Consider the following 57,671-nt stretch of genomic DNA (forward strand, 5'->3'; position numbering starts at 1 on the left):
CCTTGTAACACATCATCGGCGGGTACTGAACGTTGTCCCCGACGGCCTGGTAGTAGCCGAAGATCCGCTGCCAGAGCGGCGGCGCGTGGTCGGCGAGCACGATGTTGAGCTCGTTGGAGATCAGCTCCATCTGCTCGACCGGGTTGAGCGGTACGGGGTCGCCGGGCTCGCCGCTGTACGACGGCTCCACGTCCTCCAGCCGGGAGCGCAGCCAGTGCGGGGTGTACGCGCCGTCGCGCGGCAGCACGATCTGGTCGCGACGCCAGCAGTCGAGCGGGATCGGCGGGTTCCACTCGGGGTCGAAGTCGTAGTTGTAGAGCCGCTGGATCTCCGACGGCGCCGCGCCTGGCTCGATCAGGAAGAGCACCGAGAACCAGGTGCCCTGTTCCGACAGGTAGCAGGCCCGGCGCAGGTCCATGAGGAGGTCGGTCAGCTCGGACGGAACGGACTCGGCGGTGGCGATCTTCTTGTCCTCGCCGAGAACGGTGAGCGCGATGTCACTCACCGCGACCGTGGCGATGCAGTGCAGGTCGATGCGCTTCCATCCGGGCGGCGCGAGCCGGGTCGCAAACCGGATGACCTGTTCCTCGAGCGCCGCGATGCGTTCGTTCTGCCCCGCCACAGACCCGTTCCCCTTGCCTGGTCATAGAAGCCGACGTGTGAACTACCGACGATCCGCAGGTTATCGGGATCAGCGCCGCCCTTCCGTACGAGACGGGGCCGGTCGGATATCCCCCGGCCGGGGGACCATGATCACCCGGCGGCGGGAGCCCCCGCCCTCGGCCCGAACGGGACAGTGGACACGTCCGAGCGAAAAGGCCGGCGACAGCCTGGTGACCGCGTGAGCGGCGGAACGCTCTGAGACTCCGGTGGCCGCCGTTCAACCGCCCGATACGGCGGCCACCGGACCGCCAACGGCCACCACCGGACCGCCACCGGACCGCCACCGGCCACCACCGGACCGCCACCGGCCACCATCGGACCGGTCGCCGGCCGACCGGCGGACCTTCACCGGACCGGTGGACGGTCCGCCAAAGGACCCGCCGGCGGAACGGTGGCGAAGATGGCGGCGGTTTGCGGCGCGGGTGAGGGTTGACCTCGAATAACGTAGAAGTACCGTGTCCATCGATATCGCCACCCCCGAGCTGACCCCGCCCAGGCGCCGTAGCCTGTCGCGCGTGGCAGTGGCCGCCGTCCTCGCGCTCGTCGTCCTCCTGGCCGCGGCGACGGCAGGCATTGGCTGGTACTTCTCCGGAGTGGCCGTCGAGGTGACGCATGCCGACGTGTACGACTTGAAGATCCTCGACTCGGGCGACGGAACGGTCACGCTCCCGCGCGACGAGACGACCGCGCTCCCCGGCACCTGGGCGCTGGTCTGGAAGACCGACCGAGACAAGGCCCCGAAGAACGACCGTGCGCTCCTCGGCCCGGTGGTCACCGCGACGTCCAAGAAGGTCGTACGGAAGCTGGAGACGAACGGGGTCGCGGCCCCGGCCAAGGGCGCGAAGGCGTTCATCGACCACTGGATCTACGACAGCGACCCGCGCCAGGCGCTGGGCGTCGACTTCCAGAACGTCACCTATCCGTCGGAGCTCGGCCCGATGCCGGCCTGGCTGATCCCGGGACGGACGTTCAACGGCCCGTGGGTCATCGGCGTCCATGGCCGCAACGCCGACAAGCTGGAGACGATGCGGGCCATCCCGACGGTTCACCGCCTCGGCCTGCCGATGCTGTCGATCGCGTACCGGAACGACTCCAACGCCCCGGTCAGCCGCGACGGCAAGAACCACCTGGGCGACACCGAATGGAAGGACGTGGCCTCGGCCATCGTCTACGCCCGCGCGCACGGCGCGACCGGGATCATCCTGCACGGCTGGTCGATGGGCGGCGCGATGGTGATGACCACGCTCCGCAAGGACCCCGCGTTCATCCGCGGCGTCGTGCTCGACTCACCGGTCATGGACTGGAACGCCACGCTCGACAAGCAGGGCGCCAGCCGTCACCTGCCGGGGTTCGTGACTGACGTGGCCAAGCAGATCCTCGAACGCCGCATCGGCATCAAGCTGGCGGACTTCGATCAGCGGCCGTACGCGCCGCAGATCAAGGTTCCCGTTCTGCTCTACACGACCGCCGACGACGAGACGGTCGACAACGGCCCGGCCTTCACGTTCGCCAGGAAGGCGCCGCACGGGCTGGTCACGCACGTCGAGACGCAGGGCGGTCACACCGAGGCCTGGAACGTGAACCCCTCCGCCTACGAGACCGCCCTCACCACCTTCCTCACCAAGATCCACTAAGGCGTGGCCGGCGGGCTAAGCGGCGCGGCGGACCTTGACGCCGCCGAAGAGGCTGTACGCGTGGACCCGCAGAACCTGGCCGCCCGGCTCGGCGGGCTCGATGTTGCGGCCGCCGATGAGGCTGAAGCCCTTGACCTTGACGTCGAGATCGGCGGGAACGGTGAGCTTGACCCCGCCGATCAGCGACACCTTCACCACGGTCGCACCGGCCGGCGTCTCGGTCTCGGTGAGATCCAGGTCCACGCCTCCGACCGGCGAGACGGCGACCGTGCGGCGGCGCATCCGCCAGGGGCTGCGGCGGGCCATCCCGCCCAGCAGAGCGACGTGGACCGTGGTGCTGGATTCGGCGGGGACCTCGGCGACGGACTCGGCGGCGGCGCTCTTGGTGATCTCGGTGTTCGTCATGACCATGAACCTACGGGCCGCGTGACCTGCCGGTTAGTGCCTGGAATCCGGCGTTCACCATGACAAAAGTCAGGCCCGTCAGCGCCGACGGCTCAGGCTGAGCCAACGGCTCAGGCTGAGCCAACAACTCAGGCGGAGCCAACGACTCAGGCTGAGCCAACGACTCAGGCTGAGCAGAAAGCTCAGGCGGCGACCAGCCTGGCCGTCTCGCCGAGCAGTTCGGTCTGGCGCAGCCGGTCGGGACCGAACGGCATGGCGATGATCCGGTGCGCCCCGGCGGCGGACAGTTCGGCGAAGCGTTCGGCAGCCTGCGACGGGCTTCCGAGGATCAGCGTGGCGCGCGCCTCCTCCTCGCCCAGCCCGTACTCGGTCAGGCCCCGCACCTGCGCGTCGATCAACGGGGCGGGCAGCTCGCCGAGCCCCACGCTGACGCCGACGGTCAAGCGCGGCGCCGGGCGGCCGTACCCGGCGGCGAGTTCGGCCACCCGCGCCGACCACTCGGCGATGAGCTCGGGTGCGGAGAACGCCGGATACCACTCGTCCCCGTACTGCGCAGCCCGCCGCATCACAGCGCCGCCCCCGCCGCCACCGATCAGCACCGGCGGAACGGTGGCCCCAGGCGACAGCGTGATCTCCTCATCGCCGATCCGGCTCGGCTTGCCCGCGATCAGATCCGGGAGCACCTCCAGCGCCGCGTCGGTCCGGGCGCCTCGTTCGGCGAACGGGACGCCGACCGCCCGCCAGGCAGCCTCGCCGTGCACGGGCCCGCCGCTGCCGACGCCGAGCAGTACGCGGTCGCCCGACAGGTGCTGGAGGGTCGCCACCTGCTTGGCCGCCCACGCGACAGGACGCAGCGGCAGCACCATGACGCCGAAGCCGAGCTTGACGCGGTGCGTGACCGCCGCGGCCGTGCTGAGCACGAGCGTGCTGTCGAGGAACGGCTTGACGGGGATCAGGTGATCACCGACCCAGATCGACTCCAGGCCGGCCTGCTCGGCGGCGCGGGCGTGGTCGGCGATTCCCGCGCTCTCGTCGACGCCGAACGAGGGTAGGTTCACGCCGACGTGGACCATCACTTCACCTCGGCGTTCACGTCGAGGAGGGTCTTGCCGAAGGTGGCGCGGGACTCGATGGCGGCGTGCGCGTCGGCGGCGCGTTCGAGCGGGAAGCGTTGGCCGATCAGAGGACGCAGGCGTCCCGCGGCCGCGTCCTCGATCGCTTCCCTCGCCAGCGCGCGCATCTGTTCCGGCGTTCCGCTCCAGGCGGCGATCGTGACCCCGCGTTCGGCTGCGGCGGCCTCGTCGATGCCCGCCCACTCGCCGCTCGCGAGCCCGAAGGTGACGATCCGGCCGCCCTTCCCCAGCAGCTCGAACGCGGCGCGTCCGATGTCGCCGCCCACCGCATCGAAGACGACGTCCACCGGGCCGACCTCGTCCGTCCAGCCGGGCTCGCGGTAGTCGACCGTCTCGTCGGCGCCGAGGTCGCGGGCCAGCGCCAGCTTGCGTTCGCCCCCGGCCGCCGCCACGACGGTCGCGCCGGCCGCCTTGGCGAGCTGGACGAGGACGTGCCCGACCCCGCCCGCCGCCGCCTCGACCAGAACCCGCTCCCCCGGCTTCGGCGCGGCCGAACGCATCATGATCTTGGCCGTACGGCCGTCCGCGAGCAGCGCGACCGCGTCGTCGATGGCCAGCCCGTCCGGCACCTCGATGAGCGCCTCCGCGTCCATGACGACCCGTTCGGCATAGCCGCCTTCGCCCTTCAGGCTCGACACGACCCGCGTACCGACCAACCCGGGATCGACGCCCTCCCCCACCTCGGCGACGACCCCGCCCACGCCGTTACCCGGGATCATCGGCGGCTTGGCCTTGAACGGCCCCGGCTTGCCCGACCTGAACTGCGTCTCGACGAACGTGATGTTGGCGTACGCGACGTCGATCAGCGCCTGCCCCGGCCCGGGTACGGGATCGGGCGCGTCCCCGATCTCCAGCACCTCGGGCCCGCCGAACTCCTTCAGCCACACGGCACGCATTTATTGCTCCCCTCACAGCGTTCCTACGAATGAGGGTGCAACCTCAAGTCACCTTGAGGTCAAGGCAGGGTGACGGTGTCGTACGCGGCCCGTAGGCGCGCGAGACGCTCGGGATCGAGTTCCTCGCCCCGTTCCAGCGCCCGATGGATCTCGCGGAAGTAGTTCTCGTAGCCCGCCGGAGTCAGGATGAACAAACACCGCGCCCAATCGTCCGACGCGTTCCGGAACCCGTGCGCGACCCCCTTGGGGACCGAGACCGTTCCCCCCGCCCCGACCGCCACGGCCCGATCCGCCAGGTCGAACGTGACCTCGCCGTCGAGGACCTGGAAATGCTCCTCGTGCCCATGATGAATGTGCGGCGCCGCGCCAAGCGCGCCAGGCGGGAACACGTACTCCACGATGGCGATCGACCCACCGGTCTGGTCCCCAGAGAGCCGCACGAGGTACTCCCCCGCCGGAGCCCGCAGCCGTTCGGCATCCTCAGCCGCATTCAGGACGATGTCGGTCATACCTCAAATCATCCCACCCCAAAGATCACCAATCCCGCCCGCTCGTTCAGGTGATGTCGCGGCGGACCGTGGTCACGGTCGCGATGGCGGCGAACGCCAGTCCGTACGTCAGCAGCACCAGCACGCCGCCCCAGACCGGAAGCGTGTCCGCATCGCCTGGCCCGCCGAGGCCGCCGGACGTCTGCGTGATCGCGCGTACGGCTCCCGCCGGCAGCCACTGGCCGACCTTGGGCAGCGCCAGCGACACGATCCCCTCGACGAGCTGCACCCACACCACGGCCACGATGATCGCGGCGATCTGGTTGCGGATCAGGGCTCCGAGACCCAGTCCCACCAGCGCGTACAGCCCCATCGCCAGAACGGTCCCGCCCAGCACCACCGGCACGTCGTTGTCGATCAGCGACGTCGATCCGCCCTTGATGGCGAGCGCCGGCAGCGCGACGATCACCACCGCCAGCACCGTCAGCACACCGAAGGCCAGCCCGAATCCGAAGTAGGAGACCAGCTTGGCCGCCAGCAGCCGCCCTCGCCGAGGCGTGGTCAGGAACGCCTGCGTGATCGTCTGATGCCGGTACTCGCCGGTGATCCCGATGATGCCGAGGATCATCATGAACAGCACACCGCCGCTGGCCACCGAGTAGAACCCACGCACCGTCTCCGGGTCGCTGACCGGCGGGATCACCGTCTCCCCACGCTGCTTCACGCCCGCGAACGCGATGAGGACGCCAAGCCCGAACAGCGCGAAGCCGACGCTGAGCGCGAGCATCCCGAGCCACATCCGGGTGGAACGGATCTTCAGTAGCTCGGCCCGGACCAGCGAGATCATCGCTCCAGCTCCCGCATCGTGAGGTCGAGGAAGACCTTCTCCAGCCCCGACCGTTCCCGGACCAGCTCACTCAGCGCGATGCGCGCCTCAAGCGCCGCCCGCCCGACGTCCGCCGCGTCCATCCCGGTCACCCACAGCACATCCGCTTCCCGCCGAACGGTCCCACCCGCCGCCTCAAGCACACCCGCCAGCGCCGCGGCCTCCTCGACTGCCCCGGCCAGCTCAGCATGCTCGGGCATCGCGAGCCCCTCGGCCTGCTCGGCCGCCTCGGCACGCCCGGTCCGCTCGATGGGCTCGGCGACTCTCACTCGGAGTTCGGACTCCTCGCCCACTAGTTCGGCGAGGGGTGCGTCGCGGACTACGCGGCCGTGGGCGATGATGACGACGTGGTCGGCGATCTGCTCGACCTCCGACAGCACGTGGCTGGACACCAGGACCGTGCAGCCGCCGTCGGCCAGGTGGCGCAGCATCGCGCGCAGCCAGTGGATCCCCGCCGGGTCCAGGCCGTTCGCCGGCTCGTCCAGGATCAGTACGGGCGGCTCGCCCAGCACTGCCGTGGCCAGCGCCAACCGCTGCCGCATGCCGAGCGAGTAGGTCCCCACGCGCCGGTCCGCGTCCTCGGTGAGGCCGGTCATCTCCAGAACGGCGTCCACCCGTTCACCAGGCAAGTTGGCCGACATGCAGGTCACCCGCAGGTGGTCGCGCGCGCTCCGGCCCGGATGGAACCCGGTCGCCTCCAGCGCCGCCCCGACCACCGCCGCGGGCCGTTCCAGCTCCGCGTACGCGCGCCCGTTGATCAGCGCCCGGCCCTCGGTCGGCCGCACCAGCCCGAGCAGGCTTCGCAACGTCGTCGTCTTCCCGGCGCCGTTCGGCCCGAGAAACCCCGTGACCATTCCCGGCCTCGCCGTGAAGCTCAACCCGTCGACCGCCACCACGGCTCCGAACCGCTTCACGAGCCCCTCAACCGAGATCACAACGCCCCATTCTGGCGCGGTCGTCACGTGAACGGTGGACTTGTTCTGGTTTCTCTTGATCGGAGTTCGTGGTGTCCGCCTCCTCGCCGCTCTACGACCTCCTCCATTCGACGCAGCCAAGTGCGCGACACGTTCGTTCAAGAGGCGGTGGATGGAATCGGCCGGCCGATCTAGCGTCGTCTTCGATCACGCGAGGGAGAGGGCGCGCCATGACCAGTGAGCTGCTTGCCGTAGCCGATCACCGGGCCGGGGTGGGGCTGTTCGACACCGCCTCGTTCGAGCACGTGGAGACGATCGCCGTGCCACCCGAGCCGCATGAGCTGGCCTTCGACCCGGCGCGCAGGCTGCTGTACGCGACGATCACCTACCGGTCGGGCTTCTACGGGAGCGAAGCCAAGGCGAGCGAGCTGGTCGTGATCGATGTCGACCGCCGGAGCGCCGACGTCGTCGACCTGGCGCCCGAGCACGCGCCGCACGGCATCGTCGTACGCGGGGACCTGGTGTACGTGAGCGTCGAGGCGGGGCCTGCGGGCGAGGGCGGTCTGCTGGTGATCGACGCCGGTACGCGCAAGGTCGTGGACAGGATCGCGACGGGCGCGCCCGGGCCGCATTGGTTCGCGCTGACGCCGGACGGCGCCAAGGCATATGTCAGCAACAAGGAGGCCCCGTTCGTCAGCGTCGTCGATCTTGCCTCGTGCGAGGTCGTCGGCCGGATTCCCGTGCCGAGCAGCGAAGGCCTGGCCATGACGCCCGACGGTCGTCGCGTCTTCGTCGCCTCACCGATGTTCGGCCGGGAGCCGGGGCCGGGCGACCTCGGCATCCGGGTGATCGACACCGCGGCGGGCGAGGTCGTGCAGGTCCTGGAGGTCGGTGGCCAGGTCATCCCGGTGCACGTCACGGCGGACGGAACGCTCCTGGCGGCCGAGGTCGCGCACGACGGCGGTCGCGTGAACGTCTACGAGCCGGACTCGCTGGCGCTGCGCGGCAGCGTGGACGTGGGCGTGTTCCCGCTGACCCTGCACTCCTCGCCCGACGGATCGCGCGCGTACGCGGCGAACGGCGGCTCAGGCACCGTCTCGGTCGTCGACCTGAAGACCTTGAGGGTCACCGCGACCATGAACGTGAGCGCCGGAAGCGCGCACGGCCTCGCCATCATCCCGGCGTAACCGGTCACCATCCCGGTTTAGCCGGCCGCCATCCCGGCCTCACCGGTCACCATCCCGGTCCGACCGGCCGCCGTCCCGATCTAGCCGGAGGTGCCGAGCACGTCGCGCCGCAGGTAGAGGTCGCGGAGGAGCCCGACCTCCGCGCCGTGGTGGACCAGTTCGTCGAGCACGTGGATGGCGAGGTCGGTGGTCGAGTCGTCGGCGTACGGGCCGAACGCGGGCCCGAGCGGGCTCCACCATCGACGGCCTCGTCGAGGCCGTCGATCCGGTCGCGCCAGTACGTGCGGTAGGTGTCGTTCAGGAACGCGACGGCCGCCTCGGCCGAGGGTACGAAGTCCACGTCGTCCAGCGTCACCTTGCCGTCCGCGAACAGCCGGTCGCCGAACCCGATGAACGTGAGGCCGATATGCCCGATCCGCCAGGCAATCGTCGTCACGGGCTCCGGATTGGGCACGGCCGACCCACGCGCGGCCCCTCCGCCGTCTCCTCCGCCGTCTCCTCCGCCGGCCCCTCCGCCGTCTCCTCCGCCGTCTCCTCCGCCGGCCCCTCCGCCGGCCCCTCCGCCGGCCCCTCCGCCGGCCCCTCCGCCGTCTCCTCCGTCACCGTCTATGCGCCAGCGTCCGGCCTCGTTCTGCCGGACTGTCCAGCAGCCGGGTACGGGCTGCCAGAAGTACTCGTCGTCGGTCATCCCCTCGAGGCGGCCGGCCAGCCTGCCGAAGGTGTAGTCGAAGGCTCTGACGAGCGAGTTTCCGATACCGGCCACCAAGCCACCCCCTCCGACAACCCACAGCCTCGGACGCTCGGCAAGCATGAACAATCTTCATCTTCCGCGCGCCGAATTGTTGGTTTCTGTTCTATCGCCCGGCCCCGCGAGTCGTCATGCTCCCCACGCATCCCCTGCGCGAGAGGACCGATGGCCATGGACGATCTGACCCGGCGTGGATTCCTGGCGGGCACCGCCGCCGCGGCCGCCGCCGTCACGGTTGCGGCGGGCACCGCCGACGCCGCCACGACCGCCGCGGCCGGTCCGGCCTCCCGGCGCGCCAAGGTCTCCCGTCTCCCGCAGCCGGGCGAGTCGGGCATCGACCACATCGTCTGCGTCATGATGGAGAACAGGTCGTTCGACCACTACCTCGGCTGGCTGCCGGGCGCCGACGGCCGCCAGGCTGGCCTCACGTACACCGACAAGAACGGCGCCGCGCAGTCCACCCACCACCTCACCGTCCCGCACGGCTGCGGCTTCAACGACCCCGACCACAGCTACGAGGGCGGCCGGGTCGAGTTCAACGACGGCAAGTGCGACGGCTGGCTGCGCGCGGGCGAGAACGACGCCCTCTCCATCGGCTACTTCGAGGCACCCGACCTGAACTTCTACGGCGGGGCGGCACGCGACTGGACGGTCTGCGATCGCTACTTCGCCGCGATCCTGTCCTCGACGTTCCCCAACCGCATCTTCCAGCACGCCGCGCAGACCGACCGCATCTCCAACACCTTCACCATCTCCGAGCTCACCACCATCTGGGACCGGCTCGCGGAGAAGAAGGTGCCGCACAAGTACTACTTCAGCGACGTTCCGTTCACCGCCATCTGGGGCCTCAAGCACCTGGGCATCAGTCACCAGATCAGCGAGTTCTACAACGACGCCAAGGCAGGCAACCTCCCAGCCGTCTCCTTCGTGGAGCCCGGTTTCGCCGGAGAGGCCATCCCCGGCCTTAGCGAAGATGAGCATCCCCTTGCCGACATCCGTTTCGGCCAGGCGTTCCTCAACCGCGTCTACGAAGCGGTCACTTCCAGCCCCAACTGGGAGCGCACCCTCCTGGTCATCAACTACGACGAGTGGGGCGGCTTCTTCGACCACGTCCCGCCGCCTATCGGCCCCGACCCGCGCCCCGACCTCGGTACGGGCCAGCGCGGCTTCCGCGTCCCCTGCCTCCTCATCTCCCCCCGCGCCCGCCGCCGCGCCATCGCCCACGAGGTGTACGACCACACCTCCGTCCTGAAGGCCATCGAATGGCGCTGGGGCCTCCGCCCCCTCACCGTTCGCGACGCGGCCGCCCGCAACATCGCCGAGGTCCTGGACTTCGAGAGCAGGCCCAACCTGGACGCGCCCCGCTACAACGCGCCCCGCCCCTCAACCCTGGGCTGCCTCGACCCGTTCCACAGCCACTTCGGTGACGACTGGGCCGACCTGCAGCGGTACGCGCTCAAGCACAACTTCGGAGCCCGCTGACAGCCCCCGCCACGACCGCCGGATCGGAAATCATCGGCAGATGCCGCGCGCCCGGAACAATCACGGGCGGGCAAGCCCCGATCCGGCGGGCAGTCTCCTGAGGCGCATCTTTACTAAACACACTGTCCTCGCTCCCAAAGACGACCCCCTTCGGCATGGGCAACCCCCGCAAAAGCTCCAGCCTCCCCGCGGGAATCCCCACAACCCCCGCCCGAAGCATCGCCCAGGCGGCCTGCTCAGCCCCCTTGACCCTGAACGGCCGCGTCCACTGGTCGACCCCAGCGGCGTCCAACCTCGCGCACTTGGGCCCGCACACCCGTGAGTACGCTGCCCGCACCAACCGGTCGGACTTGAGCCCCAACCTCAGCAAGCTCGTCCGATAGGGATCCCAAAACAAATAGCTAACCGGCGAAGCAGCCCCCGCCCCCGTAGGCAGCGCGTCCCCATCAACGAAGACCACACCCCCTACACCAGCCCCCCGGATCGCCGCCTCCGCAACAACAGCGGCTCCACTCGAGTGCCCCACCAGCACAGGCCGCTGCAACCCCAGGGCCTTCACGAAACCCAGCACCTGCTCGGCCATGTGCTTGGCGTCGTACGGCTTCCTATGCTCGCTGTAGCCGAACCCCGTCAGATCCAGGGCATAGACCCTGTGATCCCTCCCGAGCACCTCAGCCATAGGCGCCCAGGCATCCGCCGACTCGAACGACCCGTGCACCAAGACGACCTGCGGCCCCTGCGTACCCCACACCCGGTACCGCGTCCGCACATCACCCGCCTGCACATACAACAGCCCCCGAGGCACCTGCGCCCGCCCCGCCGTCACCCAGTTGAACCCGAACGACCCCAGCGTCACCACCACGAACAGCAAGGCCAGCCCCTGCGCCACCCGCCGCCGCCACACCCGGAACATGCCCCCAGAACGCCCCCGCCCGCCTGATCGTGCCCGCCGGTTGGACACCTTTCCCCCACTCATCTCTTTTCTGGCCACATCGGCCTCTGTAAGCTTCCGGACGTACTCAGCCCCGTTCTCGACTGGTTGATCAGGGATTAGCGATGCACGCCCGGTTGGTACGTTCCTCCACCCGCATCGCATCATGCTGCGTCCTCCTAGCCGCCTGCGGCACCCACTCCTCAGGCAGCGGAGCCTTCAACCCCAACGGCGCCACGGCCCCCGCCTCCCAGGCCAACACCCCCGCGGCCGACCAGAAGGCCCCCAACGCCCTCCCCACCCAACAGGTCGACAAGGCAGTCCTAGACCGCTACCGCGAGTACCAGCGCATCTACAAACAGGCCTACGAAACCAACGACCCCTCCACGCTCAACGGGATCGTGATCGACCCTCTCCTGGCTTCCATCACCAAGGACCTCAACACCCTCGCGGCCCAAAAAGAGGTCTGGCGCTTCACCAACGCGCTCAACCCACGGATCCAGGGCCGCTCCAAGGACGGCATGGACGTCTACGTCATCGACTGCGTAGCTACCATCGCGGCCTATCGCTACTCGACTACGACAGGGAAACGTCTCGGTGGCGGGCCCGGCAGAGCGCGTGCCGCGCTCACCGTACTCCGGTACTCCAACGGCACCTGGATGGTCTCCGACGCAAAGCGGGGCAAGGAATGCTGACCAAACCACACCTGCTCGTCACGACCTCGCTGCTCCTCAGCGCGGCGGTTGTCACCCTGGCTCCGGCCGCCTACGCCGGCTGTGAGAAGGACAACCCCCATGCGAACTGCGGCGCGGAGAGCGGTGGCGGTTCAGGGGGCGGGGACACCACCAGCCCCGGAGGCTCGGGCGGTGGCGGGGACACCGGTCCCGGTAAGGCGCCCAACAACGACGCGGGCGGCATTGGTGCCCCGCCGGCCAACCCGATCATCCAGCACGTGCCGACCATCGACCTGGCCAGCTCGGCCCGTGACAGCCTCACCGTGCGAGAGCCCGGGGTCCACACCTCTCCCAATGGCAAGACCTACGTGAGAGTTCGGACCGGCCTCTACATCAACGCGGATCGCTTCAGGACCTACACCGCCAAGGCGCAAGCGCCTCCGACCGGTCCGCCCGAACAAGTGGTCACGGCGACGGCCAAGCCTCAGGGCGTGACCTGGAAGATGGTCGAGTCCTCTCTGGAGTGCGACGGCCCGGGTGCACCGAACTCCACCAAGTGCGGTTACAGCTACAACCGTTCCTCGGCGAACCAGCCCGGCGGCAAGTACCACATCAGCGCCACGCTCACCTGGTCGCTCACGTGGACCTGCCAGGGGACCTGCGACACCCCCGGCGGCGATCTCGGCCCCATGCAGATGACGTCCTTCTTCGACCTCCCCGTGGGCGAGATCCAGACAGGAGACAAGTCCAACTAGCCGAATCCAGCTTGTCGACGGCCGGCCGGACATACGACGGATCGGCTCGGCGGATCCGTCTCGACGCCGGCCACACGGAAGGTGACCTCGTGCCCTGGAGCAGACTCCACAGCTTCTCGTCGGCTCTCGTTGTCACCGGCCTGATACTGGGCGGGTGCGGCGGCAGTGGAAGTGAGGCCGCCGATCGCAAGCCGACCTCGGCTGCGCCGTCCGCGACCGCCACACCACCTCCGACCTACTCGGCCGACGCGATCGAGAAGGCTCTTCTCAAGCCGGCGGAGATCTCGCGCGGAATGCAGAATCTCGAGATTTCACTTCTGCCGCTCCGCGACAAACGGCTCCCGCTGTGCTCACTCACCGGCATGGTCCTGCCAGGAAAGCCCGACATCACTATCCGGCAGATGAACGCGCCCCAGGACACCCACAGCGAGAAGAAGTTCGCGCAGGTGATCGTGCGCTATCCGGATCCAGCCACCGCGGCCGGCCAGTTCACCGCCGTCCAAGGCAAGATCAGGGCATGTCCGAAGAAGCAGCACGTCGGCTCGAAGAAGGTCCCCGACCAGAAGTTCACGCTCTTCGCCCATGACGACACCTGGAAGCTGTCGGAGGACTCCGTCGCCGGATGGAGCCATATCCGTGGCGTCGAAAAGCAGCTGTTCTCTTCGGCCCAGACCACGAACAACGTCCTGTACTTCGTCTATGACTACGCGTTCCGCGGCAACGTCCTGGTCACCAGCCTCTATTGGGAGCGCGCCAAGCCGTCCGACTCTGCAGATCCGGTCGCCAAACGCGCGACCGATGTGCTGACCAAGCAGCTACAGAAGCTCGGCTGAGCCGGGCGTCATGACCTCCGCGACCGGCTGGCAGGTCCCCGGGTACACCGAGCTGCAGGAACTCGGGGCGGGGGCCCAAGGCCGGGTCGTTCTGGCACGCGGGAACGTCACCGGCGAGGTCGTCGCGATCAAGTACCTGGCGGCCGACCTGGTCGGCGACAGCCGCACGCTTGCGCGCTTCCAGAGCGAGGCCGAGATGCTCGCGCGCGTGGTCAACCCCCACGTCACGCAGCTGCGCGAGTACGTGACGCTGCCCGGCGGCGCCGCGATCGTCATGGAAGCGGTGCACGGCCAGTCGCTCCGCAAGCTCCTCGACGACCGGCAACGGCTACAGCCCGAGGCGGCGCTGGCGATCCTCAAGGGATCGCTGCTCGGCATGGCCGCGGCTCACTCGGTCGGCGTCATTCATCGCGACTACAAGCCGGCCAACGTCATGGTCCAGGACCACGGCCAGAGCAAGCTCATCGACTTCGGAGTCGCGGTACTGCGCGGCGATGCCAGCATGATGGGCACCCCCGCGTACATGGCGCCCGAGCAGTGGCAGGGCGGACCGGCTTCACCGGCGACCGACATCTACTCGGCCACCTGCGTGCTCTTCGAGTGCGTGACGGGTGGCAGGCCGTTCAGCGCCGACACGATCGAAGGCTGGACCACGCAGCACACCAGCGCGAACGTTCCGCTGGAAAGGCTCCAAGAACCGCTGCGACCGCTGGTCATCCACGGCATGGCCAAGCACCCGACCCAGCGCTTCTCGAACGCGAACGACTTCGTCCGCGCCCTGGAGGCGGTTGCGGCCTCTGCCTATGGGGCTGACTGGGAACGGCGCGGATGGGCTGCTCTCGGCGGGATGGTGGCACTCTTCGCGGCCGCCTTCCCGCTGACCCTGCTCGGCGGCGGCATCGCTGGAACGGGGACCGCGACGGGCACGGCAGCGGCCACGGCCGCAGGTGCCGTCGGTTCCGCTCCCCCGGCGGCCGCCGGCCACAGCGGCCTGATCGGCAAGGTCGGCGGTAGCAAGGTGATCGTCGGTGCCGGAACGGCCGTCACGGGAGCCGCCATCGCCGCCTATCTCCTGTGGCCCTCGCCCCCGACCGTCGGCGGCAAGGCAAGCGGCTCAGTCCACGCGTACTTCACCCAGCCCGGCGTTCTGCTGGGCCAGCCGAACATGCCCGCCACCGACACCCCGTTCATGAAGATGGGGGTCGAGGTCACACCGGCCAGGGTCAAGCCGGGAACGACCATCAAGGTCGTCACCCGCTTCCAGGCGAAGACCTTCCACGGTGTGAAGTACCTGCCCGGCGGGGTCCAGCAGTGCTTCGGCCAGAACACCAAGAGGCAGGACACCAACAACACTTACGGCTTCCGCCTCGGAGGGCCGGAGTCGAAGCAGGACAACGTCGAAAGGATCTACTTCTTCCGAACACCGAAGTCGGGGACCCCACCCTTGCCGACCAAGCCCACCGGCACGTACGTCGCGGCCCCACGACGGCTGACCTACAACAACCAGCCGTACCTCCCCTCTCAATGCGCGTACTCGAGCACATGGGTCGACGAGCACACCTTCAAGATGCCGGACACCGACGAGCTCAAGCCGGGCTACTACCTCATCGCCCCGTTCAGCGCGGCGATCTTCACCGGTTCCAAGAAGGGCGTCGACCTCAGCCCACAGGAATCGGGTGCCCGCATCGAGGGGCAGTTGCCGCGGATCCGGGTCTTCTGGGACTGACGAAGTCAGGGAGGGCGGCCGTGACGTCTGTTGCCGAGTGGCGGGTTCCGGGGTACACGCATCTGAAGGTGCTCGGGGCCGGGGGGCAGGGGCGCGTTGTGCTGGCTCGGGGGAACCACACCGGTGAGGTTGTGGCGATCAAGTATCTGGCTGCTGAGCTGCTTGGGGATGCGCAGGCGGTGGCTCGGTTTCGGGCCGAGGCGGAGATGCTGGTTCGGGTGCGGCATCCGAATGTGACGCGGCTTCGGGAGTTCGTGGAGCTGGACGGTGGCTCGGCGATCGTGATGGAGGCCGTGCACGGGCAGTCGCTGCGGAAGGTGATGGATTCGCGGGGCGCCTTTGAGCCTGAGGCGGCTTTGGCGGTGCTGAAGGGGTCGCTGCTGGGGATGGCGGCGGCGCATGCGGTGGGGGTTGTTCATCGCGATTACAAGCCGGCCAATGTCATGGTGCGGGACGACGGGCAGAGCAAGCTGATCGACTTCGGGATCGCGGGGTTGGTGGGCGAACGGCGTCGGATGGGGACGCCCGCTTATATGGCGCCCGAGCAGTGGCGTGGCGGGCCGGCCACGGCTGCGACCGATATCTACTCCGCTACTTGCGTCTTCTTCGAGTGCGTTACGGGGAGGCGGCCGTTCGAGGCGGGGACGCTTGCGGAGTGGACGACGCAGCACACGACGGGCGAAATTCCGCTTGAGCGGTTGCAGGATCCTCTGCATGCGTTGGTGATGCAGGGGATGGCTAAGGATCCGGGGCAGCGGTTTTCTGATGCCGCAGGTTTTGTGCGGGCGTTGGAGGTTGTGGCGGCCACGGCTTATGGGGCCGATTGGGAACGGCGTGGGTGGCTCGCTCTTGGGGGCGCTGTTGCCGTCTTCGCCAGTGCTTTTCCGGCGGCGATGCTGGGCGGGTCCGTGGTGGGGCCGACGGCGCAGGGGACTGTGGCGATTGCCAAGACGGCTGCGGGGGTGGGACGGAAGGGGCTGTTCGGCAAGGTCGGTGGGACCAAGGGGGCCGTGGGCGCTGGGGCGGCGGTGACGGGGGTTGCGGTTACCGCTGTGTTGCTATGGCCCTCGGCTGAGGCGACGGTTGGCGGTGTCTCGGACGGAACGTACAGCGCCTACTTCACGCGTCCCGGCGTTGTGCTCGCCAATGCGACGGTGCCTGATGGGGCGACCACGGCCAGTCCCGGCTATCGGCTCGCCTTGAAGCTCTCCCCTGCGCGTGCCAAGCCTGGCACGAGTGTGACGCTAACCGCGCAGTCGCACGCGCGGGCTCCATGGGGGTTGGAGTACCTAGGCCCGAACCACTTCCGGTGCCACGAGCCCAACTCTGAACGGACCGACCCGCTTCATCAGGGCTATGCCGTGGGCTTGGGCGACGCGGGGTCGAAGGAGATCCGCGTCTGGCTCTACCCGGTGGGCAAGAAGGCTGCGGGCATGCCGACGTCCAAGCCCATCAAGCTGAAGAGCACCCGCCACAAGGGAAAGCGCACGCGCAAGTACGACAACGCCGGGTGCTCCTGGACGTTCGACTCCACGGACACCGACACCTTCGTGATTCCGCCGGCGTCCGCTCTGAAGCCGGGCAGGTATCAGGTCTGCACCAACAACCCACCGGGCCTCATTTCGATCAGCACCACAGTGAACGGGCGCCGTACGGAGGTAAGCCCCGCCCATGTGGGAGCCCAGACGGCGGGCACCTTGCCGGTCCTGACCGTTCTGAAGAAGTGACCGCCTGGTGGAGGCGGCCACTTGGCCTCAGTCAGTCTCATCGAAGACCTCTCCAAGCGGAACCTTCGGCGAAATGACTCGCCCCAGGCAAGCACGGTGAGCGAATAGCTCCTGCGCCGGAAAACCGCCCATGGTGGCGACAGTGACCCGGCGCAGGTCGGGAGACGACCCAGGAATGCTTCCGGCGCAGAGGAAGCAGGTGAAGTCCTGGTCAGATGAGTGCTCATTCATCGGGCTCGTACCACCTATCAAGGTGAACGGTTGAACGGCTAGGTGGGGGTGCCTAGGTGGGCTTGGATTTGGGCGCCTCCGGAGGGGGCGGTGGAGAGGGTTAGGGAGCCACCTGAGGTTTCGGTTACTCGGCGGACGATGTCCAGGCCCAGGCCTGAGGAGTTGGCGCCGCTGCGGCCTCGGCGGATGGTGGGGTCGGCGAAGCCGGGGCCGTTGTCGGTGACGGTGAGAACGGCTTCGGGGGTGAGGGTCACGGCGAAGGCGGTGCCTTCGGGGGTGTGGCTGAAGATGTTGGAGATGAGGACGTCGATGGCGTCGCGGAGGTCGGGGGCGGGGACGGCCACGGGGATGGGGCGGCCGGGGATTTCGGTGGTGACGGGGCGGTGCTGGTCTTCGGCGAGGACGGTCCAGAAGTCCATGCGTTCGCTGAGGATGGCGGCGGCGTCGCATTGGGCGGGCTGGTCGGGGGTGCCACGGACGGTCTTGATGGCGTCGGTGACGGTGGATTCGACGGTGTCGACGGAGGCGTTCAGGCGGCTGCGTTCGGAGGGGTCTTCGAGGAGTTCTGTTTCCAGGCGGAGGGCGGTGAGGGGGGTTCGGAGGCGGTGGGAGAGGTCGGCGATGCGCTCGCGTTCGCGGGTGATGAGGGTGGAGATGCGGCGGGCCAGGTAGTTGAGGGCGGCGGCGACCTCCATGAGTTCGACGGAGCCGCCGCCGGCGGCTCGGGCGTCCAGGTCGCCGCGGGCCAGGCGGCCGGAGACCTCGGCCATCTCGCGGATGGGGCGGGTCAGTTCGGTGGCCAGGCGGAACGCGACCAGGACGCCGAGGAGGACCAGGAGTCCTCCTAGGGCGGCGAGGGTGATGAGGGCTCGGGCGACGCCGTCGTACATGGTGTCGTTGCTGATGAAGACGCGGACGACGATGGGGCCTTCGGTGCGGCCCACCACTGAGTAGAGGACCTCGCGGCCGCCGGGGACGTCGGCGGTGAGGCTGTAGCCGCGTTGGGCCAGTTGGACGGCGGGCAGCCGGTCGGCGGGGGCGCCGAGCGTACGGCCGTCGGGCATGAAGACCGAGAAGCGGTACGGCTCGCCGTGCGACAGGCTCTCCAGGGAGAGGGCGAGGACCTCGGGCTCCTCACGGACCAGGACGGGGACGAGGGTCTCGGCCTCGACGGCGGCGCGGGTGACCTCGTCGTCGGCGGCGATCGTGGCGACCATGGCCGCCAGGGGGATGAAGAAGGCGGCGAGGACCAGCAGCGTCGTCGCGCCGACCAGGAGCATCAAGCGGCGCCTGATCGTGGTGTGCCTCTTCACGTGCGTACCCTAACTGAGCTGCGATTTCATCACCCTGCCTTGACCGCCGGGCGACCCGCGGGCTGCCACGCTGGCACGGGTGGGCAGGAGAACGGCGGTGCTGATCGGGCTGGTGCTGGCGGGCGCGGCGCTGACGATCGCGTTCGCCGTTCTGGCGGTACGGATCGTCGCCACGTCCCTGACGGGCAGCGTCGTCGCGCCCGTGTCGCCCAACGCGATCGACGAACGGGTGCGAGCGCATTCGCCGATCAGCGCCGATCCGGAGGCGAGCGTGGCGGGGGCGGGCCCGCTGCGGGTGTTCTCGGTCCGGGGCGGGCGGGTGCTGACGCGATGCGTGGGAACGGATCGGGTCGCGCTCACCGGGTGGAGCCCGGCGCTCGGCTACCACGGGTACCCGGAGCAGGAGGGGCCCGCCGGTGAGGTCGCGGTCGTCTTCATGAACGACGGTCACGTCAGGATTCGGGCCGCTGTTCGGTGCGTGGGCGGTACCGCCCGGCTTCAGCAGTGATGGGTCCGGGTGGCCTGGCCTATTCGTGTGAGTCTTAGTCGGCCAGGCGGTTGTAGGTGCAGGACGCCATGCCGTACGGGCCGGTGGCGGTGTTCTCCTTGACGACCGTGCCGTTCACCGTGATGCGGCAGCTGACGTCGCCGCTGGTCCCGGTGTTCTGCACGTGCAGGGTCACGATGTCGAAGCCGTTCAGCCGCTCGCCGGTCTCGCGCTGCCAGGGCAGGGCCGCGCCCATCTGCTGAGTGGGGTCGATCTTGCCGATGGAGTACGTGAGGTTGGCCTGCTCGGCGCCGCCCGAACCGTTCGCCTCCATCAGCACGGTGGCCTGCTTCTCCTTGGTGGTCTCCTTGCCGACCGTGAACGCGAGCGCTCCCGCGCCGATCGCGGTGAGGACGCCGAGGTAGCCGAGGATGAGACCGGCGATGGCGATGCCGCGGCCGGCCTGGCCGGTCCGCTTGATCTGCGAGAGCGCGACGTGGCCGAGGACGACGGCGGCGAGGCTGCCGAGCCAGCAGAGCCAGAGCAGGCCGAGGACCAGCGAGGCGACCGCCATGCCGTTCGTGCCGCGCGGGCGGGTCGGGCCCGGCGGCTGCGATCCGTAGGGATCGTAGGTGTGGTTCGGAACGGTCACGACCGGCCCCCTTCGCAAACGATCAAGGGGGCTGCTCGTCTTGTTACCCTCTGTGACGCGAACCAAGCACGTTCATCGAGTGCGGGTGACCGCTGCCCACGCGTTGGGCTTCAGCTCGTTCTGCGGAACGAACTCCAGGTGGAGGTGGTCGCCGTCGACGTACGTGACGTCGATGCGGCCGTCGGTGCAGTTGCCGGACGCCGGTTGGTCGGCGCGTTCGTCCAAGGTGAGCCGGTCACTCCCGGTCGTCAGAACGGTGACCTGCCCGCCGCAGTCGGCGTCGGGGTACTCAGTCTCGCCCCACTCCTCGCCCTCGCTCAGATGAAGGCGGATCGCCACGCGGTCGTCCTTCGTCCCGCCGACGAAGTCGACCTCGCCCGTCCAGGTCCCCGCGAACCGCGCCGGAACGGTCGGGCGGCCGGTGCCGGAGCGGCCGTCGGAACCGTCGCCGAGAAGCATTCGGACGCCGACGATCAGGAGCAGGATCGTGCACACCAGGGCCGCGATCAGGCTGCCGGGGCGGCGGCGCCTCGCCCGGTCCGTTCGCGGAACGACCGGGGCCTCGGGCGAATCTCTTGGTGGCGTATGGGGCGGATCGCGCGGGGGCGGGACGACCTCTTCGAGGTCCAGGTCCAGGCCGTCGCGCCGGCGGCGGTACGCGTCGTAGCGGTCGCGGTGGTCGAGCAGGATCTCTCGGGCGAGGTTGATGTACGTGGTGCGGCGGTCGCTCGCGCTGCGTTCGCCGGCGTCCTGGCGCGAGTCGGGGTGCCACGACTTGACCTGCCGCCGGTGGGCGCGCTGAATGTCCTCCGCCGACGCGTCCTCGCCCACGCCGAGCAGCTCATAGGCATCGTGCCCGTCGAGATCCTCGAACCGCGTCCGCCCGTACATCCCGACATCATCCCAACGAAAAAGGCCGTACCGATGAGGAATCGGTACGGCCTAAGGGGGCCGACTCGGCCGGTGTGGCCGGCGCGGTCTGCTCGGCGGGTTCAGGACGTTCGGCGGCGCAGGGTCGCGACCTTGCGGGGGCGTCGTCGGCGGCCCGGGAGTCCTGTGTCTCCCTCGCCCTGCGCGATCAGCTGCTTCAGCGAACGGGGAACGATTTCCTCGGCGTAGTGCGCGTTCATCATGACTCTCCTTGCCTTGGGCGTCGCAGGCGTCGCGAGGGTCGCGGCGGGCGGTCACGCGGCGATCGCGAAGGTGTCAGCGGTCTCGACGGCGTACGCGGCGGTGACCGCGTTGAGCGCCCAGCGCATGCGGGCGGCGTAGGCCTCGGGGTGGTCGCCGGCCTCCTGAGCGACCGCGGCGATGCAGGTGCCGCAGTCCATGCCGCACGCCGCGAGACGGTCGTCGATGGCGGCGCGGACCTGGGCGGAGGACGGGGAAACGGAGGCCTGGAGCGGGGTGGTGAAGAGGATCTGGGCCAGTTCGGAGGTGCTCATCGTGGTCGACATCGCGGGCCTTCTTCCTTGGATCGGCTCTACCCTGAGCCTATCAGAACGGAATGCTTTGTTCCACTGTCTGAGCCGTCGAGTTTCCGCCGGAATCTCGGTGGTTGCTCTCACGTATGTAGACCGGCACCCCGCCGCGAACTCATCGCCGCATCGCCCCGAATTCCAAGATTTTTCCGAGGCGGCGACGAAGCGGCGGCGAGGGGGCGGCGAAGCGGCGAGAAGGCGGCGGCGAGTAGGCGGCCGCCCCCACGTCAGCCCAGGTCGACGTCCTGATCGACGCGGTCGGGATGCTCGGCCAGGTCCTCCCAGAAGTCCACGTACGCCTGCTCGTGCAGGATCCCGAGCCGCAGCAGCCGCGCCCGCGGCACGAGCCGCGCCTTGTCGGACGGATCGAGCGCGGCGTGCAAAGAACGGTAGGTCTCGAGCCAGTGCCGATGCCGTTCCGCCCGCTCCCGGGCGAGCGCGACCACGGCGCCCCCCTCCCCCAGGTCCGCGAAGAAGAGCTTGAGCTGGGCCGGATCGCGCGTCTCGGGGTCGGCCGCGTGCGGGTCGGTGAGCCAGCGTTCCAGCTCCGCGCGGCCGTCGTCGGTCAGGTGGAAGACGCGGCGATGCCGTCCGCCCGCCTCCGCCTCCTCGCGCAGCAGCCCCATCTCCGCCAGCCGCGCCGGCACGCGGTACAGCTGCGCGTGCGGGATCGGCCAGAAGTAGTCGACGGACTCCTCGACCTTGCCCTTCAGCTCGTACGGCGTCATCGGGCCGTGCCGTGCGATCAGGCCGAGCACCACGTACCCCGGCGGGTTCAGATCCCCCATGACATCCCTCCCATTGACACCGTCTCATTGAGACCATAGCCTCAATCTCATCGAGACCGTATCAATGATACTATTTGAGGAGACGGCATGCACGAGGTCGGTGTGCGAGTGTTCGATGACTGGACCGCGCTGTGGAACCGCGACCTGACCCTGGCCGAGAAGATCATGGCGCCCGAGATCCGGCTCCGGTACGCCCAGCCGGGCTCGGACGCCTTCGACACCATCCGGCACCCGAAACAGCTCGCCGAGAGGATCGACCAGTTCCACGAGACGCGCCCCAACCTGCGCTACAAGGCCGAGGGTGAAGCGGTCGTGAACCTCACCATGAGCGACGGCGGGCCGACCGGCCTGGTCACCAGGCCCTACCTCGCCCGCCACGACTACGACGGCAAGCCGCACGCCATCAGCGGCATCGACATGCTCCGCCTGGAGAACGGCCTCATCGTCGAAGTCTGGTCGGTCTCCGGCGGTCTCGCGGGCCGCGCCTTCTACAACGACTGACCCGGCAACGCCCCACCGCCGCCGCCTACAGGGTTTCGAAGTAGGCGGCGGCCACGCGTTTGGGGACGACCATTCGCCAGGCCTCAAGGACGAGTTCGCGCATCTCCTCCTCGTCCAGCGCGGCGGTACGGGCCTCGACCCAGTTGAAACGCTGGTCGGACACGCTCGGCATCTCGAACTTGGCGGGCTCGGACTCGATGAGCGCGGCCCGTTCCTCCTTCGGGAAGGCGAAGCCCATCATGGTCTCGTCCCGCGAGAACGCGACGTAGACGATCTGACCGACCCGGAACTTCACCCGGTCGTGAATGAGGTGCTCAGTGCTGCGCGGCAGCGGTCCCGCCACCCGCCGGACATCGTCGACCGTGACCATGAGCGATTATCCCCATCCTCTCGGCGCACGCTGGTCGATCTTGTTAGATTGCGAGACAAAAGAGCGCGACAATGGGCCTGACAAAAAGACAAGGGCGACGGACGGGGATGGGGAACGCGGTGACCGAACTCGTGCGCTGGGAGTCCGAACACGGGCCCGTGGTCGTCGAGATGGACGACACCGACGCGGGCTTTGAAATGGTGTCCCGCGTCGACGACGTCATGAACGAGTCCAGGAAACGGCTCGAGGACGCGATGGAGGGCGTGCGCGGCATGGCCGAGTCCGCGCTCGACGCGCTGCGGGACGTCTCGGTCACCCCCGACACGATCGAGCTGGAGTTCGGACTGAAGCTGAACGTCGCGGCCGGGGCGGTGATCGCCAGGACCGCCCTCGAAGGCCAGGTCAAGGTGCGGGTCGTCTGGTCGGGTGCGGCGGTCGAGGCGGCCCCGGGCGACGACGACGAGGAGTGACCTCGCCGTGCCGAACCTGATGTGGCGCGCCAGGGTCCGCGGCCCTTCCGGTGAAGACGCCACCGGCGGCGCCGGCGGCGGAGGCGGCCCGGGCGGCGGCGGCGCAGGCGGCCTGGGCGGCGGAGGCGGCCTAGGCGGCGCAGGCGGCCCGGGCGGCGGTGCCACGGGCGCGGGGTTTCTCGTACGGCATGGCACGGTGCTGACCTGCGCACACGTCGTTCAGGGGCTGGACGAGGTGCTGGTCGACTTCCCCGAACTCCCCGCCGAGCGCGGTACGGGTCTGACGGCTCGGGTGGAACGTCCCACCGACTGGCGAGCGCAGGGCGACGACGGCGACGTGGCGGTGCTGGTGCTCGACGAGCCGCCCGCCATGTATCCCGCGCGCTTCATCGCACCGGCCGAGCTCGCCCGCCCGGTGCCGTCCGCGCCCGACAACCCGATGGGGCTGCACACGTTCGCGACCTACGGGTTCCCGAACCGCCGCGAGGCGTTCGGGCGGCACGCGAGCGTCCGCTGCGGGCCGCACATGTCGCTGCGCGACGAGTGGTGGCAGCTCGAGACGGTCTCCACCGAGCCGATCACCAAGGGGTACAGCGGCGCGGCGGTGTACGACCCGGGCACCGGTGAGATCGCCGGGATGGTCACCGAGGCCGACCGTACGACCGGCACCGCCAAGATGCTGCCGGTCACCTCGTTGCGCCGCCACGTCGAGGACCTGAACGACCTGCTGCCGCTGGGCTGGCTCACCGCCAAGGCGCGCCAGGACCTGCGGCTGCTGCTCACCGGCATGCGGTTCACCGCGCCGCTGGAGGCGGAGGTCGCCGAGATCACCGGCCGGCACGGGGCCGCCTCGTTCCGGTCGGCGTGGCACTCGGCCTGGTACATCGCCGAGGGCTGGTCGCCCGAACGCCTCGGCCATTATCTGAACGCGCTGCAGCGCTACATGCCCGAGCACACCGCGCGCCGGTTGGAAGCCTGGACGCGCCAGTACGTGGGCACCGCGTCCCTCGCCTCGTTCGCGCCGTACGCCCCCGCCCCAGCACCCGGCCCCACGCCCAGCCCGGCGCCCGGCCCCGCGCCCAGCCCGGCGCCCGGCCCCGCGCCCGCGCCGCCTCACGTTCCGGCGCCGCCGCCGCTGCCTCCGTACGACCCGTACGACTCGTCCTCGACCGCGCCCGATCTGCCCCTGCCGCCCGAACACTGGCCAACGCCACCGGCCCCAACACCAGCGCCGGCGCCGCCTGCGCCCATGCCGGTGCCTGCCCCGGGGCCTGCGCCGCTGGGGCGGCTTGGGCCCGCTTCGGTGATCGTACGGCTGGAACGGCTCACCCACGGCGATCTCGATCTGACCGTGCACACCTGGATCGACGGCGCCGAGGGTCCGGCACAGCCGACCGTACGGGTGACCAAGGACAAGGTGCGCGCGGCCGTGGAGGAGGCGGTGGCCGAGGCGAGCCGCGCGGTCGTCGGCCGCGACTGGATGATCGAGTTCGCGGTCCCCGAGGGCTGGCTGCACACGCCGTTCGAAGAGTGGTACATCGACCGCGCCAACCGCATCCCGATGAGCATGTATCCGGTCGTGGTGCGGGACGTGGAACGCCTGCGCCCGCATTCGATCCGGCGTGACCTCGCCCATCGCCGCTGGCGGCTGCTGCTGGAACGCGGCCGCAGCGAGCCGCAGCCGATCGAGTGCGACCGGCCGCCCGCGAGCAGGGCGTTCCAGGACTGGCTGACCGCGCACGGCGACCACTGCGTGCTGGTGTACGGGACGCGCCCCGCCAAAGGCTGGCTGACCGCCGCGCTCAACACCGGCGTCCCCATCATGCTGTGGCCGCGTTCACGCTGCACCGGACCGCCGCACGACACCTGCCCCGGCCATCTCCTCCGGACGGCGCTCACCGAGGCCGTTCAGGAACGCGATCCGCAGGAGCTGCCCGCGCTGGCGTTGAAGCTGCGCGGCGAGGCGCTGGCCGCGCCGCGGGAGGAACCGCACTGCGGCCGCGATCTCACGCTCCTGTGGGACGATCCGTCCCGGCTGCCCGACCCCCCGCTCGCCATGGAGGTATGACGTGCCCGACTGGCTGCTCTACACAGGGAGCCGCGTCCCGCACGACGGCATCGACCGGCTGCCAGAGCCTCCTCCCTGGCGCGCGTTCAGCGGCGGACCGGCGGTGGCGCCTCCCCCGGCCGACGCGGGCAACCCGCACCGGGCGACCACCTACCGGCCCTCCGACGACGCCGTTCAGCAGGTGAACGCGGCGCTCTACCTGCGCCGCCCGCTGCTGGTGACCGGCCCGCCCGGCACCGGGAAGTCGACGCTGGCGTACGCGGTCGCGCACGAGCTCGGGCTCGGCCGCGTGCTGCACTGGCCCATCACCAGCCGTACGGCGCTGCGCGACGGCCTCTACCAGTACGACCCGCTGACCCGCCTCTACGACGCCAACCGCGACGGCCGCGCCGTCTCCGCCAGCCGCGCCATCCCCGCCGGGGACGACGAGGACATCGGCCGCTACCTGCGGCTCGGGCCGCTCGGTACCGCGATGCTGCCGTACAACCGGCCGCGGGTGCTGCTCATCGACGAGATCGACAAGAGCGACATCGACCTGCCCAACGACCTGCTCACCATCTTCGAGGAGGGCGAGTACGAGGTCGCCGAGCTGGTCCGCCGCGCCGACCGGGAGCCGCAGGCCGCGGTGATGACCGCCGACGGTGAACGGGTGCCGATCGAACGCGGGGCCGTCCGCTGCCGCGCGTTCCCGTTCGTGGTCATGACCAGCAACGGCGAACGCGAGTTCCCGCCCGCGTTCCTCCGCCGCTGCGTCACCGTGCGGCTCCGCCAGCCCGCCACCGAGGAGGAGCTGGCTGCGATCGTCCGCCAGCACCTGGGCGACCTGGCAGACGAGAGCGACGACGTGATCCGCCGGTTCTTCGAGCGTTCCGGCTCCGGCGCGCTCGCCACCGACCAGCTGCTGAACGCCGTCTACATGATCCGGCACGCCGACGCCGCCGACCGGCAGGAGCTGGCCGACCGCATCATGCCCTACCTCAGCGGCGTCGCCGATGACGATTGACCGCCTCCGCGAGATCCTGACCGCGACCGGCCCGCCCGAAGGCACCGGCACCGCAGCCGCACCGGTCGACGCCCTCCAGCTCAGCGAAATGCTGTGGCTCGCCTGCCAGATCACTCCCGAGGAACCGCCCGAAGAGGCGGACCACGACGCTCCGGGGGATCTGGAGGACCCGGACGAGGGCGACGAGCCGCCGCAGCCCACGGCCGACCCCGAACCGCAGGCCCGGCCGCCGTCGCCACGGCCGCCACGCATCCCCGTTCATCCGGAAGCGCTGGACGACGCGTCCGGGCCCACGCCCGTCGCGATCTCGATCATGGTGCCGACCGCGCCGATGCTGTCCGACCCGCGCGCCCTCCAGCGCGCGCTGCGTCCCCTCAAGCGGCGCGTGCCCTCGCGGTCGTTGCAGCGGCTGGACGAGGAGGCCACCGCCGCGCGCATCGCCGACACCGGCCTGTGGATCCCCCGGCTCGTCCCCGAACCCGAACGCTGGCTGGGCCTCGACCTCGTCGTCGACACCGGCCCGTCGATGACGATGTGGCGGCCGCTCGCCGACGAGATGACCGAGGCGCTGCTGCGCCAGGGCGCCTTCACCGACGTACGCGTGACCTACCTCCATCCGTCGGGCGCCGTGAGCGCCGCGCCCGACGCCGCCCCGCGCAGTCCCGCGACGCTCATCGATCCGACCGGTCGGCGGGCCGTTCTGGTCCTCAGCGACTGCTCAGGACCGCACTGGTGGACCGGCCGCGCGGGCCGTTCCGTACGACGCTGGGCGTCCGCGAGCCCGACGGCGATCCTCCAGCCGCTCCCCGAACGCCTCTGGCGCCGCACCGCCGCCCCCGCCTTCCCCGGAACGGCACGACTCCCCCGGCCCGCCGCGCCCAACACCGAACTGCGCTTCGACCCGTACGACGGCACCGCCGACTGGGGCATCCCGGTACCGGTGCTGGAGATCGAGCCCGGCTGGCTCGCCGGCTGGGCGGACCTGGTCGCCGGAGCGGGCCCACGCCCGGCCGCCGTCACCATGCTCTCCGCCGGGACCCGTTCCGCTCCCGTAAGGCGCGAACACGAACTGCCCGTGGACGAACGCGTACGCCGCTTCCTGGCCGCCGCCTCGCCCGGGGCCTGCGAGCTGGCGGCGCACATCGCCGTCTCCGTACCGTCCCTGCCGGTCATGCGGCTGATCCAGCAGCGCGTCCTCGGCGGCGCAGGTCCGAGCCCGCTCGCCGAGGTGCTGCTCAGCGGCCTGCTCCGCCCGGTCGGCGGTACGGCCGGAGACCGCTACGAGTTCGTGCCCGGGGCCCGCCAAGCCCTCCTGGACACCCTGCCGCGCCCCGAGGGCCTGCACACCCTCCACACCCTTGAGCTGGTCTCCGCCGAGATCGAACGCCGCGCCACGTTCGGCGGCGAACGCTTCCCCGGCGTGATCCCCTTGGCCGTGGGCTCCCGCACGGCCGCCCGCGCCGCCACGCTCGGCTGGGGCCCGTTCGCCCTCGTCAACCCCGAGGCCCGCCGCCTCCTCCTACCGCCGGCCCCGGCCCCGGCTCCTCCAATAACGCCCGCACTTGAAGCCGCAGGCCAGTGGGCATCAGGCGGTCCGCAAGCGCAGGGCCCAGCTCAACCCCTGCCACCCCAGCCCCAGACGCCCGCACCCCTTCCGTACCAACCTGGGCCGTATCAACAAGCCCAACAGGGGCCGACCGCGAAGCCGCGGCCGCGGACCTACGACGAGGCGGCTCCGTCCTCCGGTCCGGGTTTCTTCCAGCGCCTGGGCCGAGGCATCGGCCGATTCTTCGGGACCGGCCGCACCGAGCAGCGACCACCACCGCAGGGCGAGCAATCCGCTCCGTCCGCGCGGCGCATCATGGTGGCCAGCGTCGACGGATATGTCGGCAGGTCGACGCTCACCGCGCTCCTCGCAGACGCCCTCTCAGGGGGCGACCACGGACGCGTCCTCGCCGTCGATGCCTCAAGCTCCGCTCCCCTCACCCGACGGCTCGGCCTCACGGCGAAGGCGGCCCTGCCGGACCTTCGCCTCAATAAGCCCCGCAGCTTTGAAGAGGCTGAGCGGTTCGTGACCCGCATCGGCACGGGTCCGGGTCATTGGGCGCTCCCCAGCTACCCCGGCGCAGCCCGGCTCGGCACGGTCTGGACGGCCGTCGACGCGCTCAGCGAGGTCTTCGGGGTCGCGATCGCCGACTGCGACTCCGCGCTCTTCGACGACCCGCGCGTCGGTCCCCTCGCAGAGGCCGAGGCTCTCGTGCTGGTCGGACAGTACGCCTCCGGGAGCGCGCTCGGGCTGGTCAACCATCTTGAGCTGCTCGAAGCCGCGGGGGTGTCCATCCGTACGGTCGTCGTCCTCGTCGGCGCACCCGGCCGCACCGAAGCCGAGTTCGACGAGGCCCGCCGTTCGCTCGCCACCTTCGACGTGGCCGTCGAGCACCTCCCGTTCGATGAGCACCTGGCCGCGAACGGCACGCCCGCCACACGCTTCCTCAGCAGAACCACTCGCCGGTCGGTCGAGAGGATCGCGCGCGCCGCTCTCGACGAACCGTCGTTCGCCGATGCGGAATTCGAGGCGCCGGAAGAACTCCCGGAGGCGCCAGACCTCTTGCGGCTGCTCGGTAATCCGGGGGCCGCCGAGATCCGCGCCGGCTGGCGGCGTCCCGCCGGTGAATGGCCGCCGGTGCCGATCGGGTCGGACGAACACGGCGGACCGATGACGCTCGACCTTCTGGGCGGCCTTCGTGGCGCCCACGGCATGGTCATCGGAACGCGTAACTCGGGGCGCAGGGAACTGCTCGGCACGATCGTCGCCGCACTGGCGCTCCGCTACTCGCCGCAGGCCGTCACGTTCGTCCTCGCCGACCCGGGAGGCGGTGCCGCGTTCAGGGACGTGGCCACGCTGCCCCACGTCGCGGCCGCACTGACGGTCCTTGAGAGCGAGCCTTCCCTCACCCGCCCCCTGGCGGACGCGCTCCGCGCGGAGATGGACCGCAGGCAACGGTTCCTGACGGCCACCGGGAGGAGTTCATGGCATACCTACCAAACGCAGGGAGCCCCCGAATCGCGCGGCCCGATGCCCGCCCTCTTCGTTGTGATCGACGAGGTCACCGACCTGCTCAGGCAGAGACCCGAGTTCGCGGAGACGATCGCCGCGCTCGCCACCGGGGGTGACCGGCTCGGCGTCCACCTCATACTCGGGGCATCCGCCGCGCGGTCGGCCAACTTGGAGTCATTGACCGGCCGGCTCACGTGGTCGATCACGCTCAGCGACTCTGGGAACGGCACCGGTGTCCTGCGAGCGGGATCCCCGACGACCGAGCGGTTCAGGATGGCGGTGACGCCGCCCCGGAGCATCACACGCCTCGTTCAGCCCCTGAGCACGGAGTTCCCTCCCGCCGCCCGGCTGCGCATCGATCCGGAATCGACCGACGAGCTCGACGCCGAGATCGACGAGGCCCTGGCGAACGTGGACGGCTGGCTCAGGCTTCAGGCGGTGAAGCGGAAGCTCCGTGAGAACCTCGTGGCAGAGCTGAACGGGCGGCAGGCGACCGGCCGGACGCGCCATCGCCACCTCGCCTTCACCGGCCCGTCCATGGTCGGCAAGAGCCCGGCGGCAGGCGAGTACGCGACCGCCCTCGTCCGATTCGGCCTGCTGGAAGAGCCTCAGTTCGTCGAAAGCACCTGGCGGGAGTGGACCTCCCCTCAGTTCATCGAGGAGGGACGGGGCCGCGTCCACTACATCAAGGTCGCCGTAGCCGACGAGGCCGAGGCCGACTGGGCCGGCTCGGCGCGCGCCGCCGAGCTCGCCTCGCTGATGGAACGCCATCGCGAGGACGTGATGGTGATCCTCGCGGGGCCTCCCGAGGCGATCGTCAGGCTTCTCGCCCGCTTCCCCGAGCTCGCTGCGGCGGTGGACGACACGGTCGCGTTCGTGCCCGAGACCGCCCGCGAAACGGCGCGGTTCACCGGCATGCTGGCGCGCGGCCGGGGCCTCTCGATCTCCAGGACGACCATGGTCTACCTCGAACAACTGCTGGCGCGGAAGGGCTCAGAGGCCCACGGCGAGCGCGCGGCGGGTGCGCTGCTGGACCGCGCGGCGGGGCGGCTGGAGGAACGGCGGCAGTCGGCGAACCCGCCCCCGGCCGACCATCGGCAGACGCTCGTGGCGGCCGACTTCGATGACCCGCAGGCCGAGAGGGAGCGGGCGCTCGCCCGGCTGGACGAGATACCCGACCTGGCGGAGGTGAAGCGCGAGCTCTCCGCGCTCGTCGCCCGCATCCACGCCAGGCGGCACGAGGGAGCCGCCGACGACGCCCCCAACCTGGTCTTCTTGGGCGGTCCCGGCACGGGCAAGTCGTTCGCCGCTCGGGCCGTCGGGGAGCTGTTCAACGATCTCGGATTGCTGGAGAGCGGCCACCTCGTCCAGGTGAGCCGTTCCGATCTCGTCGGCGACTACACGGCGCTCACGGAGGGGAAGACCAAGACGGCCGTCCGCAGGGCCGTCGACGGCGTGCTCTACGTCAGCTCGATCGACAGCCTGGCGAGCGACGAGCAGGGGCTACGGGCGCTGTCCGCCCTGACCGAGGAGATGGAGAATCTGCGAGGGCGGCTCGTCGTCATCGCGGCCGGCGACCGGATGTCGATGCTGCCGTTCCTGACCACGAACTCCTCGTTCGCCGCCCGCTTCGATACGTGGGTCTACTTTCCGGACCCGAGTCCTCGGACCTGAAGCACGAAGAGCCGGTACGGATGGTCCCGTACCGGCCCTTCAGAGCTACGTCACTGCGTCAGCAGTTGGCGCCCACTCCGTAGAGAGCGCGCTTGTAGCGGTGTTCGGCGACCGTGTAGAGCCTGTTCTGCGTTCGGTAGCAGGACAGGTCCTCGGGGCCGATGCCGAGCGCGGGCTTGCTGGTCACCTTCCAGCCGGAGCCGACGACCCAGCGGGCGTTGTAGAGCTGTCCGCAGAGCGCGCCGCTCTTCGGGCAGGCCTTGGGGTAGCCCTTGCCGATCTCGTTGGTCCGGATGTTGTGGGTGAACCACCCGTAGTCGACGCCGCCCCTGGTGGAGGTGGCGCCGCCCTGGACCCGGCCGACCGGGAGGGTGGAGACCGCGAGCGCGTGAGCGTAGCCCTTGGCGTCGGTACGCGGCTGGCCGTTCACCAGCTGCCAGGTCGCCATGCGGCCGGTGGGCTTGTTGTCGGGGCAGTACTCGCCGGTGACCAGGGAGTCCCAGCCACTGCGGTCCACCGAGACCCAGGAGAACTTGGGCGACCCGGAGGTGTAGCACTTGGAGGCCGAGGGCGCCTGGCCCTTGGCGTTCTTCCAGAGCCCGACCTGCGGCATCACGTAGCGGTACCCGTGGCCGTAGTAGGTCTTGCCGTGCAGGCCGACCAACTTCTTGTTCTTGGTCGTGCCGTGCTTGCTGGCGCCCAGGTCGAAGATCTTGCGCATGTCGAAGACGCGCATGCCGACCCGGGTCTCGGCCACGTAGAGGTAGTTGCCGTACCAGGCGATGCCGCCGACGTGGCTGCGGATGTCGTTGTAGTTCGGCTTACCCGTCTTGGTCTTGGTCGGGTAAGCGAGGAGCACGTGGCGGTACTTCTTGTTCTTCAGGTCGACGAACGTCAGCCTGGCGCCGGACTTGGCCCACCACGAGACGCCCATGACGTAGCGGGAGTTGCCCCACTTCTCGTTGTTCATGGCGTCCGAGACGCTCGTGACGCCCTGCGGCGTCCAGGTCCCGGTGTTGTCGTCGGTCTTGGTCCAGCAGTACTTGACCGCCTTGGTGGGGACCCGGGCACCGCTGCAGTGGGTGCCGAGCTTGTTGTTGGCGGCCTTGAGCAGCTTTTGCACACCGCTCTTGTTCAGGCTCTTGTCGAGGCCTTTGATGATGCCGCTGTTGCTGGCGCCGCGCTTGAGGACGAAGTCGCCCTTGTTGGGCGCGGCGGCAGCGGTGGCCGCGACATTGTCGGCCTTATGTGAGCCGCCGTCAGGGGCGGCGTAGACATAGGCGGGAATACCGGCAGCCACGGCCACGAGGGGTGCGGCGATGGCGAGGGAGCGCCGGACGTTCACTTGATCACCTCCAGGGGAGGGTGGAACGTAACATTCGCGCCCTTTACCTGGAAAGATGACGATCAGTGGCGATATGAACGCACTCTGATAGATGTGCAGGTCGTCGCTTCACGATCACGAGGAGTTGAACTGCGCCCGAATGCAGGGCAAATGAGAGATATCTAACGATCGATGCCCAACGGTCCTGCGACACCGTTCATCCGTTCGCACGGGAAAGGGACCAATGTCGAAGGCCGGCCCCAGAGTCGGGACCGGCCTTCGAAACGGAGCTACGGACTCCTTAGATCAGCCGCGGATTCGTGAGATCAGCGGATGCGGCAGTTGCCGGTGTCGGTCTTGGTCGGGTCACTCTCCGACGTGGCCTTCAGCACCAGCTTGGCCTTGGTGTCGGCGCCCGGCGCGGCCTTGGCCCACACCTCGGCGGTGGTGGCCGAGCCCGCCGGGGCGGTCGCCAGGGCGTTCGGCACCCAGGTCGTCCAGCCCTTGCCGGTCGCGGACGCGCTCAGCCGGAACACGTCCGAACCGTAGACGCCGGTGCCGCCCTTGCCGGAGTTGCGCAGCGGCACGGTGCACTTCACCCAGCCGGCGCCGGCGGGACGGGTCTCGCCGTTGTCGACCTTCACGTTGCGGCGCTGCGAGCCCGCGCCGTCCAGCGAACGGATGGCGACGGTGTACGACAGGACGCCCTTGCTGTCGCGCTTGAGGTTCAGCACGTAGAAGTGCAGCCGGTTGGCCTCGTCGACGTACTCGTACTCGCTGCCGGAGTCGGTGCCCGCATGGAACGTGGCGTCCGACAGCTGCCGGTAGTCACCGATCGTCATCTTGCGCTTCTCGCCGTTCGGCAGCACGAAGTCGACCTTGTCGATGTCCTGCGGGTTGGCGTCCTTCACCCAGATGAACGGGGCGTTGTCCGCGTTCTTGGTCTTGGACAGCAGCACGCCCTGGTCGGGGGTGAAGGAGTCGAAGCCCATCCGGTCGACGACCTCGACGGTGTAGTTGTCGTACTTGCCGCCGTCGCAGTACGGGTCCTTGCTCGTGTCGCACGCGGGGCTCTTGTCGCCGCCCGTGCCGAGCTTGAGGTTGATGCCGGCGATGTCGTTCTTGCCCGGCACGACCTCGCGCGCGGTCACCTTCGCCACGACCGTGCCGTCGGCGGCGAGCGTGTCACGGTTCAGCTGCAGCACCCGCGCCGGGTCGACGATGCCGAGCTTCATCCGGTCGCGGAGCATCTGCTCGGCGCCCATCGACGCACCGCCCTGCGCCGGGATGTTCCAGCGGCTGTGCGGGCCGCCCGGCCCGTTGAAGCTGCCGCGGCTGAGCATGTCCCACGGGCCCGAGTAGTCGCGGCGCGGCGGAACGCTGTAGGGGTTGTTGTAGTTGTCGCCGATCCCCAGGATGTGGCTGAACTCGTGGGCGAAGACCGCCTGTCCCGAGCTCTCCGCCTGCGTCGAGCTGCCGTTGGCCGCGTTCGGCCAGTGGTTGGAGCCCGCCTGCCATGACGTCCAGTCGACGTAGCGGGTCTTCACCCAGTTGGGCAGGGTCGGGTCGCCCGAGCCCCACTCGGCCGGCACGTCCTCCTTGTTGGCCCACTTCATCTGGCCGAACTCCTGCCAGGTGGACGACTCGTCCTGCCCGGCCGTGAGGAAGAAGACGAAGTCGAACTGCTTGGCCGTGTCCTCGCCGACGTCGGCGATCCAGGCCGCGCGCCCGTCCCCGCGGATGTCGCGGTTGCAGGTGTCGCCGGTCGGGCAGCCGGTGCCGCCCTGGAACGCGTCGATGCCGTACTCGTGGTCCTTGGCCGGCATCCGGTACGCGCCGAACGCGGTGAGGTCCACGCCGTACCGGCCGCCGGACGTCTCCATCCAGTACTCGTGCAGCGTGTGGCCGTGGTTCAGGTCCTGCGGCTTGTTGAGGAAGTCCTGGTAGAACTTGGCGACCTGGTTCTGCGGAACGTCGGACACACCGACCGGGTTGCCGTAGATCGTCGAGTTCTTCGGCTGTGTGACGACGAACGGCTGGTTCGGGTAGTCGACCAGCACCACCGCGCCCTTGAAGTTCCTGATCGAGCCCTTTTTGGAGGGGTCGGCCCACGAGGTGCCCGGGATGCCCTTGTAGTCGTCCCAGGTCATGGTGTCGGGCAGCTCGTAGTTCTGCGGGTCGATCGGCTTCGGCGCGCCCGCCGCGAACGTCCTGGCCTGCGGCTGGCTCTGCTGCCAGGGCTGGGTCTGCGGCCAGTGCCGCATCTGCCAGGGGTTCGGGGTGGGCTTCGGGATGGGGGGTTTGGCCTGTGCCGCGGCCGGCCCGGCCGCCAGGCCGACCGACAGCGTCAGTGCCGCCAGTGCGGGGACCAAGAGAGTCTTTTTGCCGAACATGTCTCCCCTGTCTCAGTCGATGACCGAGACGGTAGAGAAGACCGGTTTCATGATCAATAGCGTGCTTGGCCGACATTGTGAGGGTTCTCCTGGCATCTAACGCCAGCCCCGCCGACCCTTCGTGATCAGCGCTTATCGGTCCGCGCCGGCCGCCCGTTCGGGTCAGTGCAGCTTGCGGGCCGCGACGACGATCCCGTCCTCGTCGCTGTAGAGCCAGTCGCCCGCGCGGAACTCGACACCGCCGAACGTCACGGGCTCGTCCAGCTCGCCCGCCGCGCCCTTGGCGCTCTTGCGGGGGTTGGAGCCGAGCGCCTTGATCCCGAGGTCGAGGGTGCGCAGCACGGCGACGTCGCGGACGGCGCCGTTGATGACGAACCCGGCCCAGCCGTTCTCGACGGCCGCCGCAGCGATCAGGTCGCCGCTCAGCGCGGACGCCAGCGAGCCGCCGCCGTCGACCACCAGCACGCGGCCCCCGCCGGGGCCGTTGGCCAGCTTCTTGACCAGCCCGTTGTCGCGGAAGCAGCGGACGGTCGCGATCGGCCCGGCGAACGTGGCGCGGCCGCCGAACTGACGGAACTGCGTCTCGCAGCTGCGCAGTTCGTCGCCGAAGTCGTCGATCAGGTCAGCGGTGGCGAAGGTCATGGGCGAAATCCTACCCGCCGGTAACCCGGCGACCCGGCCAGAATGTGCGATAGAAAGCGGCGAGAAGATCATCTGGAGGTCGCCATGCCCGTCTTCGCACCGCTCGGCCCCGGCGATCCCCTGCTGATCGGCGGCTACCGGCTGCTGGCGCGCATCGACGAACGGGCCTTCCTCGCCGCCACCCAGAGCGGCCGCCGCCTGGCCATCACCCTGGTGCCCGCCGACGATCGCTTCCGCACCCAGGCCGCCGCCGCCCAGCGAGTGCGCAGCCCGTTCGCCGCCCACGTCCTCGACGCGCACGCCGACCGAACCCGCCCGTGGATGGCGACCGCACACGTCCCCGGCCCCTCCCTCTCCACCGCAGTCACCAAGCTGGGCCCGCTCCCGCCCGAGCTGGTGCGGCCGATCATGGCCGGAGCCGCCCAAGCCGTGGAGGCCTCCCGTTCCGCAGGCGTAACACAGGCCGGCCCCACCCCCGCCAACCTCATCCTCGCCCCCGACGGCCCCCGCGTGGTCGCCCCCGGCATCTGCCTCACCGGAACGAACTCGCCAGAAGAGGCCCTCGGCCACGACGTGACGCCCGCCACCGACGTCTACTCGCTGGGCGCCCTGGCCCTGCACGGCACCGACCTGGAGAACGCCCCACCGGATCTGCGCCGCCTGATCGAGCGCTGCCTCAACCCCAACCCGGCCAAGCGACCGTCCCTGGAAGACGTCCTCGCCGAACTGTCCCCCGACCAAGAACCCCCGGGCGAAGGCTGGCTCCCCGCCCGCCTGGCCGCGCTCCTCCCTCCGTACGCCGCCGACCCCACCCACGCCAACACCCCTCTCCCCCAGGCCGCCCCACCCCCGGCCGCCGCACGCCCACCCATGGCCCCGCCCGTGGACGCACGCCCGGACGTGGACGTACGCCCCGCCCGGAACACGCAACCGGACGGGACCCCCCGCCCCGCCATGGACGCCCGCCCGGACGACCCGCACACGCCCACGCCCCCGCGCCCGCCCGCGAACGAAGGCCCGGGCGGGGATGCACGGCCGCCCGCGCACCACCGCCCGCCCGTGGACGCGCGACCGGACGACCCGCAGGCGCCTTCGGCCCCGCAGCCGCCCGCCGGCGCGCGGCCCAGGGGCGGGAGTGGGTGGACCACTGGGGATGTTCTGCTGGTGGGGCGGGCGGCTGTTACTCGGCCTGAGTTCGAGGTGCCTCGGTAGCGCGTTATGCGCTGGGGGCGTCTATGGGGCGGCCTATGAGGCGCGACAGGACGATCGCGGTCTTGGTGGCCGTGATGTTGTCCTCGCGGCGGAGGCGTTCCAGGGCCTGCTCCAGGTGCTGGATGTCGCGGACGCGGACGTGGACCAGGGCGCTGGCGTCGCCGCTGATGGTGTAGGCCGCGACCACCTCGGGGTGCTTGCGGATGCTGGAGTAGATCTCATCCGGGGACGTCGCGCCGGTGCAGAAGATCTCGATGAACGCCTCGGTGGTCCAGCCCAGCGCGGCCGGGTCGACGACGGCCGAGAAGCCCGTGATCACGCCGTCCAGGCGGAGGCGGTCGACGCGTCTTTTGACCGCGGGGGCGGACAGTCCGATGCGGTCGCCGATCTGCGCGTAGGAGGCTCGGCCGTCCTCGAGGAGCTGCGCAACGATTCGATGGTCAAGCTCGTCAATACGCAATGAATATCTCCCCCAAAGTTCGATATCGGCGTTGGTTGGCGGTCAAACCCGAACATACGCTGGTCACGGGCCGCTGACCACCGGCTTTGTCCCTTCTCGTGCGCGCCGGGAGACCGGTCTCACGAGCGATTCCGCGTACCGGCCGTACTCCGGCCGCCGAGCCATGGCAAAGGAGCCTTCGTGTCTCGAACCGACGATCTGCGGGCGATGTCCGAGGAGCACAGCGCGCACAACTACCACCCGCTCCCCATCGTGATCGCGCAGGCCGACGGGGCCTGGGTCACCGACGTGGACGGCAACCGCTACCTGGACATGCTCGCCGCGTACTCCGCGGTCAACTTCGGGCACTGCAACCCGCGGCTGACCGAGGCGGCCAAGCGGCAGCTGGACCGGGTCACGCTGGTCAGCCGCGCCTTCGACCACGACCAGTTCGGGCCGTTCGTCAGCGAGCTCGCCGAGCTGTGCGGCAAGGACATGGTCCTGCCGATGAACAGCGGCGCCGAGGCGGTCGAGACCGCGCTGAAGACGGCGCGCAAGTGGGGGTACGAGGTCAAGGGCGTACCCGCCGGCCAGGCCAACATCATCACCTTCGAGGGCAACTTCCACGGCCGTACGACCACGATCGTGAGCTTCTCGACCGACCCGGACGCCAAGGACTCGTTCGGCCCGTACACGCCGGGGTTCCGCACGGTGCCCTACGGCGACGTCGAGGCACTGAAGGCCGCGATGGACGGCTCCACGGTCGGCGTGCTGGTCGAGCCGATCCAGGGCGAGGCCGGGGTGAACGTGCCGCCGAGCGGGTTCCTGAAGGCCGTCCGCGAGCTGTGCACGGCGAACGGCACGCTGATGATCGCCGACGAGATCCAGTCCGGCCTCGGCCGCACCGGCACCACGTTCGCGTGCGACCACGAGGGCGTCGTGCCGGACGTCTACATCCTCGGCAAGGCGCTCGGCGGCGGCATCATGCCGGTGTCGGCCGTGATCGCCGACCGTGACGTGCTCGGCGTGTTCAAGCCGGGCCAGCACGGCTCGACGTTCGGCGGCAACCCGCTGGCCTGCGCGATCGCGCGCGAGGTCATCGCGATGCTGAGGACCGACGAGTTCCAGGCGCGTTCGCGCGAGCTGGGCGCGCACATGCACGAGCGGCTCGGGCGGCTGCCGAGCGACCAGGTGCGCGAGGTGCGGGGCCGCGGGCTGTGGGCCGGCATCGAGCTGCACGGCAAGGCCCGGCCGGTCAGCGAGCGGCTCATGGAGCTCGGCGTGCTGGCCAAGGAGACGCACGAGACCACGATCCGGCTCGCCCCGCCGCTGGTGATCAGCCGCGAGGACCTGGACTGGGCGCTGGACCAGCTGGAGATCGCCCTGAAGGGCTGACGCCGGCCCGCTCCAAGCGACGACGAGGGCTCCCCACAACGGCGTGGGGAGCCCTCGTCATGTTGTGTCGTACGTCATCCGTATTCTGGGCGACGAGACGTCAATCCATGTGTAATAGTCTACTTGGACCAAATAGTCCACGCGGACTAATCAAGTCGGACTAGAAGGCTAGAGGATCAGAAGGCCGACCATGGCGAAACCCCTGACCCCGCTCGCGCTGACGGTGCTGCGCATGCTCTGCGACGGGCCCATGCACCCGTACGAGATGCAGCAGCGCATCCGCCAGTACGCCTACGACCACGCGGTCAAGGTCACCCATGGCGCGCTCTACAACTCCGTGGATCGGCTCGCCGCCCGCGGGCTGATCGAGACGGTCGAGACCAGCCGCGACGGCCGCAGGCCCGAGCGCACGGTCTACACCGTCACCGACGCCGGCCGCGGCGCCGCCCAGATGCGGCTCGCCGAGATCCTCTCGGAGCTGAACGAGGAGTTCCCGCTCTTCGGCACCGGCCTGGCGTTCGTGAACCTGCTGCCGGAGGACGAGGTGCTCCAGTGCCTGTTCACCCGGCTGAGCAAGTTGGAATTCCTCCTCGCCGGGCATCAGTCGGCCTACGACTCCTTGCTCAAACGAGGCATCCCGCGCCACAAGCTCCTGGACATGGAGCTGGCGGTCGAGCACAACCGGGTCGAGCTGGAGTACGTGCGGGGGCTGATCGACGACCTGCAGCACGGCCGCCTGAACTGGGCGGACGAGAGCCCGACCGCCTGCCGTCCACAAAACGAACTTCGTCATGAGGAGAACTCATGAGTAAATGGCGTGGCAACCCGTGGGCGATCCTGCTCACCCTGTCCCTCGGGTTCTTCATGACCTTGCTCGATCTGACGATCGTGAACGTCGCGATCCCCAACATGATCGAGAAACTGCCCGCCACCCTCGACCAGGTGCTGTGGGTGAACAACGCCTACATCCTGGTGCTGGCGGTCCTGCTGATCACGGCGGGCCGGCTCGGTGACCTGTGGGGCAAGAAGAACCTGTTCATCGCGGGCGTGGTGCTGTTCACGCTGGCCAGCCTCGCGTGCGGCATCGCGCAGGGCCCGGGCCAGCTGATCGCGGCCCGCGCGGTCCAGGGTCTCGGCGCGGCGATGCTGATGCCGCAGACCATGTCGATCATCATCGACACCTTCCCGCCGCAGCGGCGCGGGGCGGCGCTCGGCGTCTGGGGCGCGGTCGCGGGCGTGTCGACCGTCGCCGGGCCGACCGTCGGCGGCCTGCTGGTCACCAGCTTCGACTGGCGGTGGATCTTCTTCGTCAACCTGCCGATCGGCATCCTGGTCGTCGCGATGGCGATCCCGATCCTGCCCGGCGCCGCCCGTACCGTACGGCACCGCTTCGACATCGTCGGCGTGATCCTCGCCTCGGCCGCGCTGTTCTGCCTCACCTTCGCGCTCACCGAGGGCCAGAAGTACGAGTGGAACGGCTGGATCTGGGGCCTGATCGGCGTCTCGGCCGTGCTGTTCGTGATCTTCCTGCTGCACCAGCGCACGCAACAGGCGAACGAGCCGCTGGTCCCGTTCGCGCTGTTCAAGGACCGCAACTTCTCGATCCTCAACTTCGTCGGCGCGGCCGTGTCGGTCGGCATGATCGGCATGTTCCTGCCGATGAACATCTACCTGCAGTCGGTCGAGGGCTTCAGCGCGCTCAAGGCGGGCCTGGTGATGGCGCCCGCGTCGATCGTGTCGATGTTCCTCGCCCCGGTCGCCGGACGCCTGTCGGACAAGGTCGGCGGCAAGTTCATCCTGATGGGCGGGCTGACGCTGTACGCGATCGGCACGCTCTGGCTGATCCTGGTCGCCGACGTCGGCACCAGCTGGGTGACCTTCCTGCCCGCGTTCATCGTGATGGGCGCCGGCATCGGCGGCGTGTTCGCGCCGATGGCCACCGAGGCGATGCGGAACGTGCCACCCCGGCTGGCGGGCGCCGCGTCCGGCGTCAACAACACGATCCGCCAGGTCGGTTCGGCGCTCGGCACGGCCGCGGTCGGCGCGGTCATGCAGAACCAGCTGGCCTCCTCGCTCAAGGAGCAGGCGACCGACCGTTCCACGGCGCTGCCCGCCGGGGCGCGCGAACCGTTCATCAAGGGCTTCGCCGAGGCCGCCAAGAAGGGCGTGGAGTTCGGCGGCCCGTCGAACATGAAGGCACCGCCCGGCACCTCCCCGGACGTCGCCCAGCAGCTCGCCGCGCTCGGCAAGCAGGTCTTCTCGCACGGGTTCGTGGACGCGATGAAGCCGACCATGCTGCTGCCGGTGGTGGTCGTCCTGGTGGCCGCCGCGGCCTGCTTCGGAGTCCGCAAGTACCGTCCGCCGACATCGACGGACACCCCCGAGTCGGCCGCCGCGGCCCACGCGGGCTGATCAAGGCCGATCCGGGCCGACCCAGGTCGATCCGGGCCGACCCAGGTCGATCCGGGCCGACCCAGGTCGATCCGGGCCGGCCCGGGCCGATCATGTGATGGTGCGGTAGCGGCCCTCGTAGTACACGAGGGCCGTTCCCTCCGGATCCGGAACGTCGAGGCTGAGCACCTCGCCGACCACGATGGTGTGATCACCGGCCTCGTGGACGGCGTGGGTCCGGCACTCCAGCGCCGCCACCGCGCCGGTGAAGATCGCCGCGCCGGTGGCGGCGCCGCGCTTGTACGGCCAGCCCTCCAGCTGGCCGTCCAGCGTCCGCCCCCGGGTGGCGAACCACTGCGAGGCGTCCTGCATGTCGGAGGTCAGCACCGAGACGCCCCACAGCTCGCTGCCGAGCACGACGTCGTGGAAGCGCGCGATCTTCTCGGCGCAGAACAGCACCAGCAGCGGCTCCAGCGACACCGACGTGAAGGCGTTCACCGTCATCGCGTGGTCGACGCCGTCCACCACCGTGGTGACGATCGCGACGCCGGTCGCGAAGCGGCCGACCACCTGCCGGTAGAGCGCCGCGTCGACGCCCTCGGGCAGGGATCCCGCCGGAGGTTCCGGGGAGAGGGGCTCAGTGCTCACAACGCCCAACACCCTACCCGCGGGTACGACCGGCGCCCCCGGTGAGCCACTCGCCCGGCTGGCGCTTCACCGGGACCAGCGCCACCGCGATCACCCCGGCCACCAGGCCGCCGATCAGGTAGACGTAGCCCGGCGTGGTGCCCGGCACGACCAGGTCACCCTCGGGCCGCCGTTGTGACATGAGGAACACCACGGCCGTCCAGGTCAGCAGCGGGATGACCGCGCCCATCCGGCCGCCCATCCCGAAGCCCGCCAGCCTGACCAGCCCGAAGTTGACCACGACCAGCGCGACGGCCGCGACCGGGATCGAGCTGGAGCCGACCGTCCAGTCCTGGGCGAACGAGCCGATCAGCCCGACCACGGCCCCCAGCAGCGCCAGCGCCCCATAGGCCGCGCCGCCGACGAAGGCCTCCACGCGCGGATTGGGTTCCTTGGGCTCCGCGATCACCACCGGCACAGCGTCCTGTCCGGCCGCGTGCGCGGCGTCCACAGGCGCAACGGCGTCAGCGGGCTTGGCGTCGACGGGCCTGGCGTCTGCGGGGGCAACGGCGTCTGCGGGCTTGGCGTCTGTGCTGTCGGCCTGCTTGGACGGGCCTGTTCCGGTGGCGGCGTCGTCCTTCTTGGCCAGCGACAGCCGGGCGTCCTCGTCCTTGTCCACGATCGTCAGGGTACCGAGCCGCCAGGGCGCGTCTCAAAGTCGGCGGCCGTAGCGAGCGGCGCGGTAGGCCGGCTGACTTTGAGCCGCGCCCTAGGCCTGATGGGCCGCCGGTTCGGAGAAGAGGCCGGCCTCCCGGCCGCCCGGGGCGGGCGCGCCGCGCTCGCCGTCCAGCAGGATGAAGTACTCGGTGCCGAACGCCTGCTGGCCCAGGCCGTTCGACAGCGCGAAGAACGGCCCGACCTCGTCCGGCGCGACCGTCACCTGCGTGCGGTGCGCCCGGAGCGCGGCCAGCTTGGCGGGCAGGTAGGGACGCGCGTCCACGAACGTGGTGATCCGGTCGTCCGGCACGCCCGAGCCCAGCTCGTCCAGGCCCGCCACGCGGTCGAACGGCAGCTTGGCCTCGCGCATCACGGCGATGGCCCGTGCCAGCACGGTGCGCGGCGTCGCGTAGGCGTAGAACTTCTCGGCGCGCCAGGGCTCGCCCTCCCCGTACCCGGGGTCGGCGGCCAGCTCGCAGGCCCGCCGGGTGACGCGGTGCGCCTGGATGTGGTCGGGATGGCCGTAGTTGCCACGCTCGTCGTACGTCACGATCACCTGCGGGCGGACCTCGCGGATGACCTTCACCAGCTCACCCGCGGCCTCGTCGAGGTCGGCCTTCCAGAACGAGCGCGGATCCTCGTTGGTGGGCGCGCCCATCATCCCCGAATCGCGCCAGCGGCCCGGGCCGCCGAGGAAGCGGTGGTCGGCGACGCCCAGCGCGGCGCACGCGGCGGCGAGCTCACCGATCCGGTACTCGCCGAGCCGGTCCTCCTTGTCGGAGGCCAGATGGCGCAGCTCGTCCGGGATGACCTCGCCCTCCTCGCCCAGGGTGCACGTGACCAGGCAGACATGGGCGCCCTCGGCCGCGTACTTGGCCATGGACGCCCCGGTCCCGATGGTCTCGTCGTCCGGGTGGGCATGGACGAACAGGATCCGCGGCTGCGTCATAGAACACGAGCGTACCCAGATGGGCGAGCCTAACCGTTCCCCGCCCTGCCCGCCGTGACCAGAACCACGCCCGGCGCGGCCATAAAACCGCCCCGGGCGTGCCGCCGTCAGCCGGAGTCAGCCGCCGTCAGCGACCGCCGCCGGTCTCCGCCGTCAGCCGGCCCTCCGGCGTCAGCCGCTGCCGGTGCCGCCGCCGTTGGCCGCGCCGCCGCCGTCGGGAGGCGTGCTGCCCCCGCCACCGGGCTTGCCGGTGCTGCCGCCCCCGCCGTCGGGAGGCGTGCTCGGCTCGGTCGGTTGCTGCGTGGGCTTGGTCGGCTCCTGGGTCGGCTTGGTCGGCTGCTGCGTCGGCCGGGTCGGCTCGTCGGTCGGCTCGGTCGGCGTGGTCGTCCGGTGGTGGGAACGCGTCGGGGTGTCGTCCGGCGTCGACTCCTCGTCGGACGGCTTCTTCTCCGACGACTGGCTCGAGTCGGGCGTGGTCGGGGTGTTGCCCTTGTCGTTGCCCGTGTTCGCCATCACCACGCCGACGATCACGGCCAGCACCAGGATCGCGGCGATGCCGGCGACGATCGGCCAGCGCGACCGCTTCGGCTCCGGCTCGTAGTAGCGGCGGCCGGGCGGCGGGGTGCCGGGCAGCGTGCCGCCGGGGGGCTGGACCCGCGTACGGCCGTCGTAGGCCATCGTCCGGTCGGTGGCGCCGTACGCGACGCCCGCACCCATCGCGGCACCCGCGGCGCCCGCGGCCAGGTGCTCGCCCTCGGCCAGCATGGTCGTCGCCTGGGCCGGGTCGTCCATCCGCGTCTGCTGCGGCCCGCCGGTGCCGATCAGGCTCATCATCAGCTGCTGCGCGGTCGGCCGCCGCTGCGGGTCCTTGTTCAGGCACGCGCTGATCAACGCGCGCATCCCGTTTGGCAGGCCCTCCACCGACGGCGGCTCGTGCATCACCCGGTTGATCACCGCGACCACGGTGTCGTCGCCGAACGGCGGCGTCCCGGTCGCGGCGTAGACCATCGTGGCGCCCCAGGCGAACACGTCCACGGCCTCGGTCAGCGTCGCCCCGGCCACCTGCTCGGGCGCCATGTACGACGGCGTCCCGATCGCCTTGGTCGCCATCGTCTGCCCGGCGTCCAGCGCCCGCGCGATGCCGAAGTCGATCACCCGGGGGCCGTCGGGGGCCATCAGCACGTTGTGCGGCTTGAAGTCGCGGTGCACGATCCCGGCCTGGTGGATCGCCACCAGCGCCGTCGCCGTCCCGATCGCCAGCCGCTCCAGGGCGGCGCCGGTGATCGGCCCCTGCTCGCGCACCTGCTTGTACAGCGAGTCCCCGGGCACGAACTCGCTGACGATGTACGGCCGATCGCCCGCCACCCCGATGTCCAGCGTCTGCGCCGTACAGAAACGGGCGACCTGCTTGGCCACCTGAGCCTCGCGGACGAAGCGGTTACGGGCCGCGGCGTCCTCGGTCAGGTCGGCCCGGAGCAGCTTGACCGCGACCTCGGTACCGGAGGCGTCCCTGCCCAGGTAAACGACGCCCTGCCCGCCTTCGCCAAGACGCCCGAGCAGGTCGTACGAACCCAGCCGTTGCGGATCACCCGGCTGCAGTTCCGGCATGGACCTCTCCTCCAAGTACGTACTAGGAAAGCCTTGAGCCTACGCGAGGCCAAGCGCGGTCATGGGTTGTTCCCCGCCTACGGGGAACAACCCATGATCTAGCCATCAGTACGTCAGGCCCCGTATTTCCAGATCACACCGGTATCCCACACTCCCTTGTTCCGGGCGTTACCCGTCGCCCACATGGAGCTCGTCCCGGGGACATGGGCCAGCGAGACGACATTGGGCCATTCGCCGGAGCCGCGCGGCGCCCGGATCCGGGCGGTCACCTTGCCACGGGAGTAGTGGACCAGGTAGTCGTCCCAGGAGCGGGCCCAGAGGCCGCCATGCCCATCAGTGGCGATCTGCCGCAGGCAGTCCTTGGAATTGACCTTGGCGGTGCGCCACTTCTTGCCGTCCCAGTGGCCCAGGTACGCGCCCGGCATGTAACCGTCCACCATGTTGAACGAGGCGACGGAGACCCACGCGCTCTTGGAGCTCGTCCCGTAGATGTCGGAGAAGACCCAGATCCGCTTGGCCGTCAAGCCGAGCTTGGGCTGGGGAATGGTGCGCCACTTGCGGCCGTCCCAGTGCGCCAGCGTGTTCTTGGGGGCCGGGGTCTTACGGCCGTCCGCCAGGTTGACCGTTGCCCAGATGTCCTTGGCCGACCGCGCGTGAATCTCGCCGATCCCCGCGGGCACGGGGAAGGCCTTCCAGTTCTTGCCATCGAAACTCTGCGCGTAAGGCTTGCACCACCAGCGCTTGCACTCGCCATGCCCGATCAGCAGGACCTGGCCGCGCGGACCGATCGACGCCGCCTGCGAGATGCCCTGCATCTTGGGGAAGATCTTGCGGGTCCACTTGGCGCCGTCCCAGTGGACGCCGAATGCCACACCGGTGTCGTGTTCGTCCTTACTCGCGATGCCGAACGCCCAGACGTTGTTCCATGCCGAGGCCGCGACGCGCCACAGCTCGGCGCTGGGCCTGGGCGCCAGCCCGGCCGGGACCTTGACTTCGGTCCACCTACTGCCGTTCCAGCGCTTCAGCAGCATTCCCGACGGCTCGCCGACCTCCTGGCTGTAGCCCACGGCCCAGCCCGCCTTGGCGCTGGTGGCCGTGACATCGTTCATGTACGCGTTGTAGCCCTCGGGCAGGGCCGTCGAGTTGGCGATGCGCCAGCCAGGGGCCGGGGCGGCCTGGACGGCGGGCGCGAGGGCGGCCAAGGCCAGGAGGCCCACCCCGCCTGCGAGCAGCGTTCGGTTGAGGGGGGTCATAGAGGTTCCCTTTCAAAGAGTCGCTGGGAACCCGGGGCGGGGGCCGGGCCGGGCTTCCAACACCCGGTTCAGCAAGCCGCATGACTCTACCGACGGATGATCTCTAGGGGAATGGCAGACTTTTCTCCATGACCATCAGCTTTCCGCGGCAGAGCGCCCGCACCCGGCGGTTCAGCCTGGGCGTTCCGCGCGCCTTCCAGATCGCGGCGGACGGTTCGTACGTCGCGTTCCTGCGGACCAAGGCCGGGGACGATCCGGTCACCTGCCTGTGGACGCTGGACACCGCCACCGGCGAGGAACGGCTGATCGCCGATCCCGGGGCGATGGACGTTCAGGGCGAGGAGAACCTCCCGGCCGAGGAGCGGGCCCGGCGCGAGCGCGCGCGGGAGCAGGCGGGCGGGATCGTCGGCTACGCCGTGGATCGCGAGGTCAGGCAGGCCGCGTTCAGCCTGGGCGGGCAGCTGTTCGTCGCCGATCTGCGCGCCGGATCGGTGCGTGCCCTGGAGGCGCAGACGCCGGTGTTCGACCCGCGCCTGGACCCGGCGGGGCGCCGGATCGCCTATGTCTCCGGGCGGACGCTGCGGGTGTTCGAGCTCGGGTCCGGTGAGGATCGCGCGCTCGTTCAGCCGGAGAGCGAGCAGGTCTCCTACGGGCTCGCGGAGTTCGTCGCGGCCGAGGAGATGGAACGGATGCGCGGCCACTGGTGGTCACCCGACGGCGGGACGCTGCTCGTGGCGCGGGTGGACGAGACGCCCGTGCAGCGCTGGCACATCGCCGACCCGGCCAACCCCGACCGGCCGGCGACCGAGATCGCCTACCCGGCGGCCGGGACGCCGAACGCGATCGTGTCGCTCGTGCTGCTCAAGGTGGAAGCCGCGAGCGGCCGGGTCGGCGTGGCCTGGGACCGGGGCGAGTTCCCGTACGTGGTGACGGCCGCCTGGGACCGCCAGGGCCTGCTGATCGTCGTGCAGTCGCGGGACCAGCGCAGCCAGCGGGTGCTGACCGTCGACCCCAGCAACGGCGAGGCCTCGCTGCTGCACAACGCGCACGACGCGATCTGGACCGACATCGTCACGGGCCTGCCCGCCCGTACGGGCAAGGGCGAGCTCATCTGGGTCGCCGAGGACCGCGAGACCGACACCCGGCGCATCACGATCGCCGGGGAGCCGGTGACGCCGGGCGGCCTCCAGGTCCGTTCGGTGCTGGGCGTCGAGGGCGACCGGATCCTGTTCACCGCCTCCGAGGAGCCGACCGAGGTGCACGTCTGGTCGTACGGGCCGGACGGCGTCGAGCGGCTCAGCGACGGCCAGGGCGTCTTCGGCGGCACCCGTTCGGGCCAGGTCACCGTGCTGAACGGGTCGCGCCTGGACCGGGTCGGCGTCTCGGTGGAGGTGCGGACCCCGGCGGGCACGTGGGCGATCGAGTCCAAGGCCGAGACCCCGGTGATCACCCCGACGGTCGAGCTGATCAGGTCGGGTGAGCGGGAGATCCGGACCGCGATCGTGCTGCCGACCGGCTGGGAGCCGAGTCAGGGCCGCCTGCCGGTGCTGATGGACCCGTACGGCGGGCCGCACGCCCAGCGGGTGCTGGCCGTGCAGCGCGCCTACTGCGAGGCCCAGTGGCTGGCCGACCAGGGCTTCGCGGTCGTGATCGCCGACGGCCGCGGCACGCCGGGACGCGGCCCGGTCTGGGACCGCGCGATCCGGGGCGACTTCGTGGGCCCGGTCATCGAGGACCAGGTCACCGCGCTGGAGGAGGCGGCCCGCCGCCACCCCGGCGCCCTCGACCTCGACCGGGTCGCCATCCGCGGCTGGTCGTTCGGCGGCTGGCTGGCCGCCCTGGCCGTGCTGCGCCGCCCGGACGTGTTCCACGCGGCGGTGTCCGGCGCGCCGGTGACCGACTGGCGGCTGTACGACACCCACTACACCGAGCGCTACCTGGGCCACCCCGACGAGGAGCCGGAGAATTACGCGGCCAACTCGCTCATCGACGACGCCGGGAAGCTGGAGCGCCCGCTCCTGCTGATCCACGGCCTCGCCGACGACAACGTGGTGGCGGCCCACACGCTGCGCCTGTCCTCGGCGCTGCTCGCGGCGGGCCGTCCCCACACCGTTCTCCCGCTGTCGGGCGTCACCCACATGACCCCGCAGGAGGTCGTCGCCGAGAACCTCCTGCACCTTCAGGTGGAATTCCTCAAGCGCAACCTGTGACACCTCGCAACCCCGCCGATCTTGCTCTCATCGCCCCTACACAGCCCCCAGAAGGGCGCTGAGAGCAAGATCGGCGGGGTTGGTCAGGACTGCCAGGAGCGCCAGAGGGAGGCGTAGGAGCCGTCGGCCTCCAGGAGCTCCTCGTGGGTGCCGAGCTCGGTGATGCGCCCGCCTTCCACCACCGCGACGCGGTCCGCGTCGTGGGCGGTGTGGAGGCGGTGCGCGATCGCCACGACCGTACGGCCGTCCAGCACCGCCGCCAGCGAACGCTCCAGGCGGCGGGCGGCCCGCGGGTCCAGGAGCGAGGTCGCCTCGTCCAGGACCAGGGTGTGCGGGTCGGCGAGCACCAGCCGGGCCAGCGCGAGCTGCTGCGCCTGCGCGGGCGACAGGGTCTCGCCGCCGGAGCCGACCTCGGCGTCCAGGCCTGGCCCGTCCCACTCGACGGCGTCCAGGGCCGCGCGGACCTGGTCGTCGGTCGCGTCCGGGCGGGCCATCACCAGGTTGTCGCGGAGCGTGCCGCGGAACACGTGGTGCTCCTGGGTGACCAGCGCGACGTGGCCGCGCAGCTCGTCCAGCGGCAGCTCCACCAGCGGAACGCGCCCGGCCTGGTCGCCGTTGCCAACCGTCACCGAGCCCGTACGGGGGGCGTCGATGCCCGCGAGCAGGCGGCCGAGCGTTGACTTGCCCGCGCCGCTCGGACCGACCATGGCCAGCCGCTCCCCCGGCCGCAGTTCCAGATCCACGCCGTGCAGCACGTCGTGGCCCTCGCGGTAGGAGTACGTGGCCTTCTGGACCGAAAGCCGTTCCCCGTCGGGGCGGCGGCCGTTCGGCCTTCTGTCCTCGGGAACGTTGCCCACGCCGAGCAGCCGCGCCAGCGAGGCGCCGCCCAGCTGCAGCTCGTCGAGCCAGCTCAGCAGCATGTCGAGCGGGCCGACCAGTTGCTGGACGTACAGCGTCGCGGCGGTGACCTGGGCCAGCGAGGCCATCCCGTGGATGTGGAGGAGCCCGCCGATCAGCAGCGTCGCCGCCACCGGCAGCACGTAGCTCATCTCGATCACCGGGTAGAGGACCGTGCGCAGGCCCAGCGTGTAGCGCTCGACCTCGTAGGACGACCCGATGTCGCCGTCGGTGCGGCGGTGCCGCCGGTCCGACAGCCGCAGCGCCTCGACGGTACGGGCGCCGTTCACGGTCTCGGCCAGCCCGTCGGTGAGCTCGGCCCAGCGGGCGCTCTCGCGCAGGTAGCCGGCGTGCGCGCGGGGCAGGTACCAGCGCATCACCAGCCAGATCCCCGGGACGGCCACCAGGGAGGGCACCGCGACCAGCGGTCCGACCAGCACCAGCGCGCCCAGGGTGAACGCGACGGTCACGATGGCGATCAGCGTCTCGGGAACGGCGTAGCGGACGGTGGTGCCGAGCGCGTCCACGTCCCGCGACGTACGGGTCACCAGGTCGCCCGTCCCGGCCCGTTCGACCCGGGACAGCGGCAGCGCCAGCACCCGGTCGACGAACTCCTCGCGCAGCTCGGCCAGCACCCGCTCACCGAGCCGCGCCGAGTAGTAGTAGGCGTACCGGATCAGCACGCCCTGCACGATCACGAACCCGGCGATCGCCAGGCCCGTGGTGTCGATGCGGGCGTCGCCGCGCTGCACGCCCTCGACCAGGTCGCCCAGCAGCCGCGGCGTGACCAGGCCGGCCACGGCCGCCAGGGCGTGCAGCGCCAGCGCCCCGAACAGGGCCCGCGGGTGGCGCAGCGTCAGCCGCCGCGCGTACGCCCGCACCTGCGCCGGCGAGGCGACCGGCAGGATCTCGGTGCTCATGACGTGGTCACTGCCTCCCCTCTCGTCACGGTCGCCGCGTAGCGCGGCTCGTCGTCCAGCAGTTCGCGGTGCGCGCCCTCGGCGAGCACCCTTCCGTCCTCGACGTAGACCACGTGGTCGGCCCGGTCGAGGACCAGCGGGCTGGTCGTGCAGACCACGGTCGTACGGCCCGCGCGGGCGGCGCCGAGCCGGCCGGCGATGCGGGCCTCGGTGTGGGCGTCGACCGCGCTGGTCGGCTCCACCAGGACCAGCACGTCGGGGCCCGCCGCCAGCGCCCGGACCAGCCGCAGCCGCTGCTGCTGGCCGCCGGAGAACTCGCGCCCGGCCTCGACCACGTGGGCGTCCAGCCCGACCGCGTCGACGATGTCCTCGGCCGAGGCCGCCTGAATCGCCGCCTCCAGAGCCCCGGGCCCAAGAGATCCTCCTCCCAGCGACTCGCGGAGCGGGCCGGAGAAGAGGCGGTCCTCGTTGACCGCGACCAGGATCCGGTCGCGGACGCCCTCGACCTCGCTCAGCGGAACGCCGCCGAACGTCACGTCGGCGTCGGCGTAGCGGCCCAGCCGGTCGGCGATCGCCTGGGCGTCGCGCGGGTCGGCGGCGGCCACGGCGGTGAGCCGTCCGGGCCGTACGACCAGGCCGGACGCATGATCGACCAGCTCGTCGCCGTCGGGCCGCCGGGAGCCGGTGCCGGTGATCTCAGGCTCCAGGGCCAGCAGCCGGCACACCCGCCCGGCCGCGACGTGGGCCTTGGTGAGCTTGCCCGCGGCCTCCCCGACCGTGCGGAGCGGCTCGATCAGGAAGACCGCGTACCCGTAGAACGAGACCAGCTGCCCGGGCGTGATCTTGCCGTCCACGGCGAAGTGGGCGCCCATCCAGGTGACCAGCGCGACCAGCAGGCCCGGCAGCAGCACCTCGGCGCCGCTGAGCCGTGACTCGGCGTGCGCCTCGTGGACGCCCGCCGCGCGCACCCGCTGCGACTCCGCCCGGTAGCGGCCCGCGTACAGGCTCTCGCCGCCGATGCCGCGCAGCACGCGCAGGCCCGCGACCAGGTCGGTGGCGCGGCCGTTCAGCTCGCCGACCAGCTCGCGGTGGCGGGTCTCGCGCTCGCGCAGCGGCCGCAGCATCGGGGCGGCGATCGCCAGGATCACCGGGACGCCGATCAGCACGACCAGGCCGAGCGGCGGCGAGGTGGTGAGCAGGATCGCCGAGACGACGATGATCGCGACCACCGCGCCCGAGCCGCGGCCCAGGATGTCCATGCCCTCGCCGATGTGGGCGACGTCCGAAATGCCCACGCTGACGACTTCTCCGGCGCTGAGTCGCTTCGGCAATGTGGCGCCGAGGCGAGTCGACTGGCGGATCACGACCTGGACGGTGCGGTAGGCGGCGGCGAGCCAGTTGAAGACCGAGAAGCGGTGCCTGATCACGCCGCTGGTGGCCTGGAAGGCGCCCAGCACGAGCAGGACGCCCGCCCACAGGGCGAGCGCCGAGGCGTCCTTGGCAGCCACCCCCTCATCGATGGCGCGGCCTATCACGCCGGGCATGAGGGCCTGGCTGAGCATCCAGATCACACCGAGCGTGGCGCCTGCGGCCACGGAGCGTGCCTGGGTCCGGGTCAGCCAGATCAGGTAGCGTGCCGGCGATCGATGGTCCGGGGTCCCGGGATCTTGGACCGGCAACGATTTCACACGCCGGAGGGTAAGCATCACGCGGAGCGAATCTCGAATGATTTTCCGGCCGGGAGGCCTGATCACCGCAAGGAACGCATGCGGACATAACCGCCATTACGGACTCCGGGGATGCGCGATAACGATCAGAGACGCTAAGGTCGAGGTATCACGGAGTGACGTTCTTCTCCGCTCCCATCCGGGACACCGGCGGCTAGGCAGATGCCGCTGCCCGATGCGGCCCTTGTCATGGGCCGCCGCCGCCATCCCTCGCCGACAGTCCGGACTTTTCTTGTGAGCACTATCAGTCAGCGCGCATATCCTGCCCACGCGGGCGCTGAGGAGCGGGTCGACCTGCTCCTCATCGGCCACGACGCGGCCGATGTCTTCCTGGTCGAGCAGATGCTCGCCGGGAGCGGGCTGGACGCACGGATCTCGGTGGCGGACGGCCTGGACACCGCACGCGAGAAGCTGACCCGCCGCACGCAGTGCATCATCTTCGACCTGTCCGCCCCCGACCTCGAGCGGATCGAGGGCCTGCGCCAGGTCCTGCAGCTGTCCGGCCAAGCCGCCGTGGTGGTTCTGACCGGCATCGACGACGTTCACCTCGGCACCCGGGCGGTGGCCGCCGGCGCCGAGGACTACCTGGTCAAGCAGCAGGTGGACGGCCCGCTGCTGGCACGTGCCATCCGCTACTCGATCGAGCGCAAGCGCTCGGAGGAGACCGAGCGGCGGCTGGTCGAGGCCCGCATGATGGGCCGCGAGAACGCCCGCCTGGAGCGCGGCCTGCTGCCCGTTCCACTGATCGACGACCCGTCCCTGCGGCACGACACCCGCTACCGGCCCGGCCGGCGCCGGGCCCTGCTCGGCGGCGACTTCTACGACACCGTGCAGACCGAGGGCGGCGCGGTGCACCTGATGATCGGCGACGTCTGCGGGCACGGCCCCGACGAGGCCGCGCTCGGCGTGCAGCTGCGGATGGCCTGGCGGACACTGGTGCTGGCCGGGCACGGCGGCGAGCAGCTGCTGGGCACGCTGGACACCGTTCTCGGGCACGAACGGCGCAGCGAGGAGATCTTCACCACGCTGTGCATGATCACGATCGCGCCGTCCGGCCGTACCGCCCGGATGCACCTGGCCGGACACCCCGCGCCGCTGCTGTTCCGCGGCGACGGTGAGGGCGGCCGTGAGGTCATGGCGCTGCCGGAGTACGCGCACGGACCGGCCCTCGGCCTGGTGCCGGGCGCCGAGTGGCCGACCACCGAGATCGACCTCGGCGAGTCCTGGGCGCTGATGCTCTACACCGACGGCCTCATCGAGGGGCGCATCGGCGAGGGCTCGGCCCGCCTGGGCACCGACGGGCTGGTCCGGCTGGCCCGCAAGGCGCGCGAACGAGGCGCCAGCGGCCGGGCGCTGATCGACGCGCTGGTGACCGATGTCGAGGAGCTGAACGGCGGGGCGCTCACCGACGACCTCGCTGTACTGCTTCTTTCCCGGTCTCACCACCTCGCCTAGCGGCTCGGCGGCGAACCGCGAAAGGGCGAGCGCGACATCGCTTCGCGATCTTCGCGGGGAACCTCGCCTTCGGCTCGTTCCCCGCTCAGGTAGCGCGCTCGCGCGTGGGTGAGACGGCGAACAAGTACTACACGCTGTAGTTCCCGCAGGTCCTGTGAGGTCCCTCACCTTCGCACGAAGGTTAAAAACGCCCTAAAGCCCGCGCTGCACGGTTCATAGCCTGTGGCTATCGAAACGACAGCCGCGATGACTTGGATCTCTCGCCGGACGCGGACTTAACGTTCGCCTGTGGCTATAGCGATACCTGCGATCTATCGATCGACCGTCGGCAAGAAGGCCGTCATGGCCGTCAGCGGCAGCATCATGGTGGGCTTCCTGGTCCTTCACATGATCGGGAACCTGAAGATCTTCCTGGGCGAGGACGACTTCAACCACTACGCGCACTGGCTGCGCACGATGGGCGAGCCCGCGGTGCCCTACCGCACCGTGCTGACGATCCTCGAGGTCGTGCTGGTCGTCGCGGTCGTGCTGCACATGTGGTCGGCGATCTCGCTGGCCCGGCGGGCCTCGGCCGCCCGCCCGGTCAAGTACCAGTCGAAGAAGAAGAGCCACGCGCAGGGCTACGCCGTCCACACGATGCGCTACGGCGGCGTCATCATCGCGGTCTACATCGTCTGGCACCTGCTGGACCTGACGTTCTTCGTGGTGAACCCGAAGGGCTCGGGCGCGACCCCCTACGACCGGATGGTGGCCGACTTCGACCCGTCCCGCTGGTTCATCACGCTGTTCTACGTCGTGGCGATCCTGCTGGTCGGCCTGCACCTGAACCACGGCATCTGGAGCGCGTTCCAAACCCTCGGCCTGCGCAGCCCGCGCAGCAACAAGGCGCTGCGCGCCCTCGCCGCCGGCGTCGCCGGGCTGGTGACGCTCGGCTTCGTGTCCGTGCCGCTGTCCATCACCTTTGGGTTGGTGAGCTGAACATGACCGACGACGGCTTCTACAAGTCCGGGCAGCCGATCTCCGACGCCAAGGCCCCCGCCGGGCCGGTCGAGGACCGCTGGACCGACCGCAAGTTCACGGCCAAGCTGGTCAACCCGGCCAACCGCCGCAAGAAGAAGATCATCATCATCGGCACGGGCCTCGCCGGCGGCTCCGCGGGCGCCACGCTCGGCGAGGCGGGCTACCACGTCCAGCAGTTCTGCTTCCAGGACAGCCCGCGCCGGGCGCACTCGATCGCCGCGCAGGGCGGCATCAACGCCGCCAAGAACTACCGCAACGACGGCGACAGCGTGCACCGTCTGTTCTACGACACGGTCAAGGGCGGCGACTTCCGCGCCCGCGAGTCGAACGTGCACCGCCTCGCCGAGATCTCCACGCAGATCATCGACCAGTGCGTCGCGCAGGGCGTCCCGTTCGCCCGCGAGTACGGCGGCCTGCTGGACAACCGCTCGTTCGGCGGAACGCAGGTCTCCCGAACGTTCTACGCCCGCGGCCAGACGGGCCAGCAGCTCCTGCTCGGCGCCTACCAGGCCCTGATGCGCCAGGTCGACGCCGGCAACGTCGAGCTCTACCCGCGCCACGAGATGCTCGACCTGATCATGGAGGACGGCCGGGCGCGCGGCGTCGTCGTCCGCAACCTGATCACCGGCGAGGTGAAGAGCTACACCGCCGACGCGGTCGTGCTGGCCTCCGGCGGCTACGGGAACGTCTACTTCCTGTCCACCAACGCCATGGGCTCCAACGTCACGGCGTCCTGGCGGGCCCACAAGCACGGTGCCTACTTCGGCAACCCCTGCTACACCCAGATCCACCCGACCTGCATCCCGGTCAGCGGCGACCACCAGTCCAAACTGACCCTGATGTCGGAGTCGCTGCGCAACGACGGCCGGGTGTGGGTGCCCAAGAAGGGCGGCGACACCCGCAAGCCCGGTGACATCCCCGAGGACGAGCGCGACTACTACCTCGAGCGCATCTACCCCTCGTTCGGCAACCTGGTCCCCCGCGACATCGCCTCCCGCGCCGCCAAGAACGTGTGCGACGAGGGCCGCGGCGTCGGCCCCGGCGGCCTCGGCGTCTACCTCGACTTCGCCGACGCCATCGAGCGCCTGGGCCGCAAGGCCGTCGAGGCCAAGTACGGCAACCTCTTCGAGATGTACGAGCGCATCACCGGCGAGAACCCCTACGACATGCCGATGCGCATCTACCCCGCCGTCCACTACACGATGGGCGGCCTGTGGGTGGACTACGACCTGGAGTCGTCCATCCCCGGCCTGTTCGTGATCGGCGAGGCCAACTTCTCCGACCACGGCGCCAACCGGCTCGGCGCGTCCGCGCTGATGCAGGGCCTGGCCGACGGCTACTTCGTCCTCCCCGCCACGATCGGCAACTACATCGCCTCCAACGCCCTCGACGCGGTCGGCGAGCAGCCGGTCGCCGAGGCCGAGGAACGCGTGAACGACCAGATCAAGAGGCTGCTGGCGATCGACGGCGACCGCACCGTCGACTCCTTCCACCGCGAGCTCGGCCACATCATGTGGGAGTACTGCGGCATGGAGCGCTCCGAGGAGGGCCTGCGCAAGGCCCTGGAGCTGATCCCCGCGCTCCGCAAGGAGTTCTGGGAGCGCGTCAAGGTCACCGGCAAGGGCGAGGAGCTGAACCAGCAGCTGGAGAAGGCCGGCCGCGTCGCCGACTTCCTCGAGCTGGGCGAGCTCATGGTGATCGACGCCCTGCACCGCACCGAGTCCTGCGGCGGCCACTTCCGCGCCGAGAGCCAGGACGAGGACGGCGAGGCCAAGCGCGACGACGACAACTTCTCCTACGTCGCCGCCTGGGAATGGGCCGGTGAGGACGAGCAGCCCGTCCTCCACAAGGAGGCCCTGGAGTTCGAATACGTCCACCCGAGCCAGAGGTCGTACAAGTAATGAAACTGACACTGCGCGTCTGGCGCCAGAACGGTCCGCAGGACAAGGGCAAAATGGTCGAGTACCCGGTCGACGACATCTCCCCCGACGCGTCGTTCCTGGAGATGCTGGACGTCCTGAACGAGGAGCTCATCGCCAAGGGCGAGGAGCCGGTCGCGTTCGACCACGACTGCCGCGAGGGCATCTGCGGCATGTGCTCGCTGGTCATCAACGGCACCCCGCACGGGCCCGAGAAGATGACCACGACCTGCCAGCTGCACATGCGCAAGTTCTCCGACGGCGAGGTCATCGACGTCGAGCCGTGGCGGGCCAAGGCCTTCCCGGTCGTCAAGGACCTGGTCGTGGACCGGTCGGCGTTCGACGACATCATCAAGGCCGGCGGCTATATCACCGCCCCGACCGGCACCGCCCCCGAGGCGCACTCGACGCCCGTGCCGAAGCCCGACGCCGACAAGGCCTTCGAGGCCGCCGAGTGCATCGGCTGCGGCGCGTGCGTCGCGGCCTGCCCGAACGGCTCGGCGTCGCTGTTCCTCGGCGCCAAGGTGAGCCACCTCGGCCTGATGCCGCAGGGCCAGCCGGAACGCTGGGACCGCGTCGTCGACATGATGGAGGCGCACGACGAGGCCGGCTTCGGTGGCTGCACCAACACCGGCGAGTGCACCGCGGCCTGCCCGAAGGGCATCTCGCTGGACTTCATCGGCCGCCTGAACGGCGACTACCTGAAGGCCACCGTAGGCGGCAAGAAGAAGTAACCGCTTCCGAAGAGGCCTCGCCCGGACCCCCGTGTCCCGGGCGAGGCCTCTTTCTATGAGTTGACCCGTGGCTTCTCTGAGTTGACCCGTGGCGGGCCCGCCGGCTGAGGGGGGCCGAGCCGGCGGGCCTGCCACGGATCAACGAGCGGGATCGGCGCCGTAGGCAGGTTGACCACCACGCTTAGGCCCCCATCCGGCCGAGGCGAGGCGTTCACGACACCGCCATGCGCACTGGCGATGGCCCGGACGATCGACAAACCCAGCCCCGACCCGCGATCCGACCGCACCCGTTCGGTCCCCAGCCGCCGGAACGGCTCAAAGATCGTCTCCACGTCATAAGCCGGAACCACCGGTCCCGTATTCGCGACGACCAACTCGACGAGCCCTTCATGCCGCGTGGTCGAGACCCAGACCTCTCCGCCCTCGTGGTTGTGCCGGATCGCGTTCTCCACAAGGTTCTGAACGAGCCGTTCCACCAGCACCGGATCACCCGAGATCGGCGCCTGATCGAGCCGCCGGTAGTCGACGATGCCGTGCCCCGCGGCCTCGACTCCGGCCTGGTCGAGCACGTGCTCGGCGACCTCGGACAGGTCCAGCGGCACCACGTCGACCACCGCGTTCTCCCCCGCCGCCAGCGTGAGCAGCCCGTCGATGAGCCGCT

General features: G+C 70.2%; 51 protein-coding genes (2 of these 51 cut by a window edge). 23 read left to right on the plus strand and 28 right to left on the minus strand.

Going from position 1 to position 57,671, the window contains the following annotated elements:
• Positions 1-622: the 5' end (the start) of a TNT domain-containing protein gene (locus J4573_RS46195; protein ID WP_208262756.1), read on the minus strand. The gene continues 1,973 nt to the left of window position 1, outside the view; only the first 622 of its 2,595 coding nucleotides appear in the window; it begins with the start codon at positions 620-622; its stop codon lies beyond the left edge, outside the window.
• Between the two features lie 496 nt (positions 623-1,118).
• Here J4573_RS46195 and J4573_RS56480 point away from each other — a divergent pair, with 496 nt between their 5' ends.
• Positions 1,119-2,297: an alpha/beta hydrolase family protein gene (locus tag J4573_RS56480; protein WP_208262757.1), complete on the plus strand. Its 1,179-nt coding sequence runs from the start codon at positions 1,119-1,121 to the stop codon at positions 2,295-2,297.
• Positions 2,298-2,312: 15 nt separating this feature from the next.
• Here J4573_RS56480 and J4573_RS46205 read toward each other — a convergent pair whose 3' ends face one another.
• From J4573_RS46205 to J4573_RS46230, 6 genes are all read right to left on the minus strand, one after another.
• The gene (locus tag J4573_RS46205; RefSeq protein WP_208262758.1) at positions 2,313-2,702 is read right to left on the minus strand and encodes a LiaF domain-containing protein; all 390 of its coding nucleotides are present in this window, start codon (positions 2,700-2,702) and stop codon (positions 2,313-2,315) included.
• Positions 2,703-2,884: 182 nt separating this feature from the next.
• On the minus strand, positions 2,885-3,760 hold the full coding sequence (locus J4573_RS46210; protein WP_208262759.1) for an LLM class flavin-dependent oxidoreductase: 876 nt from the start codon (positions 3,758-3,760) through the stop codon (positions 2,885-2,887).
• Between the two features lie 14 nt (positions 3,761-3,774).
• Entirely contained in the window at positions 3,775-4,731 is a 957-nt protein-coding gene (locus J4573_RS46215) for a zinc-binding dehydrogenase (RefSeq protein WP_208262760.1), read from the minus strand.
• A gap of 59 nt (positions 4,732-4,790) precedes the next feature.
• Entirely contained in the window at positions 4,791-5,240 is a 450-nt protein-coding gene (locus tag J4573_RS46220; protein WP_208262761.1) for a cupin domain-containing protein, read from the minus strand.
• A 46-nt stretch (positions 5,241-5,286) separates the two neighbouring features.
• On the minus strand, positions 5,287-6,066 hold the full coding sequence (locus tag J4573_RS46225) for an ABC transporter permease (protein ID WP_208262762.1): 780 nt from the start codon (positions 6,064-6,066) through the stop codon (positions 5,287-5,289).
• Positions 6,063-7,019, minus strand: coding sequence for an ABC transporter ATP-binding protein (locus J4573_RS46230; RefSeq protein WP_307797464.1), 957 nt, complete (start codon positions 7,017-7,019; stop codon positions 6,063-6,065). Before J4573_RS46230 ends, J4573_RS46225 begins: the two co-directional genes overlap by 4 nt.
• Positions 7,020-7,249: 230 nt before the next feature.
• On the opposite strand from J4573_RS46230, the gene J4573_RS46235 reads away from it, so the two are divergent.
• Positions 7,250-8,206 carry a beta-propeller fold lactonase family protein gene (locus J4573_RS46235; protein WP_208262764.1) on the plus strand — a complete coding sequence of 319 codons (957 nt, stop codon included), beginning with the start codon at positions 7,250-7,252 and terminating at the stop codon, positions 8,204-8,206.
• Positions 8,207-8,252: 46 nt separating this feature from the next.
• Here J4573_RS46235 and J4573_RS46240 read toward each other — a convergent pair whose 3' ends face one another.
• Positions 8,253-8,642, minus strand: a complete 390-nt coding sequence (locus J4573_RS46240; RefSeq protein WP_208262765.1) for a DinB family protein — start codon at positions 8,640-8,642, stop codon at positions 8,253-8,255.
• Positions 8,643-9,125: 483 nt separating this feature from the next.
• Between J4573_RS46240 and J4573_RS46245 the strand changes: the two genes are divergently transcribed.
• Positions 9,126-10,436, plus strand: coding sequence for an alkaline phosphatase family protein (locus J4573_RS46245; RefSeq protein WP_243774682.1), 1,311 nt, complete (start codon positions 9,126-9,128; stop codon positions 10,434-10,436).
• Here J4573_RS46245 and J4573_RS46250 read toward each other — a convergent pair.
• Positions 10,411-11,298, minus strand: coding sequence for an alpha/beta fold hydrolase (locus J4573_RS46250; protein WP_307797477.1), 888 nt, complete (start codon positions 11,296-11,298; stop codon positions 10,411-10,413). The two genes, J4573_RS46245 and J4573_RS46250, sit on opposite strands and share 26 nt — an antisense overlap.
• Before the next feature lie 194 nt (positions 11,299-11,492).
• Between J4573_RS46250 and J4573_RS46255 the strand changes: the two genes are divergently transcribed.
• From J4573_RS46255 to J4573_RS55765, 5 genes are all read left to right on the plus strand, one after another.
• On the plus strand, positions 11,493-12,062 hold the full coding sequence (locus J4573_RS46255; protein ID WP_208262768.1) for a hypothetical protein: 570 nt from the start codon (positions 11,493-11,495) through the stop codon (positions 12,060-12,062).
• Positions 12,056-12,796: a hypothetical protein gene (locus J4573_RS46260; RefSeq protein ID WP_208262769.1), complete on the plus strand. Its 741-nt coding sequence runs from the start codon at positions 12,056-12,058 to the stop codon at positions 12,794-12,796. The genes J4573_RS46255 and J4573_RS46260 overlap by 7 nt, the downstream gene beginning before the upstream one ends.
• An 89-nt stretch (positions 12,797-12,885) precedes the next feature.
• Positions 12,886-13,629 carry a sensor domain-containing protein gene (locus tag J4573_RS46265; RefSeq protein WP_208262771.1) on the plus strand — a complete coding sequence of 248 codons (744 nt, stop codon included), beginning with the start codon at positions 12,886-12,888 and terminating at the stop codon, positions 13,627-13,629.
• A 10-nt stretch (positions 13,630-13,639) separates the two neighbouring features.
• Positions 13,640-15,355, plus strand: a complete 1,716-nt coding sequence (locus J4573_RS46270) for a serine/threonine-protein kinase (protein ID WP_208262772.1) — start codon at positions 13,640-13,642, stop codon at positions 15,353-15,355.
• Positions 15,356-15,375: 20 nt separating this feature from the next.
• A complete protein-coding gene (locus J4573_RS55765) occupies positions 15,376-17,082 on the plus strand; it encodes a serine/threonine-protein kinase (protein ID WP_208262774.1) in 1,707 nt (568 codons plus the stop codon).
• Positions 17,083-17,351: 269 nt separating this feature from the next.
• Here the strand turns inward: J4573_RS55765 and J4573_RS46280 are convergent, their stop codons facing one another.
• Positions 17,352-18,626: a sensor histidine kinase gene (locus J4573_RS46280; RefSeq protein WP_307797465.1), complete on the minus strand. Its 1,275-nt coding sequence runs from the start codon at positions 18,624-18,626 to the stop codon at positions 17,352-17,354.
• Between the two features lie 79 nt (positions 18,627-18,705).
• Here J4573_RS46280 and J4573_RS46285 point away from each other — a divergent pair, with 79 nt between their 5' ends.
• Positions 18,706-19,134 (plus strand): hypothetical protein, encoded by a 429-nt coding sequence (locus J4573_RS46285; protein ID WP_208262776.1) that lies wholly within the window; start codon positions 18,706-18,708, stop codon positions 19,132-19,134.
• A 34-nt stretch (positions 19,135-19,168) separates the two neighbouring features.
• Here the strand turns inward: J4573_RS46285 and J4573_RS46290 are convergent, their stop codons facing one another.
• The 5 genes from J4573_RS46290 to J4573_RS46310 form a co-directional block, all read right to left on the minus strand.
• The gene (locus J4573_RS46290) at positions 19,169-19,765 is read right to left on the minus strand and encodes an MmpS family transport accessory protein (RefSeq protein WP_208262777.1); all 597 of its coding nucleotides are present in this window, start codon (positions 19,763-19,765) and stop codon (positions 19,169-19,171) included.
• Positions 19,766-19,837: 72 nt separating this feature from the next.
• Complete coding sequence (locus tag J4573_RS46295) at positions 19,838-20,656, minus strand: J domain-containing protein (protein ID WP_208262778.1); 819 nt, start codon at positions 20,654-20,656, stop codon at positions 19,838-19,840.
• 101 nt (positions 20,657-20,757) lie between these two features.
• Entirely contained in the window at positions 20,758-20,898 is a 141-nt protein-coding gene (locus J4573_RS46300) for a hypothetical protein (RefSeq protein ID WP_208262780.1), read from the minus strand.
• Positions 20,899-20,949: 51 nt separating this feature from the next.
• Positions 20,950-21,222, minus strand: coding sequence for a hypothetical protein (locus J4573_RS46305; RefSeq protein WP_208262781.1), 273 nt, complete (start codon positions 21,220-21,222; stop codon positions 20,950-20,952).
• A 251-nt stretch (positions 21,223-21,473) separates the two neighbouring features.
• A complete protein-coding gene (locus J4573_RS46310) occupies positions 21,474-22,034 on the minus strand; it encodes a PadR family transcriptional regulator (RefSeq protein WP_208262782.1) in 561 nt (186 codons plus the stop codon).
• An 87-nt stretch (positions 22,035-22,121) separates the two neighbouring features.
• Here J4573_RS46310 and J4573_RS46315 point away from each other — a divergent pair, with 87 nt between their 5' ends.
• Positions 22,122-22,535, plus strand: coding sequence for a nuclear transport factor 2 family protein (locus tag J4573_RS46315; RefSeq protein WP_208262784.1), 414 nt, complete (start codon positions 22,122-22,124; stop codon positions 22,533-22,535).
• A gap of 25 nt (positions 22,536-22,560) precedes the next feature.
• Here J4573_RS46315 and J4573_RS46320 read toward each other — a convergent pair whose 3' ends face one another.
• Entirely contained in the window at positions 22,561-22,905 is a 345-nt protein-coding gene (locus J4573_RS46320; RefSeq protein ID WP_208262785.1) for an MmcQ/YjbR family DNA-binding protein, read from the minus strand.
• A gap of 119 nt (positions 22,906-23,024) precedes the next feature.
• Here J4573_RS46320 and J4573_RS46325 point away from each other — a divergent pair, with 119 nt between their 5' ends.
• Genes J4573_RS46325 through J4573_RS46340 form a run of 4 tightly spaced genes read left to right on the plus strand, consistent with a single transcriptional unit; the run spans position 23,025 to position 31,178 of the window.
• Complete coding sequence (locus J4573_RS46325; protein ID WP_307797467.1) at positions 23,025-23,375, plus strand: CU044_2847 family protein; 351 nt, start codon at positions 23,025-23,027, stop codon at positions 23,373-23,375.
• Between the two features lie 7 nt (positions 23,376-23,382).
• Positions 23,383-25,443, plus strand: coding sequence for a VMAP-C domain-containing protein (locus J4573_RS46330; protein WP_208262786.1), 2,061 nt, complete (start codon positions 23,383-23,385; stop codon positions 25,441-25,443).
• A 1-nt stretch (position 25,444) separates the two neighbouring features.
• Positions 25,445-26,446 carry an AAA family ATPase gene (locus J4573_RS46335; protein WP_208262792.1) on the plus strand — a complete coding sequence of 334 codons (1,002 nt, stop codon included), beginning with the start codon at positions 25,445-25,447 and terminating at the stop codon, positions 26,444-26,446.
• Positions 26,436-31,178, plus strand: coding sequence for an SAV_2336 N-terminal domain-related protein (locus J4573_RS46340; protein ID WP_208262794.1), 4,743 nt, complete (start codon positions 26,436-26,438; stop codon positions 31,176-31,178). The genes J4573_RS46335 and J4573_RS46340 overlap by 11 nt, the downstream gene beginning before the upstream one ends.
• A gap of 58 nt (positions 31,179-31,236) precedes the next feature.
• Here J4573_RS46340 and J4573_RS46345 read toward each other — a convergent pair whose 3' ends face one another.
• From J4573_RS46345 to rraA, 3 genes are all read right to left on the minus strand, one after another.
• Positions 31,237-32,523 carry a hypothetical protein gene (locus J4573_RS46345; RefSeq protein WP_208262796.1) on the minus strand — a complete coding sequence of 429 codons (1,287 nt, stop codon included), beginning with the start codon at positions 32,521-32,523 and terminating at the stop codon, positions 31,237-31,239.
• A 305-nt stretch (positions 32,524-32,828) separates the two neighbouring features.
• The gene (locus tag J4573_RS46350; protein WP_243774683.1) at positions 32,829-34,895 is read right to left on the minus strand and encodes a M6 family metalloprotease domain-containing protein; all 2,067 of its coding nucleotides are present in this window, start codon (positions 34,893-34,895) and stop codon (positions 32,829-32,831) included.
• Between the two features lie 162 nt (positions 34,896-35,057).
• The gene (rraA, locus tag J4573_RS46355; protein ID WP_208262798.1) at positions 35,058-35,537 is read right to left on the minus strand and encodes a ribonuclease E activity regulator RraA; all 480 of its coding nucleotides are present in this window, start codon (positions 35,535-35,537) and stop codon (positions 35,058-35,060) included.
• 84 nt (positions 35,538-35,621) lie between these two features.
• Between rraA and J4573_RS46360 the strand changes: the two genes are divergently transcribed.
• Positions 35,622-36,749, plus strand: coding sequence for a protein kinase family protein (locus tag J4573_RS46360; RefSeq protein ID WP_208262799.1), 1,128 nt, complete (start codon positions 35,622-35,624; stop codon positions 36,747-36,749).
• Positions 36,750-36,753: 4 nt separating this feature from the next.
• Here the strand turns inward: J4573_RS46360 and J4573_RS46365 are convergent, their stop codons facing one another.
• Complete coding sequence (locus J4573_RS46365; RefSeq protein ID WP_208262801.1) at positions 36,754-37,209, minus strand: Lrp/AsnC family transcriptional regulator; 456 nt, start codon at positions 37,207-37,209, stop codon at positions 36,754-36,756.
• Positions 37,210-37,416: 207 nt separating this feature from the next.
• Between J4573_RS46365 and rocD the strand changes: the two genes are divergently transcribed.
• The 3 genes from rocD to J4573_RS46380 all read left to right on the plus strand — a co-directional run bounded on the left by rocD (position 37,417) and on the right by J4573_RS46380 (position 40,995).
• Positions 37,417-38,583, plus strand: coding sequence for an ornithine--oxo-acid transaminase (gene rocD / locus J4573_RS46370; protein WP_208262847.1), 1,167 nt, complete (start codon positions 37,417-37,419; stop codon positions 38,581-38,583).
• A gap of 190 nt (positions 38,584-38,773) precedes the next feature.
• Positions 38,774-39,391, plus strand: coding sequence for a PadR family transcriptional regulator (locus J4573_RS46375; protein ID WP_208262803.1), 618 nt, complete (start codon positions 38,774-38,776; stop codon positions 39,389-39,391).
• Positions 39,388-40,995, plus strand: a complete 1,608-nt coding sequence (locus J4573_RS46380) for an MFS transporter (RefSeq protein ID WP_208262805.1) — start codon at positions 39,388-39,390, stop codon at positions 40,993-40,995. The genes J4573_RS46375 and J4573_RS46380 overlap by 4 nt, the downstream gene beginning before the upstream one ends.
• 90 nt (positions 40,996-41,085) lie before the next feature.
• Here the strand turns inward: J4573_RS46380 and J4573_RS46385 are convergent, their stop codons facing one another.
• From J4573_RS46385 to J4573_RS46405, 5 genes are all read right to left on the minus strand, one after another.
• Positions 41,086-41,622, minus strand: coding sequence for a flavin reductase family protein (locus J4573_RS46385; protein WP_307797468.1), 537 nt, complete (start codon positions 41,620-41,622; stop codon positions 41,086-41,088).
• A gap of 13 nt (positions 41,623-41,635) precedes the next feature.
• On the minus strand, positions 41,636-42,280 hold the full coding sequence (locus J4573_RS55770; protein ID WP_208262807.1) for a DUF6113 family protein: 645 nt from the start codon (positions 42,278-42,280) through the stop codon (positions 41,636-41,638).
• A gap of 90 nt (positions 42,281-42,370) precedes the next feature.
• Complete coding sequence (gene mshB / locus J4573_RS46395; protein WP_208262808.1) at positions 42,371-43,267, minus strand: N-acetyl-1-D-myo-inositol-2-amino-2-deoxy-alpha-D-glucopyranoside deacetylase; 897 nt, start codon at positions 43,265-43,267, stop codon at positions 42,371-42,373.
• A 171-nt stretch (positions 43,268-43,438) separates the two neighbouring features.
• The gene (locus J4573_RS55775; protein ID WP_279575822.1) at positions 43,439-44,875 is read right to left on the minus strand and encodes a serine/threonine-protein kinase; all 1,437 of its coding nucleotides are present in this window, start codon (positions 44,873-44,875) and stop codon (positions 43,439-43,441) included.
• A 113-nt stretch (positions 44,876-44,988) separates the two neighbouring features.
• On the minus strand, positions 44,989-46,128 hold the full coding sequence (locus tag J4573_RS46405; RefSeq protein WP_208262810.1) for a hypothetical protein: 1,140 nt from the start codon (positions 46,126-46,128) through the stop codon (positions 44,989-44,991).
• A 128-nt stretch (positions 46,129-46,256) separates the two neighbouring features.
• Between J4573_RS46405 and J4573_RS46410 the strand changes: the two genes are divergently transcribed.
• Positions 46,257-48,338, plus strand: a complete 2,082-nt coding sequence (locus tag J4573_RS46410) for a S9 family peptidase (protein ID WP_208262811.1) — start codon at positions 46,257-46,259, stop codon at positions 48,336-48,338.
• 83 nt (positions 48,339-48,421) lie between these two features.
• Here J4573_RS46410 and J4573_RS46415 read toward each other — a convergent pair whose 3' ends face one another.
• Together J4573_RS46415 and J4573_RS46420 are read right to left on the minus strand one after the other, a co-directional pair.
• The gene (locus J4573_RS46415; protein WP_208262812.1) at positions 48,422-50,155 is read right to left on the minus strand and encodes an ABC transporter ATP-binding protein; all 1,734 of its coding nucleotides are present in this window, start codon (positions 50,153-50,155) and stop codon (positions 48,422-48,424) included.
• A complete protein-coding gene (locus tag J4573_RS46420; protein WP_307797470.1) occupies positions 50,152-51,843 on the minus strand; it encodes an ABC transporter ATP-binding protein in 1,692 nt (563 codons plus the stop codon). The genes J4573_RS46415 and J4573_RS46420 overlap by 4 nt, the downstream gene beginning before the upstream one ends.
• Positions 51,844-52,116: 273 nt before the next feature.
• On the opposite strand from J4573_RS46420, the gene J4573_RS46425 reads away from it, so the two are divergent.
• The 4 genes from J4573_RS46425 to J4573_RS46440 all read left to right on the plus strand — a co-directional run bounded on the left by J4573_RS46425 (position 52,117) and on the right by J4573_RS46440 (position 57,010).
• On the plus strand, positions 52,117-53,337 hold the full coding sequence (locus tag J4573_RS46425; protein ID WP_307797472.1) for a PP2C family protein-serine/threonine phosphatase: 1,221 nt from the start codon (positions 52,117-52,119) through the stop codon (positions 53,335-53,337).
• 288 nt (positions 53,338-53,625) lie between these two features.
• A complete protein-coding gene (locus J4573_RS46430; protein ID WP_307797473.1) occupies positions 53,626-54,315 on the plus strand; it encodes a succinate dehydrogenase cytochrome b subunit in 690 nt (229 codons plus the stop codon).
• 2 nt (positions 54,316-54,317) lie between these two features.
• Positions 54,318-56,258, plus strand: coding sequence for a fumarate reductase/succinate dehydrogenase flavoprotein subunit (locus tag J4573_RS46435; protein WP_208262815.1), 1,941 nt, complete (start codon positions 54,318-54,320; stop codon positions 56,256-56,258).
• A complete protein-coding gene (locus tag J4573_RS46440) occupies positions 56,258-57,010 on the plus strand; it encodes a succinate dehydrogenase/fumarate reductase iron-sulfur subunit (RefSeq protein ID WP_208262817.1) in 753 nt (250 codons plus the stop codon). Before J4573_RS46435 ends, J4573_RS46440 begins: the two co-directional genes overlap by 1 nt.
• Before the next feature lie 53 nt (positions 57,011-57,063).
• Here the strand turns inward: J4573_RS46440 and J4573_RS46445 are convergent, their stop codons facing one another.
• A protein-coding gene (locus J4573_RS46445; protein WP_208262819.1) for a sensor histidine kinase crosses the window boundary here: on the minus strand, positions 57,064-57,671 show its end. It continues 697 nt past the right edge of the window; 608 of the gene's 1,305 nt are visible here — the last part of the coding sequence; the start codon falls outside the window, past its right edge; it ends in the stop codon at positions 57,064-57,066.

Source organism: Actinomadura barringtoniae (assembly GCF_017573505.1).
Lineage (GTDB): Bacteria > Actinomycetota > Actinomycetes > Streptosporangiales > Streptosporangiaceae > Spirillospora > Spirillospora barringtoniae.

Excerpts from the sequence above, each read along its gene's own strand:
- J4573_RS46295 (WP_208262778.1), bottom strand. The coding sequence starts at position 20,656 with ATGTACGGGCGGACGCGGTTCGAGGATCTCGACGGGCACGATGCCTAT.
- J4573_RS46375 (WP_208262803.1), top strand. The coding sequence starts at position 38,774 with ATGGCGAAACCCCTGACCCCGCTCGCGCTGACGGTGCTGCGCATGCTC.
- J4573_RS46320 (WP_208262785.1), bottom strand. The coding sequence starts at position 22,905 with ATGGTCACGGTCGACGATGTCCGGCGGGTGGCGGGACCGCTGCCGCGC.
- J4573_RS46415 (WP_208262812.1), bottom strand. The coding sequence starts at position 50,155 with ATGAGCACCGAGATCCTGCCGGTCGCCTCGCCGGCGCAGGTGCGGGCG.
- J4573_RS46260 (WP_208262769.1), top strand. The coding sequence starts at position 12,056 with ATGCTGACCAAACCACACCTGCTCGTCACGACCTCGCTGCTCCTCAGC.
- J4573_RS46220 (WP_208262761.1), bottom strand. The coding sequence starts at position 5,240 with ATGACCGACATCGTCCTGAATGCGGCTGAGGATGCCGAACGGCTGCGG.
- J4573_RS46305 (WP_208262781.1), bottom strand. The coding sequence starts at position 21,222 with ATGTCGACCACGATGAGCACCTCCGAACTGGCCCAGATCCTCTTCACC.
- J4573_RS46245 (WP_243774682.1), top strand. The coding sequence starts at position 9,126 with ATGGACGATCTGACCCGGCGTGGATTCCTGGCGGGCACCGCCGCCGCG.
- J4573_RS46350 (WP_243774683.1), bottom strand. The coding sequence starts at position 34,895 with ATGTTCGGCAAAAAGACTCTCTTGGTCCCCGCACTGGCGGCACTGACG.
- J4573_RS46235 (WP_208262764.1), top strand. The coding sequence starts at position 7,250 with ATGACCAGTGAGCTGCTTGCCGTAGCCGATCACCGGGCCGGGGTGGGG.
- J4573_RS46270 (WP_208262772.1), top strand. The coding sequence starts at position 13,640 with ATGACCTCCGCGACCGGCTGGCAGGTCCCCGGGTACACCGAGCTGCAG.
- J4573_RS46255 (WP_208262768.1), top strand. The coding sequence starts at position 11,493 with ATGCACGCCCGGTTGGTACGTTCCTCCACCCGCATCGCATCATGCTGC.
- J4573_RS46380 (WP_208262805.1), top strand. The coding sequence starts at position 39,388 with ATGAGTAAATGGCGTGGCAACCCGTGGGCGATCCTGCTCACCCTGTCC.
- J4573_RS46410 (WP_208262811.1), top strand. The coding sequence starts at position 46,257 with ATGACCATCAGCTTTCCGCGGCAGAGCGCCCGCACCCGGCGGTTCAGC.
- rocD (WP_208262847.1), top strand. The coding sequence starts at position 37,417 with ATGTCCGAGGAGCACAGCGCGCACAACTACCACCCGCTCCCCATCGTG.
- J4573_RS46225 (WP_208262762.1), bottom strand. The coding sequence starts at position 6,066 with ATGATCTCGCTGGTCCGGGCCGAGCTACTGAAGATCCGTTCCACCCGG.
- J4573_RS46315 (WP_208262784.1), top strand. The coding sequence starts at position 22,122 with ATGCACGAGGTCGGTGTGCGAGTGTTCGATGACTGGACCGCGCTGTGG.
- J4573_RS46205 (WP_208262758.1), bottom strand. The coding sequence starts at position 2,702 with ATGACGAACACCGAGATCACCAAGAGCGCCGCCGCCGAGTCCGTCGCC.
- J4573_RS46360 (WP_208262799.1), top strand. The coding sequence starts at position 35,622 with ATGCCCGTCTTCGCACCGCTCGGCCCCGGCGATCCCCTGCTGATCGGC.
- J4573_RS46340 (WP_208262794.1), top strand. The coding sequence starts at position 26,436 with ATGACGATTGACCGCCTCCGCGAGATCCTGACCGCGACCGGCCCGCCC.
- J4573_RS46215 (WP_208262760.1), bottom strand. The coding sequence starts at position 4,731 with ATGCGTGCCGTGTGGCTGAAGGAGTTCGGCGGGCCCGAGGTGCTGGAG.
- J4573_RS46440 (WP_208262817.1), top strand. The coding sequence starts at position 56,258 with ATGAAACTGACACTGCGCGTCTGGCGCCAGAACGGTCCGCAGGACAAG.
- J4573_RS46405 (WP_208262810.1), bottom strand. The coding sequence starts at position 46,128 with ATGACCCCCCTCAACCGAACGCTGCTCGCAGGCGGGGTGGGCCTCCTG.
- mshB (WP_208262808.1), bottom strand. The coding sequence starts at position 43,267 with ATGACGCAGCCGCGGATCCTGTTCGTCCATGCCCACCCGGACGACGAG.
- J4573_RS46300 (WP_208262780.1), bottom strand. The coding sequence starts at position 20,898 with ATGATGAACGCGCACTACGCCGAGGAAATCGTTCCCCGTTCGCTGAAG.
- J4573_RS46435 (WP_208262815.1), top strand. The coding sequence starts at position 54,318 with ATGACCGACGACGGCTTCTACAAGTCCGGGCAGCCGATCTCCGACGCC.
- J4573_RS55775 (WP_279575822.1), bottom strand. The coding sequence starts at position 44,875 with ATGCCGGAACTGCAGCCGGGTGATCCGCAACGGCTGGGTTCGTACGAC.
- J4573_RS46310 (WP_208262782.1), bottom strand. The coding sequence starts at position 22,034 with ATGGGGGATCTGAACCCGCCGGGGTACGTGGTGCTCGGCCTGATCGCA.
- rraA (WP_208262798.1), bottom strand. The coding sequence starts at position 35,537 with ATGACCTTCGCCACCGCTGACCTGATCGACGACTTCGGCGACGAACTG.